Source organism: Brachybacterium hainanense (assembly GCF_042434575.1).
GTDB lineage: Bacteria > Actinomycetota > Actinomycetes > Actinomycetales > Dermabacteraceae > Brachybacterium > Brachybacterium hainanense.
In genome coordinates this window covers 1-56,822 of the sequence record NZ_JBHLSV010000004.1, presented here as the reverse complement: position 1 = coordinate 56,822, position 56,822 = coordinate 1, and the positions used below count along the sequence as shown (strand labels likewise).

Genomic DNA, 56,822 nt, shown 5'->3' with positions numbered 1-56,822 from the left:
GGGTCTCATGATGGGGACGTTGGATCCTGCTGCGCGGGGGCGGTCCGCGAAGGGGTGGCGTGGATGCTGGCCCGAAGGACAGACGCCCCGCTCGTGCCACTCAAGACGCCCGAGGCCGACTACTCGCCGACGACTCTGTGCCGCGACCATGCGATCAACCAGGAACTTTTCCATGGAGGACCGCGGAGCGCGACGGGCGTGACGGTCCCCAGCAGCCTGTGCTACCAGCACCACCGGGAACAGGGCTCCCAGGTCGTCCTCCTCTTCGTGCAGTGCGCCGAGACGGGCGCCATCGGCTCGGAGCCGTGCGCCTGCCTCGGCACTGCCCAAGTTCCGGAGCTGCGAAGGCTCGAAGCCCATGCAGATCGCGTGGAAGCTCGAGCGTCAGGCGCCCACCAAGCTGTACCTGGAGGCTCGAGCCGCCGCGTAGAGCTCTCGCACCTCGAGTGTTCCCGGCACGAGCGTTCATCACCCTGAGGCGCTCTCAGGAAGCAAGAATGGCAGGCACGCCACCCGGCGGCCCGGATAATCTCGGCATCTGTCTGACCGGAGTAGCCCGTCGGCCACAGTAAAAGGGCTCTTCAGAGTTGGGTGTGGGCGCGCCGGCGATGCGCGGTAGCTGGGGGTGGACGTCGAGGTCCTCGATGATGAGCGGACTTCTACCCCCGCTGATCTCAAGGACCTCGACGATGCCCAACTCTGCGTGCACCTGCCCGGACATGCTTGACCGCTGCGAGCGATGCGACCTCCTCCTCGGTGTCCCCGGCCTCCATCTGGTGGCCGTCTCGAAGGCCCGGGCGGGGCTGGTCCTCGAGGTCGAGTCCTGCGACCCGGTGACGGGATGTCCTGGCTGCGGGGTCATCGCCACTGGTCACGGCCGGCTCATGGTCGAGATGATCGACGCCCCCCCCTGGGCGGGCCGGCCGGTCAGGATCCGGGGGCGGAAGCGCCGGTGGATCTGTCACAAGGGCCTCTGCGCGGTGACGACGTTCGTCGGGCAGAACCCGGAGGTCTGTGCTCCGCGGGGCCTGCTGAGCACGCGCGCGATCCGCTGGGCGATCGGCCAGCTCCACTGCGAGGGAGCGACGGTCCAGGGCCTCGCCCGCCAGCTCGGCATGACGTGGAACCCGCTCTGGTCGCAGGTCCGGCCCGTCCTGGCCCGGGCCGTGGAGGACCCGGCCCGGTTCGAGGGCGTGCGGTTCCTGGGCGTGAACGAACACATCTGGCATCACCGTGATCCGTGCCACCGGCGCCCGAAGGAGCTCACCGGGATGGTCGACCTGCCCCGGAGCACCCACCCCGTTGTTGCTCGATCTCGTCCCGGGGTGGTCCGGGACGGTCTATCGCGACTGGCTGGACGCGCGAAGAGATCAGTACCCCGACGAGATCCAGATCGCGACGCTGGACCCGTTCCAGGGATACAAGAACGCTATCGATGACCAGCTCGAGGACGCAACCTGTGTGCTCGATGCATTCCATATCGTCAAGCTCGCCGGCGCCGCGGTCGATGACGTCCGCCGCCGCATCCAGCAGGAGACTCTCGACCACCGCGGACGCAAGGGCGATCCTCTCTACGGGATCCGGCACGTCCCCCGCGCCGGCCGAGAACGCCTCACTGAGCGGCAGCAGGCCCGGGTGGACGTAGCGTTCGCAGCTCGTCCCGGACACGTCGCGGTCGAGGTCACCTATCACTGCGCCCAGCAGGTTCGAGAGGTGTTCCACCAGCCCACGACCGCCGCGGGTCACCGACTCGCCGAGAAGCTGATCACGTCCCTGCCGCCCTGCCCGATCCCGAGATCTCGAGGCTGGGGAAGACCCTGCGCCGCTGGAAGACAGCGTTCCTGGCCTACTTCGACACGCACGACGCGAGCAGCGGTGGCGCCAAAGCTATCAACGACATCATCGAATTCGGCCGCCGCATCCCCCGCGGCTTCCGCAACTTCGAGCACTACCGCCTCCGAACGCTCCTCATAACCGGCGGACTCGACACCTCACCCCACACTCAGCTCTGAAGAGCCCTAAAACTCCACCGAAACTCGCCGGCCACTTGAGGAAACGAGGTATGTGGATCGCAGGCGGACGTCGTCCGCAGGCAGGAATGTCGGCCCGGATGCGCATGGTCCAGCCATGACGACTTCACGGATCGACCCCGCCGACCACCGATTCGAGCAGTTTCTCGCGTCCGGGGACAAGCGTCAGGTCATGGCACGCCGTCGCGACTCAGGGGCGCTAGTGTTCCTGGCGCCCGGCTCCAAGGACCAGCACAACGCGGCCGAGCTCCGCTGCCTCCTACCGAACTGCTTCGTCGACATCATCCTTCGGGAGGGCACGAAGCGTCTGCACTACGCGCACCGAAGCGCTCCCGCTCACAGCGGGAATGCCCCGTGGCTCTTTGGCGTCGCCGCCGTCCTCGAGGCGGCTGTGCACTCGCGCGTCCCGGAAGCGCAGGTGGGATTCCGTCAGATGATCGATACCGAGGTCGGTGAGGGAGATGTCGTGCTCGTGGACGTCGATCTCCCTGCCGGAGATCCGATCTGCCTCGTCGTGATCGCCGTGAACCTGACGGATCATCGCCTGCAGGAGCTACGAGGCATCGCCCAGGAAGGCGGCCGCATCGTCCAGTGGGTTCTCGTCGCTCGTCTGTTCCGCCCTGCGGGACCTCACGGCAGGGTGAATATCCCCGACGTCGCGAAAGCCATCCTGTGCTCGCAGGGAGACGTTCTCGGAGTCCACGCCCAGACGCAGCTCGTAGGGACTCGGGTCAGCGCTGGCAGAACGGGCCAGCGCCCCGCGTTGCGGGCAACTATCGGCGCCCTCGAGCTGTGCCCCATCACGGACCTCGAGGTCGATCCCGGTATTGGCATCGTGACTCCGTCGTTGCGGACATTGGCCCGCACCGACGAAATCCTGAAGAGCAGATCGAAGCCTGCACCTGGCGTCGCATCGTCGGCCCCGGACCCGTTGGACGAGCTCCCCTCCCCCGACCCGGACGCCGTCGACGCAGCTCACCTGGAGAACCGACACGCCCCCACACCGGTGAACGGGTACGGGGCCGAGATCTCACCACGCCTGTCCCCCGACCTCGCGCCCCTCCGGGCAAGACTCCAGCTTCCTGCTCCGAAACCGTTCCGTCCCCCGTCGCATGCGCCTCTCGCCTCCGAGCCCTCTGGTCGTCCTGAGGCCCGGTGGAAGGATGATCTGCTGGAGAACTTCGTGAATCAGCGTGCTGGCAAACGGGGGTTCGATCTTGCACGGGAAGAACGTCGCCTAGAGGAGAGACTCGAGGAAGCCGAGAGGCCGAGCGTCTCGGAGCTCCGGACCTACCTCGACGAGCTGGTCACGGCTCGACCGCTGGAGCACATGCCTATGGGGAAGTACCGCCGACCGCGCAGGGGGCGCCCTCGACGCTGAGCCTGGACTTCGACCAGCCATGGGCCTGTCGATCAGCAAATAGGGCGACCCATCAACCGGTTCCGCGGCGGGGAAGCACCTCGTGAGGGCTTTCGCCATCCCTGCACCGCCGGAGGCGCCCATCGGACCAGGCAGCTTTGGGGTCGCGGGGGAGGTGCTCGCAGTCCCTGAGGTCCTTCCTGCCGACGGCGAGGACCACGGCGCTCCACCTCATGCACAAGGGGCCGCCCATCTACGCCAAGCTCCACCCGGACGCGGTGTTGACGATGCATCGCAGCGGATCTCCTCGTGCTGTGGCCGGGCATCGGCATGGCCGTGATCGAGGTGAAGGGCGGGCTGGTCTCGGTCATCGACGGCGTGTGGCGGCAGAGCGATCGAGCAGGGTCCCATGACCTCCGGAGCTCGCCCATCGAGCAGGCCCAGCGCACCAAGCACGAGCTGGTCACCTACCTCAACGGAACGTCGTCGCGACCCATCGGCCGCAGTGTCCACCTCGTCGCGCTGCCGTACACCCAGCTCGCCGCCGACTGGGACGTGCCGGATGCTCCGCGGAGCATCGTGTCTCGCCCCGGGGATGACGGAGGGACTGAAGCCACGGGAAGGACTCCTCTGTCATGCCTGCACCACGGAAGTACTCCAACGAGATCCGCGAGTGCGCGGTCCGGATGGTCCTGGACGCTCTCGAGGACGGTGACCAGCCCCAGCGCGGGGCGATCCGTCGGGTCGGTGAGCAGCTCGGTATCAATCACGAGACCCTGCGCGGCTGGGTCCGCCAGTCCCAAATCGATGCCGGCACCCGGCCCGGGACGACGACCAGCGACGCAGAGAAGCTCAAGGAGCTCGAGAAGGAGGTCCGCGAGCTGCGGCGCGCCAACGCGATCCTGAATTCGGTGTCGGCTTTCTTCGCGGCGGAGCCAGGCCGCCCCTCGAAGTGACCTGCGCGTTCATCGACGAGCACAAGGACGAGTTCGGAGTCGAGCCGATCTGCCGCACCCTGCGAGAGGCAGGCGCCCAGATCGCTCCGAGCACCTATTACGCCCGCCAGACCCGCCCGCCGAGCGCCAGGGCCCAGCGCGATGCAGTGCTGGCCGAGGAGATCGCCGAGGTCCACGCCGCCAACTACGACGCGTTCGGCGCGCGGAAGATGCACATCGTCCTGAACCGCGAGCCCGACACCCGGGGCCGTGGCCATGTCGCGAGGTGCACGATCGAACGACTGATGCGTGCCGCGGGACTGCACGGGATCCGCAGGGCGAAAGCCCCGCACACCACCCGGTCCGCTCCCCGGGAGCAATGCCCAGATGACCTCGTGAACAGGCACTTCTCCGCGTTCTCGCCGAACGAGCTGTGGGTCGCGGACATCACGCGCGTCCACACGTTCTCCGGCTGGGTCTATGTCGCGTTCGTGATCGATGTGTTCAACCGGGAGATCGTCGGCTGGAAAGTCTCGTCCTCGCTGCACACCGATCTCGCTCTCGATGCCTTGAGCATGGGCATCTACCTGCGCAGGCGCGCTGACGAGGACCTGACCGGGTTGGTGCATCACTCCGATCGCGGGGTCCAGTACCGGTAGATTCGCTACGGCCAGGCCCTGGCCGAGCAGGACGCCGTCGCCTCCGTCGGATCCCGCGGAGATTCCTACGACAACGCTCTGGCTGAGGCGCTGAACTCGCTGTTCAAGGCCGAGCTGATCCGCAACCGCGGTGCCTGGATCGGGATCGACGATGTCGAGATCGCGACCGCGGAGTGGGTCCATTGGTTCAACACGTTCCGGCCTCACGGTGCCCTCGGCGGTCTCACCCCGGCAGCGTTCCGCACCGCTCATCGCACAGGTCTCAACCAGCCCGAGACCGCGACCGCCTGACCCCTCAATCACAAACAATCAACTCTCCACCAAGACCGGGGCTTGACATCGTCCTGGACGCGACGGACCTACCCCACCTGGCCGAGCGCATCGTCGGCGCACTGCGCCACCAGGCGCGCGAGGCGCACCAGCCGCTGGATGCGTTCCAGCGCGACCATGCGGTGACGATGCTGCGGCGCACCCATCGGGCGATCGAGAACCACCAGCTGTTCGCGCGGCGGATCGAGGACGAGTCCAACGCCCTCACCCGCGAGCAGGAGCGGGCGATCGCCCTGCTGCGGTTCCAGCATCGGGCGCAGATCACCGGCGGCGCCGGCTCCGGCAAGACGCACCTGGCGATGATCAAGGCCCGGGCCCTCGTCCGGGACGGCTTCCGCACCGCGCTGCTGTGCTACTCGCGGGGCCTCGCCCGGCATTTCCAGCTGCTGGCGGCCACCTGGCCGGAACAGGAGCGACCCGCCTTCGTCGGTCTGTTCCATGACCTGCCGGTGCGCTGGGGTGCGGAGACGGAGGACCAGTTCGACGGCCCGCAGGCGGAGTACTACGAGGAGCACCTCCCCCGCCGCCTCGCCGAGGTCGCCGCCCAGCAGATGGATGACGAGCTGTTCGACGCGATCGTCGTGGACGAGGCCCAGGATTTCGCCGACACCTGGTGGGAGGGCCTGCTGCCGTGTCTGCGCGACCAAGAGGACGGGGTGCTCTTCGTGTTCACCGATGAGCACCAGTCCGTCTTCGACCGGACGGGGCGCGCCCCGATCACCCTGAACCCGTTCCCGCTGGACGACAACCTGCGCAACACCCGCAGCATCGCCCGCACCTTCGCGCCCCTCCCGCTGCTCGAGCAGACGCCACGGCTCGAGGAGGGACTGCCCGTGCGATACATCGATTCCTCCGTAGAGGATGTCGTCGCGGCGGCCGATGATGCCGTCGAGCAGCTCCTCGAGGAAGGGTGGGAGCCCGGGGACATCGCTCTGCTCACCACCGGGCGCCGCCACCCCGAGCAGAAGGAGCGCACCGAGTTCTTACGGCCACGACGCCTACTGGGACGAGTTCTTCGCCGCCGAGGACGTCTTCTACGGGCACGTCCTGAACATCAAGGGGCTCGAGCGCCGCGTCGTCGTCCTCGCCATCAACGGCTTCTACGACCGCGCGGTCCACCGGCTGTACGTCGGGCTGTCGCGGGCGCGGTCGCTGCTGGTGGTGGTCGGCGACCCCGGGGACATCTGGGACGCGGGCGGGGACGAGGTTCTCGAGGCGATTGGGGCGCGGTGACGCCGCTGGCAGACCCCCCGCCAACCCTCACCGCCGTGTGTGAGCTGGGTTGGGCCGCAGGATCGCCCTGGGCGCAGAGCCGTTGTTCAGCCGCTGAGCCCGCGGTGCACCCCAGCACGATCTGCTCACGCCTCGTCCGTCGCCCCCTCGACCCCCACCACCCAGGACTCCACGCGGTACTCCTCGTCGATGTCGTACCGATCACCGGTGCGGTAGAGGTCGCCGCTGGAGACCATGGCGAATCCCGTCGGATCGACCTGCCAGGTGGGGCCCATCTTCCTCGAGTCGGTGAGGAGCGGCTGGGCGGTGCGCAGATCCACGGCCATCATGCGGTACTGCACGTCCTCCTCGTCCGTGACGACGTACAGCAGCATCACGCGCCCGCGCGGCGCATTCGTCTGGATCGCCATGTCCTCGGGGATGACGACGCTGCCGATCTCATCCCCACTGAGCGCGTCGGTGATGGTGAGCGTCTCCCCCGAGCGGTACAGGATGTACCGGTCGTATGCCCGCGAGGCTCCATCGGGGATCGTACGGTCCTCGCCGAGCGGCGGCGCCGGCACCGGAGTGAACGCCTGCGCGTCCCGGTCGTAGAGCCGGACCTCCTGCTCCCCGCATTCGACCGCGAGCACTGCTTCCGGAGAGAGGTTCGGGACCGGACCCGGGCTCATGAGACCCACGTCCGGGCACTCCGTCGCAGCGTGGACCGCGCCCGTGGCGAGATCCACCGCCTCCACCCGGGAGGCGCCGATGCGGTGCAGGGCGAACCCGTCCTGCACCACCACCGAGTCCTTGGGGGTGTCCTCCCAGGTCGCGGCGACCACCCCATCGTCGAGACGGGTGACGGCGGCCTGGTCACCCGCGTACGTCACCACATGCTCGATGGACCCCAGCTCGGAGACCGGCGGGCGGTGCAGCTCCCGCCCCGTGCACCCGGCCCCGGTGTCCCGGGCCCAGACCCGCCCGCCGTCGCTCAGGCGGAAGCCGGCCATCACCGCATGGCCGCCCTCGGCGTCCGACGTCAGCAGCTCCGCCTCCGGGGCGTAGCAGACCAGGACGGCGACCACCTCGTCGGAGACTCCGGCGATCTCCGGGAAGCCGGCCTGCAGCCCTTCGAGCCCCTCGACCCCGTCCCCGATCGTGTCCGCGTCGATGGCCGCGACCTCCTCACCCGAGGGCGCATGGATCCCGATGCGGCCGGTGTCGCTGAGATACCCGCCCGACGGCAGGATGTGCACCACCTGCGGATCCTCGCCGAGGTTCGTCTCGGCTCCGGTGGCGACGTTACGCATCACCACCTCGGCGTCCTGCCGGGCGGCGACCCAGCCGTTCGGGCCCAGCAGCACCGGGTTCTTCTCGTGCAGCAGGACAGTGCCCTCGGCCGATGGGCCGGTGACGGCCTGGAACAGGACGATCGCTCCGAGGACCACCGCGACCAGGAGTCCTGTGGCCAGTCGGGGCGCCCATGAGGTGGTGGAGCCTGTGCGTGCTGCTGCCATGGCCTGTCGGCCCCCGCCCCTCAGAAGCTCTCCGTCCGCATCCCCCGCCGCTCGAGCCGCTCGCCGATCCCCTGGAACACCTTCCCCAGCCCGGTCGGCTCGACCTCCTCCTCGACGGGGGTGTCGACGAAGTCGACGATGCCGCGCAGGGTGGCCATGTCGATGCTGTGCGCGCCGTCGGCGAGCTTCTCCGCGATCCGGTCGCCGATCCGCGCCTCGTAGTCCGCGGCCGCCTCCGGCGTGCGCTGCGCGAGGGCGGCGTCGAGCCGCTCCTGCAGCAGTCGCGCCGCCGTGCGCGACAGGGGGAACGGCGTGGTGCGGCCGGCGACGGTGATGTGCTCCATGGCGGGGTCCCCTCAGGTCGTGATGCGGTGCACGGGGCGCCGACGCGCGACCAGGGCCTCGGCGACCGGCGACGCGTTCACAGTAGCTCAGCGGCCCTGGTCGCATCGGTCCCGGCCATGCCGGGAGACGGGGCAGCTCTCCCGCGCGGCGCCCGACAGGGCGGGGGTCGTCGAGCTCCCGGACCGGAGCCGCAGGGCTTCCGCTCAGGCGCGCCCGCTCCGGCTCCGCTGCCTCGAGCCCACCTGTGCCGCATTACGACTTATGTCAACCATTAGTTGCACTTATGCTTCGTCTGCGTCACGCTGATCCGGAACCTCGTTCCTCACACATCCAGGAGCCTTCGCGTGAGCAGCACCCTCTCCCCCGGCATCGCCCCGGCCCTCTCCGACCTCGCCGCTCGTCTGCGCGCGGAGCTGGGCGAGGACGCCGTGGTCCTCGACCCGGAGCCGCGGTACGCCGGGGACGCGGCCGTGCGCGCCGCGGAGGGCACGCGCTTCCTGCTCGTGCTGCCCCGGGACGTCGACGGCGTGCAGGCCACGCTGCGTCTCGCCCATGCGACCGGCACCGTCGTGGTCACCCGCGGGGCGGGATCGGGCCTCTCCGGCGGGGCGGTGCCGGAGGAGGGCGCGATCGTGCTGGGGCTGGAGCGCCTGGATGCCATCCGGGAGATCGATCCGCTCGACGAGGTCGCGGTGGTCGAGGCCGGGGTCATCACCGCGGACCTCTCCGCGGCGCTCGCCCCTCACGGGCTGTTCTACGCCCCGGACCCGGCGAGCGCCCGCCTCTCCAGCATCGGCGGGAACGTCGCGACGAACGCGGGCGGGCTGCACTGCGCGAAGTACGGCGTGACCCGCGAATCCGTGCTCGGCCTCGAGGCGGTCCTGGCCGATGGCACGCTCCTGCGCACCGGGCACCGCTCGATCAAGGGCGTCACCGGGCTGGACCTCACCCAGCTGCTGATCGGCTCCGAGGGCACGCTCGCCGTGATCACCGCGGCGACCGTGCGCCTCCGCCCGATCCCCGTGGCCCGCCGGACGATCCTGGCCCGCTTCCCCTCGACCGCGGACGCCGCCGCGGGGGTGAACGCGATCTCGCGCAGCCCCGTGCGCCCGGCGGCGACCGAGCTGATGGACGGCGGCACCCTCGAGGACATCGACTCCCACACCGGCTCCGCCCTGGCCGACGGGGACAGCGCGATCCTGCTCATCGAGCTCGACGGCTACGGGATCGCGGAGCAGACCGCCGACCTCGCGGCGGCGCTCACCGCCGCCGGCGGCACCGTCCGCACGGTCGAGGACGTGGCCGAGGCCGAGCACCTGTGGGAGCTGCGCCGCAGCGGCCGCGGCTCCCGAGCGGACCGGCTGCGCCTGGGCGAGGACATCGCGGTGCCGAAGTCCCGTCTCGCCGACATCTTCGCGCAGCTCAGTGCGATCGGCATCCGGCACGGGGTGGAGACCTCCGCGATCGCCCACGCCGGGGACGGCAATCTCCACCCGTCGCTCGAGCTGCCGCGCCGCACGGGCGAGGGCGAGGAAGAGCAGGAGCTGCCGACCCCGATCCTCGCCGCAGCCGATGACCTGGTGCGAGCCGCCCTGGACCTGGGCGGCACCATCAGCGGCGAGCACGGCATCGGCACCGCGAAGCGCCGGTGGCTCGACCTCGAGCTGAGCGCGTCCTGCCGCGCCCTGCAGCGCCAGATCAAGGCCGCGTTCGATCCCCGGCAGCTGCTGAACCCCGGAAAGGCCCTGTGATGACCACGACCACCACCGCACCCGAGCGGATCGCCGGCACGCTGCTGTCCGAGCTCGGCGCCCGTCCCGACCGCTCCCGCGGCTTCGGCGCGGCTGCCCCCGTGCGCGAGGGCACGGTGCCGATGCTCGGCGGGGCCCCGAGCGCGGACCTGCTGCCGCTGGCCGCGATCCGGGAGGCGGCAGGTGCCCTCACTGCCGATGCTCCCGCCCTCACGGCCGCCCTCCAGTACTCGCAGCCCGCCGGCATCGGCGCCCTGCGGGAGTGGATCGCCCGGCGCGAGGGCGTGGCCCCGCATCGCGTGCTGGTGACCAACGGCGCCTTCCACGGGCTCTCGCTCCTGGTCGACGCGCTGCTGGACCGTGGCGACGAGATCATCGTCGAGGATCCGACGTATCCGCTGATCTTCCGCAATCTCCAGCACAAGGAGTCGCGGCTGATCCCCCTGGCGGTGACCGCGGACGGCCTGGACATCGACGCCCTGGAGGCACGGCTGGACGCAGGCGCTCGCCCGAAGCTCCTGTACACGGTGCCGGACTTCCACAACCCCACGGGCCTGGTCACCCCGGCCGATCAGCGCGCTCGCCTGGTCGAGCTCGCCGAGCGGCGCGGCTTCCTCCTCGTCTCGGACAACGCCTACGCGGGCCTGGGCTTCCCAGGCGCGGAGGCGCCGCCGGCCGACTATCCGCTCGACTCCGAGCTCGTCGCGCATGTGCGCACCTTCTCGAAGGTGCTCGGCCCGGGACTGCGGCTCGGCTGGCTGGTGCTGCCGGACTGGCTCGTCGCCCCGGTGACGCGGCTGCGTGCCAACCAGGACCAGCACTCCTCGGTGCTCGTCCAGTCGATCGTCGAGCGGATCGTCGGCGCCGGCGATCATGCATCCGTCGCCGGCGGCTTCGACGCCATCGCGGACCGTGCCCGGGCCGCCTATGCGGAGCGCTTCGATCTGGTCGCCTCGATCCTGGACCAGGGGGTCCCCGGCGGGATCGAGGTCGCCCACCGCACGGGAGGGATCTTCCTATGGGCGCGCCTGCGCGCAGGGGACGTCGCCCTCGCCGCCGCACAGCATCTCGCGCGGACCCGCTACGGCACCGATGCGGTGCTGGGCCGGTGCTTCTTCCTCGGCGACCCGGAGGACGACCGCGGCGCGCTCCGCATCGGCATCAGCCACCTCCCGCCCGAGCAGCTGCGCGTGGGCGCCGAGCGTCTCGTCGCCGCCCTCGCCGATCCCGAGGCCCGCCGATGAACGGCCGCCCGCCGCTCCCCGATGCCGCACGGCCCATCGGCCCCGCCGACCTGCGCAGCCCTGCCCCGCAGGGGGCCGCTGCGATCTCCCGCCGCGGCCTGCTGCGCACCCTCGGTGCCGGGTCCCTGGGCCTGGCCGCGCTGCCGCTGGCCGGCTGCGCGCCCAGCCCGGTGCAGGCCGGCGGCCCTGATGGGGACGAGCTGATCTTCCTGATCTCCAACCTCGACGGCGGCTGGGTCTCCTCGCAGAGCTCCATCTCCAGCTACGAGGCCAACGTCTGGCAGCAGCTGACGGACAAGCTCGTCCACACCGACGACCAGGGCGCCGTCACCCCGTGGATCGCGCGGTCCTGGGAGGAGAGCGAGGACGCCACCGAGTTCGTGCTCCACCTGCGCGAGGGAGTGACCTTCTCCGACGGCACGCCGCTGGATGCGCGTGCCGTGGTCGCGAACCTGCTGGCCTGGGCCGTGGGACGCCCCGAGGAGGGCATCGCCCCCGTGGGGCTGTTCCCCGGCCGGACCTTCGAGACGGCCGAGGCCCTCGACGCGCTCACCGTGCGCGTCACCTTCTCCGCGCCGACCCTCTCCTTCGTGCCGACCCTCGGCTACCACGGCTGCCTCCTGCTCTCCCCGGCGACCCTCGCCGCATCCGTGTCCGAGCAGTCCGACCTCGCCGCCCAGATCGGCTCCGGGCCGTTCGTGCTGGAATCCTGGGCGCAGGGCGACCACGTGCGCCTGGTGCGCCGCGCGGACTACGACTGGGCGCCGGGCGCCCTCGGCGCCACCGGGCCCGCGAAGCTCTCCGCTCTCACGTTCCGGGTGCTGCCCGACGACACGCTGCGGGCATCGGCCGCCCGCGCCGGGCAGACGGACGTCGCCTACAACGTCAACCCGCAGGTCCTGGACGCCTTCACCGAGGCCGGCTTCGTCATCGACGTCCCCCGATACCTCGGCTTCGTCCACGGCCTGCGGCTGCGCACGGACGTCGCACCGTTCGGGGACGTCCGCGTGCGCCGGGCGATCACCCGCGGCATCGACCGCGCAGAGATCCTCCGCACCGTGTTCACGGAGGAGTGGAAGCCCGCGACGAGCTGGCTGCAGGCGGCGGTGCCGGAGACCACAGACCTCACCGACCTGTTCGACTACGACCCGGACCTCGCCGAGCGCCTGCTCGAGGAGGCCGGGTGGACCGATCGGACCGAGGACGGCTTCCGCGCCCGGGACGGCGAGGAGCTCGCCTTCACCCTCCATCCCACCCCGTACCTGACCGGCTCTGTTCCCGAGACGGAGCTCATCGCCCAGCACCTCGGTCGGATCGGCATCCGGGTCCGCACGCAGAAGCTCGACATACCCAGCTACACCGAGCGCGTCACGAACGATCCCTCGCAGGGCATCCTCGACGTGACCCGCAGCTTCGTGGACGTCGGCACGGTGGCAGGGGTGATCACCGACCAGGGCGAGGACTGGTTCGCGCTGGGCTCCTCCGACGAGGTCCTCGTGCAGCTGCGCGACCGGGTCGCCGGCGCCGCCTCCCGCGAGGAGCGCGCCGGCGCGGTCGACGAACTGTCCCGGCACGTGCTCGACCAGGCGTACTTCATCCCCCTCGAGCAGAACGTGCAGCGCATCTACGTCCAGTCCCCGCAGCTGCAGGGCACCACCTTCAACGCCGTCGCCATCCCCTCGTACCACGCCACCACCCGGGAGGTCCGATGAGCTCCGTCGTCCCCGCACCCGCCGGCTCCCGCGTCGCCCCGGTGCCCCGCGGCGTCGCCACGACCCGCCGCCGCGCGGCCGACGCGGCCCGCCGCATCGCCCAGGCCGCGCTCGTCATCGTGCTCTGCTACGTGCTCGTCTTCCTCGTCCTCGCCGCGATCCCGGGCGACCCGGTCTCCGCGCAGCTCGACAACCCCCAGGCCGGGTACTCGGAGGCGGAGAAGGCGCAGATCCGCAGCTTCTACGGGCTCGACCAGCCCGTGCTCGTCCAGCTCGTGACCTCGCTCGGCAACGCGCTGCAGGGCGAGCTCGGGATCTCGCTGTCCACGGCGCAGCCCGTGAGCGCCGTGATCGCCGCGGCGATCCCCTCGACCCTGCGCCTGGCCGGAACCGCGCTGCTGCTCGCCGTGCTCATCGCCGCGCTGCTGGGCCTGCTCACCCGCCGCCTCCCGGAGGGCCGGCTGAACGACCTGGTGCGGTCCCTGCCGGCCCTGTTCCTGTCCACCCCGAACTTCCTCATCGGCCTGCTGCTGATCCAGGTGCTCGCCGTGCAGCTGGGGGCGTTCAGCCTCGTGGACTCCGAGAGCCCGGCCGCCACCGCGGTCGCGGCGCTGACCCTCGCGATCCCGGTCTCCGCGCAGATCGCCCAGGTGTTCATCACGGCGCTGGACGAATCCGCCGGACAGGACTACGCCGAGCTCGCGCTCGCCCGCGGCCTGCCGCCGGCGCAGATCGTGCTGCGGCACCTGCTGCGCCCCTCCCTGCTGCCCACGGCGACCGTGATCGGCCTGGTGATCGGCGAGGTGCTCGGCGGCTCGCTCATCACCGAGACCATCTTCGGCCGCGTGGGCATCGGCACCGTCGTCCAGAAGGCCGTCATGAGCCAGGACGTCCCGGTGCTCCTGATCGCCGTGGTGCTCTCCGCGACCGTGTTCATCGTGGTCAACCTCGTGATCGACCTGCTCTACCCGCTGCTGGATCCGCGTCTGCGCACCCCGGAGGTGTCCCGATGACCGCCGCTGCCCTCGCCCCGTCCGGACGGGGAGCCGTCCTCGATCACGCCGCCTCGCCCACCCGGCCGCCCCTGACCGTGCTGGCCTCGCTCGCCGTGATCCTCGTGGTGCTTGCCTGGTCGCTGGTCCCGACCCTGTTCACCGGGCACGACCCGGCGATCGGGATCCCGGACGACAAGTTCACCGCCCCCGGGACCCGGTACTGGCTGGGCAGCGACCATCTGGGGCGCGACCTGCTCTCCCGCATCGTGCACGGCTCCGCCTCCTCGATGACCAGCGCGCTGATCGCGGTCGCGATCGGGGTCGTCGCCGGCGGGATGCTGGGCCTGCTCGGCGGGTACCTGGGCGGCTGGGTCGATGCCGTGATCGGCCGCCTGGTCGACGTGCTCCTGGCCATCCCGGGCTTCCTGCTGGCCGTGGTCGTGGTCACGGCGCTCGGGTACGACACCCGCAACGCGGCGATCGCCACCGGCGTCTCCGCGGTCGCCGTGTTCGCGCGGCTCATGCGCTCGGAGGTGCTGCGCGTGCGCACCGCAGTGTTCATCGAGGCGGCGCGCGTGAACGGCGGCTCCGCGGCGTACATCCTGCGGCGCCACGCGCTGCCCAACGCCGTGCGGCCCGTGGTGTCCCTCGCGATCCTGCAGTTCGGCATCGCGATCCTCGTGATCGCGGGGCTCGCGTTCCTCGGCTACGGCGATCCGCCGCCCGCCTCCGACTGGGGCCTGCTCGTCTCCGACGGCCGCGAGCATCTCCTGCACGCCCCGTGGCTCGTGATCGCCCCGGGCCTCGTCATCGCCGTCGTCGTGCTGTCCGTGAGCCGCATCAGCCGCTGGCTCGACCATGGGAGGAACCGATGAGCACCACCGGGAGCACCGCGCCGCAGGCGCATCCCACCATCCCCGCTGCGCCCCTGCTGCAGGTCAGCGACCTGAGCATCGCCTACGGCGGGCAGGAGGCGGTCCACGGGGTCTCCTTCGCCGTGGGCGCCGGCCGGGCCCTCGCGCTGATCGGCGAGTCGGGCTCCGGGAAGTCCACCATCGCCCGCGCGGTGCTGCGGCTGCTGGGATCGCGCCGGGCGCGGGTCACGGGCGGCATCGCCGTGCAGGGACGCGAGGTGACGGGCCTGCGGGAGCGGGAGTTCCTGCCGCTGCGCGGCCGTGTCCTGGGCTTCGTCCCGCAGGATCCGGGGTCCTCCCTGAACCCCGTGCGCAGCATCGGCTCCCAGGCACGGGAGGCGGCCGCGCTCGTGCCCGGGGCCCGCAGCCGCGCCGCGCGGGAGGCGCTCGTGCTCGGCGCCTTCGAGCGGGTGGGCCTGGGCGACCCGCAGCGGATCCTGGATTCCTTCCCGCACCAGCTCTCCGGCGGCCAGCTGCAGCGCGTGCTCATCGCCCTCGCGATCCTGCCGGGCCCGCGGCTGCTGGTCGCGGACGAGCCCACGAGCGCCCTCGACGTCACCGTGCAGAAGCAGATCCTGGACCTGCTGGACTCGCTGCGGCGCGAGCTGGGCATCGGGATCCTGCTGATCACCCATGATCTCGCCATCGCCGCCCAGCGGGCCGATGAGGTGGTCGTGCTCAAGGACGGCCGCGTCCAGGAGGCCGGTTCCACGCGCGAGGTCTTCTCCCGACCCCGGACCGGCTACACGCGGGCGCTCCAGGCCGACGTCCCAGGGCCGAACCCGGACCGGTACGCGGCGCTGCGGGCCGAGCGCGATGCCCGTCACCCGCTCGAGGACGCCCCGGCGCATGTCGAGCTCGCGGGGGTCTCCCGCACCTTCCGCAGCCGCGACCGGGAGGTGGCTGCGCTGAGCGACGTGTCGTTCGCGATCCCCCGCGCGCGCACCCATGCCCTGGTCGGCGAGTCCGGGTCGGGGAAGTCCACGGCCGCGCGGACGCTGCTGGGCCTGGAGAGGGTCGATGCCGGGACGCTGCATGTGGCGGGCCGGCCGGTGCGGCCCGAGGAACCTCGGGCGCTGCGCGAGGTGCGCCGGCACCTGCAGATCGTCCACCAGAACCCTTTCACCTCCCTGGACCCGCGGTTCACCGTCGGCCGGATCGTGCGGGAGCCGCTGGATCTGTACCGGGTGGGCGACCGGGCCGCGCGCGAAGAGCGCGTCGCCTGGGCGCTGGAGGCCGTCCAGCTGCCGGCCCCGCTGCACTCACGCAGGCCGGGCGCGCTCTCCGGAGGCCAGCGCCAGCGGGTCGCGATCGCCCGGGCCCTCGTCCTGCGCCCCGATGCGCTGGTGCTGGACGAGCCCACCAGCGCCCTGGACGTGACGGTCCAGGCGAGCATCCTCGAGCTGCTCGCCGCGCTGCAGCGCGATCTGGGCCTGACCTACCTGTTCATCTCCCACGACCTCGGCGTGGTGCGGCAGTTCGCGGACACGCTCACGGTCCTGCGCCAGGGCCGGGTCATCGAGCAGGGCACCGTCTCCGAGGTGTTCGCGGCACCGCGCGAGGAGTACACCCGTCGCCTGATCGCCTCCATCCCGATGCGGGAACAGGCCATCGGCGCGGAGGTCGGCGCATGACCGCGGCCGATGCCCGGCAGAGGGTGTCCTCCGCGCCGGTGCCCCGACGGACCGCAACGGAGGCCGCGGGCCGCGGGCCGGGAGACCGCGATGCCATCGCCCCGGAGGCCCTCACCTGGGAAGTCACCACCTGGGAGGATCCGCGAGCCGCAGGCCTCCGCGCGGCGATGGACTCGGAGATCGCTCCCCGCTACGAGGACCTGCGACGAGGCGCCCCGCCGCCCGTACCGCCGACCGACCAGGACGTGGCCGCCGTGCTGCTCGTCCTCGCCGGCGGCGCGGCGGTCGCGACCGGGGCCCTGCGGCGCCTGCCCGACCGCTGGGAGGTCAAGCGCCTGTTCATCGACCGGGGGCATCGACGGCGGGGCCTGGCCGGCCGGATCCTGGACCGTCTCGAGAGCGAGGCCCGCGACCGCGGTGCGCGCGCGCTGTACCTGCAGACCGGCTTCCGCCAACCCGAGGCGATCGCCCTCTACGAACGGCACGGCTGGCGGCAGGCCGAGGTCTATCCGCCCTACGACCCCGCGGACGGCATCAGCGTGTGCTTCCGGAAGGATCTGGGCGCCCGCTGATCCCGATGGCGCGTTCACCGCCTCCCGGCATGCCGCGCGAACGCATCGGCGACGGGGTTGCGGCGCCGCTCCAGCCCATCCGGGGATTCGACCAGGTCGTACAGCCCCATCGGCAGCCGGGACTCGGCGCGCGGCCCGCTCGCATGCCGGTACGTCCACTCGTACATGTCGAACAGCGGCCACCAGGTGTAGGCGACGACCTGGCGGCCCGCAGCCCTCAGCTCCTCGATCGCGGCGACGGAGGCGTCCATCCACGCGATCCGCTCCTGGACGCCGCCCTCGACGCAGGTCTCGGTGAGGGCGACGGGCGCACCGTAGCGGTCCTCGTAGGTGGTGAGCACGTCGACGAGCCCCTCGACCCCATCGTTCCGCGTCGGGGCGGGGTCCACGAACCCGCCGCGGAAGTGCTCGCCGTCGCGGAACAGGCGGGTGGAGTGCTGCGGGTAGTAGTTCACTCCCATCACGTCGGGTCGCACGGGCGTCGAGGCGAGCCTCTCGAGCAGCGCATCGGACATGCCCTGGGACTGCAGGTGCCCCAGCAGCGGGTGCCCGTCGCGGACCCGGCCGGTGACGAGGTCCTCCACGACGTACCGGCGCTCCCGCAGCAGCTCCACCCGCTCGCGATGCTCTCCCTCGAGGTCCCCGGCGAGCCGGGTGGTCGACTCGACGTGCACGAACACGGCCCGCTCCCCCAGCACCTCGGCGATGCCGTGCTGGGCGCGGGCGAAGCCGTCGGCGAGCGCGGCGACCATCCGCACCACCCCGGCCTCCCCGGAGAGGTACGGCGGCCAGTAGGCGAGCTCGCCGCAGAACTCGGCGTGGATCATCGGCTCGTTCACGGGCGTGTAGTCGGTGACCGTGTCGGCGTACCGCTCGGCGACGGCGACGGCGTACTCGGCGAAGCGGGCGGGGAAGTCGGGGTGGGCGAACTCCCCGTCCAGCCACAGCGGGGTGCCGTAGTGCAGCAGGTCGATCACGGGCCGCACCCCGACCTCGCTGAACCGGGCGATCGCCCGGTCCAGCCAGTCCCAGTCCCATCGGCCGAGCTCGGGGCTGATGCGGTACCAGGGGATGCCCCAGCGCAGCAGCTCCGCGCCCACACCCGCGGCGAGGCCCAGGTCCTCGTGGACGCGGGCGTAGTGCTCGGTGAGCTCGTACTCGTCCAGGGCGCGTTCGCCCGGCCTCGTCTGGGGGACGAAGGTGTCCTCGATGCCGAGGGCGTAGTGGAGGCGGCCGTCCTGGTGCCAGGTCATGGTGTCCTTGTCCGGCCCGTCGCGGTGCGGGCCTGTCGTGCGGGTGCGGGAGGTCGCGGCCGATGCCCGGAGCCGCGGGGGTTCTCCGAGGGGGCGCGCGGGCCCGGGGCGGGCTGCAGGGTCGGGGCTCAGGATCACTTCATCCCGGACATGGCGACCCCCTCGATGAACCGCTTCTGCACCAGCAGGTACATGACCACGAGCGGAACGATGGCGATCAGCGACCCGGCCATGACCACGCCGTAGGGGGCGGAGCCGGTCGCGGATCCGGTGAGCAGGGTCAGCCCGGCGGTGAGCGGGCGGCTTGAGGAGTCGTTGGTCATGATGAGCGGCCACAGCAGGTCGTTCCAGTTGTTCACGACATGGAACAGCGCCATCGTCAGCAGGGCGGGCTTCGCGTTCGGGAGGACGATCGACCAGAAGATCCGCAGCTCGCCGGCACCGTCGATGCGTGCGGCGGAGTCGAGGTCCCGGGGAAGGGTCACGAAGAACTGCCGCAGCAGGAAGATCCCGGCGACGTCCGCGGCCCGGGGGATGACGAGCCCCCACAGGGTGTTGACCCATCCCAGCTGCGCGACCATCTGGTAGATCGGGATGAGCAGCGCCTGAAAGGGGATCATCATCGTCGCGATGAGGACGGTGAGGACCAGCCCGTTGCCGCGGAAGTCGATGCGGGCCAGGGCGTAGGCGGCCAGGGAGTTGAGGATCAGCGCGAGCGCGGTGACGGACACGGCGAACAGCAGGGAGTTCCAGGTCTGCTGGCCGATGGGCAGGCGCCCGGCGAGATCCGTGAAGTTGTCCAGGGTCAGGCTGCGCGGCAGCAGCCGGGGCGGCCACGCGTTGATCTGGGACTCGGGCGTGAATGCCGCGAGCGCGACGACGAGGACGGGGAAGGCGGTCAGGGCGCTGATCGCGAGCAGCGCGATCATCATCGGCGCCGTGCGCAGGATCCGGGGCAGGGTCGGCGTGGTCATCAGACGAGGTCCTTCTCCTGGAGGGCGTTGATCCGCAGCTGCACGAGCCCCAGCACGAGGGTGATGGCCAGCAGCACGTAGGAGAAGGCGGAGGCGTAGCCCATCTCGAAGTCGCGGAAGCCGTCGGTGTAGATGCGGTAGACGATGGTCTCGGTGGCGTGATCGGGTCCGCCCTGGGTGAGGATGTAGATCTGGTCGAAGGCCTGGAACGCGCCGACCAGCGCGAAGATGACCACGAAGGTCATGGTGCTGCGCAGTCCGGGGATGGTGACGGCGAGCAGCTTCCGCCAGGGGCCGGCGCCGTCGAGGGTCGCCGCCTCGTACAGGTATGCGGGGATGCCCTGCAGACCGGCGAGGAAGATGACCATGAAGTACCCGAAGTTCTTCCACACCGCGATCGCGGTGACCACGGGCAGCGCCCACGCGGAGGCGAACACGTCGCCGAGGTGGATGCCGATGCTCCCCAGCCAGCGGGACACGAGCCCCAGGTCGGGGTCCAGCAGGAAGTTCCAGGCGATCGAGGCGACCGCCATGGAGATGACGAAGGGCAGGAAGATGATGGTGCGGAAGAACGTGCGGAAGGGGATGTCCTTCCGGTTCAGCAGCAGGGCGCTCGCCAGCCCCGCGACGATCACGGCGGGCCCGTACATGACCGCGTAGGCGAGGGTGTTGAGGATCGCGCGGCGGGATGCGGGGCTCTCGAGGACCCGCAGGTAGTTGTCCAGACCCACGAAGCCCGGGGTCCCGAAGCCGCTCGCATCCGTGAAGGACAGGCGCAGCGCCTCCAGCGCGGGGATCAGCACGAAGACGAGGAGGACGAGGAGCGCGGGCGCGAGGAAGGCGAGGGCGCGCAGGCTGCGGGCCCGGTCGCGGGCCCGCGTGATGCGGGCGTTGCCCGCGGCGAGAGGGCGGGGCGCCCGATAGGCGCGGCGCCCGGTGGCGGATGTGCTCATGATGCGGCCTTCGGTCGGGGGCGGATGGGGCACGTCGTCGTGCACAGGTGGTCAGGGGCGAGCATCGGGTTCACTCCTCGGCGATCGCGGCCGCGAACTGCTCGGCGGCCTGCGCGAGCAGGTCCGGCACCTCGCCGCCGGTGCCCTCGGTGACGTGGACGCTGAGGGTCGACAGGACGGATTCGGCATCGGCGCCGCCGCGCGGCAGCCCGTCCAGGCGGACGGTCGCATCCTGGGTGAACTCGCTCATCGTCGCGACGTAGGGGTTGTCCGCGAGCTCGTCGGCGGTGATGTCGGTGCGGTTGGGCGGGTAGTGCGATCCGAGCGCCCATCGGACCTGGGCGTCGTGGCTGTTGACGTGGCGCAGGAAGGCGTAGGCGCCCTCCCGGGACTCCTCATCGGCCTGGGCGGTCAGCCACCAGTAGTTCGCGGCGGCCTGGGTGACGGCCCTCTCGGGTCCGGCGGGCACGGCGAAGACGCCCACGTCGAGGTCGACGCTCGCGGCGATGTCGACCATCCACGGACCCAGCACCGTCATGGCGGCCCGGCCGTTCTTGAACAGGTCCGCGGACTTGGGCAGCGTGATGGTGGTGGGACCCCAGCCGCGGGTGTACGCCTCGCGCCACCACTGCAGGGTCCGCGCGTTCTGGGGCGAGTCGAGGACCACCTCGCCCTCCGCATAGGCGTCACCACCGGCGGCCTCGAGCATCGTCGGGACCAGCTGCGAGGTGTCGCGGTCAGCGAGGGTCAGCCCGTACACCTCGGGGCGGCCGTCGCCGGGCACGGTGAGGCGCTCGGCGAGGTCGATCCATTCCTCCCACGTCTGCGGCGGCGCGTCGACGCCGGCCTCCTCGAAGAGGCGTGCGCTGTACCAGCAGGCGAAAGGCCCGTAGCCCATGGGCACGGCGTGCTGGACACCGTCGATGCGGGTGTAGGCGGTGACGTTCTCGCGGTAGGTGTCGGTCTCGTTGGCGGGGTCGTCGTAGAAGTCCTGGACGGGGACCAGGGCGCGCTGGCGGGCGTAGCGCTCGCCGTCGCTGGGGGTCTGGACGACGAGGTCGGGGCCGTTGCCGGCGGAGATCGCGGGCAGCAGCTTGTCGGTGATGACGTTCCAGGGGTTGACCTCGATGCGGATCCGGAAGCGGTCCTGGGAGGCGGTGAACTCCTCGGCGAGCTCGCCGATGATCGCCCCGTCCGCCTCGGTGAAGCCGTGCCAGACGACGATGTCGCGGGGGCCGTCCTCCTGCGCGGTGCAGGCGCTGAGCCCGGCCAGGGGCAGAGCGAGGCCGGCGGCGGCGAAGCCGCGGCGGCTGATCCGCCGCCGGACGGTCGGGCCGGTGCCCTTCCCGGACGGCGTCCGCGCCGACGCCTCGCCCGACATTCTGGTCGACACCTCGGTCGATGGGTCTGTCATGCGGTTCTCCTCTGGGTGAGCTGGGGTAATACATCGATGTACTACAGCGGAACGGAACGACGGGACGGAATGCGCGGCGAGGGGACGGGATGCTCGGCGAGGGATGGAACGGCGCGATCCAGCTCAGGGGAGCCTGGGAGCCTCCGGGCCCTCCACCTCACGGCGCCGGCGTGCCTCCAGGATGCGATCGCGGGGGATCACGCCCACGCGATGAGCCCATTGCTCGTACGCGGCGGCGAGGGCGGCGACCAGGTCCGGATGCTCGTCCGCGAGGTCCTCGAGCTCGCAGCGGTCGCGCTCCATGTCGTAGAGCTCCCAGGGACGGGCGTGCTTGCGCACGAGCTTCCAGCGCCCGGAGCTGATCGCACCGTTGCCCTCGTGCTCCCAGAACAGCGGCCCGCGCCCCGCCGCCGGGCCGCCCCCGCGCAGCAGGGGCAGCAGGCTGCTCCCCTCGGCGGCGGGCACCTCGCACCCTCGTCGCCGCGTCGGATACCCCGCGCCCGCGACCTCGAGCAGCGTCGGCAGCACGTCGACCAGCTGCGCCGGGGTCCGGCAGAGGTCACCGGGCCGCCCCAGGCCCGCGGGCCAGTGCACGATCAGCGGGGTGGAGATCCCGCCCTCGTGCACCCAGTGCTTGTACTCGCGGAACGGGGTGTTCGAGACATCGGCCCACTCGCGGCCGTAGCTGGCGAAGCTTCCCTCGCCGCCCGGCTCGATCCCGGGCTCGTTGCCGAGCTCGATCGCGCGACCGTCGCGGGTGCGATCCGGGACCATCGGCAGGGTGCGGAAGGCCGGGTCGCCGCCGGGTGGCATCTCCTCCTCGCAGGCTCCGTTGTCCGACAGGAACAGCACCAGGGTGTTCTCGAGCCGGCCCGCATCCTCGAGCGCGGAGACGATCCGTCCGATGGCCCGGTCCATCGCCTCGATCTGCGCGGCATAGACCTCCATGCGACGGGCCTGCCAGGCGGGGTCGGCGACCTCAGTCCATGCCGGCACGGCGGGATCGCGGGGGCCGGGCCGGACCTCCGGCCCGATGATCCCCTCAGCGACCAGGCGCTGCTCCCGACGGGCGCGGATGACGTCCCACCCCTCGTCGTAACGACCGCGGCAGCGCTCGACATCGGCCGGGCGCGCGTGCAGCGGCCAGTGCGGGGCGGTGAAGGGCACGTAGAGGAACATCGGATCCTGCGGCCGTTCGCGCAGGTGATCTGCGATGTGCCCACGGGTGGCCTCGCCGATCGCGTCGGTGTAGTAGAAGTCCTCGGGCGCAGTCTCCGCCATGGCATCGACGCCGTCGCGACGCAGGCCCACGGGGGCGAAGTACGAACCCGCCCCCTCGATCGTGCCGAAGACGCGATCGAAGCCGCGCTCGAGCGGCCAGGAGGAAGTCGGCTCATCCATGCTCGCGCTCAGATGCCATTTCCCGGACAGGAAGGTGCCGTAACCGGCCGCACCGAGGAGCTCCGCCGCGGTGTGACAGGCCTCGGAGAGGTCGCCGGGGTAGCCGTCAGGCCGTTCGTCCCCGGTGAGGATGCCGATGCCGACCTGATGCGGATGCAGTCCGGTCAGGAGGCTCGCGCGGGTGGGCGAGCAGCGCGGCGAGTTCGAGAACCGGGTGAAACGGGTTCCGGCCCGGCCCAGCGCATCGAGAACCGGGGTGTCGATCTCGCCGCCATAGCAGCCGATGTCGGAGAAGCCCATGTCGTCGGCGAGGATCAGCAGCACGTCCGGCCTCGACGGGAGCGGGGCGGTCTCCTGCGTCATGGGCGATCTCCTGATCGGTAGTACATCGATGTACTACGGAACTGTAGAGCCGTGGAGAACCACCGTCAACACCCGCTCCATCGGCCCTGCGCGGGATCGTGCGAAGCTGCACGGCCCGCCGAGGTGGCGCGCCCGACCGGCCCCGCGTAGCATCCGAGCAGGATCCGAGCAGGTGGGAGGCGCCATGGCGGTCACGATGGCCGATGTCGCACGCCGCGCCGGAGTCTCCCCGAAGACGGTCTCCAACGTGCTCGGCGACCGCTACCCCTACATCCGTCCCGAGACGCGCAGCCGCGTCCTCGCCGCGGTCGAGGAGCTCGGCTACCGGCTCAACACCTCTGCGCGAGCGCTGCGCACCAACCGCACCGGCGTGATCGGGCTGGCGCTGCCGGAGATGCGGGCCCCCTACTTCGCGGAGCTCGCCGACGAGGTCTCCCGCGCCGCCCGCGAGGTCGGCCTGCGCGTCGTCGTGGAGAACATCGAACCCGAGCCGCACGTCGCCGTGGACCACATGGCCTTCGCGAGGACGCAGGGGCTCGACGGAGCGCTCATCGCCCCCGCCACCCGGGCCGATGTCGCCCTCGAGTCCGCTCCCGCCGGGTTCCCCCTGGTCGTCCTCGGCGACCGCCGCCTCGAGGACGACGTCGACCAGGTCTTCCTCGCCAACGCGCAGGGCGCCCGCCTCGCCGTCGAGCACCTGCTGGCGATCGGGCGCACCCGCATCGCGCTGCTGGGGGCCGATCCGGACCAGCTGATCGGCAACGCGGCCGAGCGCACCGCCGCCTACCGCGCCGTCCTCGACGAGCACGGCCTCGCCGAGGACCCGACACTGCTGATCGCCTGCCCGGGATGGACCAGCGCCGCGGGCGCCGAAGCGCTCGCCCAGGCCCTGCACGCAGGTCTGCAGCTCGACGCGGTCCTCGCGCTCACCGACTCGCTCGCGCTCGGCGCTCTGTGGGCGCTCGACCAGGCCGGGCTCGGCGTCCCGGACGAGGTGTCCGTCATCGGCTTCGACGGCATCGACGACGGCCGCTTCTCCGTCCCCGCGCTCAGCACCGTCGCCGTCGACCGGCATCGCACGGCCCGGGCCGCCGTCGACCTGCTGGCCCGCCGTCTCGCGCAGCCCGATGCGGACCTGCCGCCGGCGGCGATCGAGATCGAGACGGAGCTCATCGTGCGCGACTCGTCCGTGCCGCGGGGCTGACCGACCCCGCCGCCTCACGCGGACTGCCGCGCCACCAGCGTGCAGTCGACGAGCTCGACGCCACCCGGCCCTGCATCGCCGGCGATCATCTGCACGAGCAGCTCCGCGGCGCGCCGGCCGACGGCGCGCAGATTCAGGTCCACGGACGTGATCGCCGGACGGGCCGCCTCGACGACGACGCTCCAGTTGTCCACGCCCACCACGCCCACCTCATCGGGCACTCGCCTCCCCTGGTCCCGCAGGCAGTCCAGCACTCCGCGGGCGATCTGGTCGTTGGCGCAGAAGACCCCGTCGAAGTCCGTGGCGGCGAGCAGGCGCTGGGCGGCCTCGAACCCCCACCTCTCCGACCATTCGCCGTGCAGCACCTCGCCTCCGGCGATCTGCAGGCCCGCCTCCTCGAGCGCCCGCGCGGCTCCCGCGGCCCGGTGCGTGCTGGCCAGGTGGTGCGCGGGTCCGGCGACCACGGCGATCGAGCGTCGTCCCGTGTTGACCAGGTGCTGCGCACCCCGGTAGGCGCCACCGGCATCGTCCGGGACCACCGAGGTGTCCGCGCGGTCGTCCGAGGGGGAGAGCGCGTACACGGTGGGGACGTCGATGACCTCGCGGAGAGATGCCCGGGAGTCGCTCGAGCGGCCGGTGACGATGAGCCCGTCGATGCCGCGGTTCCGCAGGGTCCGCAGGTAGTGGCGCTCCCGGATCGGGTCCCCTCGGCTCTCGGCCAGCAGCATCGCGATCTCGCCGACGCCGAAGGTGTCCTCCGCCCCGGTGAGGATCGGCATGGTGAAGCGGCCGTAGGAGTCGCTGGTGAGCACTCCGACGATGAAGGAGCGTCCGGCGGAGGGGTGCTCGCCCCCGGCGTCGAGCACCATCCCCAGCGCTCGAGCCGTGTCGCGGACGCGCTGCCGCGTCGCCGGGCTCAGCTGACCGCGCCCGTTGATCGCCTTCGAGGCGGTGCCGACCGATACCTCGGCGACCTCCGCGACCTGCGCCAGGGTGACACGCTTCTTCGCCATCAGGGGACCTCTCGTGGACGTCTGCAGTGCTCGCCGCGCGGCAATCCACCAGGTTCGATTTGCCGCACGACGGCAACATACCACCTCCGATCAGGCCTTGACCTCGACGACGGGCCACCTCTAGCCTAAGTGCGTTGCCGCAAGGTTGCGGCGACTTTGCCGAGATGGAGGAAACATCATGGATCCCAGCAGGAGAGCCGTCCTGGGGCTCGGAGCAGGTCTGATGACGGCCGCGGGCCTCGCCGCCTGCGGCTCGAGCGGCCAGAAGGACGGCGACGGACCGGTCACGCTGACGGTCTGGGCGCGCGAGGGCGACAACTCCATGGAGGACCAGATGGGTGCGTTCGAGGCGGCGCATCCCGGGATCACCGTGCAGCTGTCCTCCGTGAGCAACGACCAGTACCTCACGAAGTTCGCCAACGCGATCCGATCCGGATCCGTCCCGGACCTCATCAACTTCGACATCATCAACGCCCCGCTGCTCGCCACCCAGGGGCAGCTCACGGACATCACCGAGCAGAGCAAGGGCCTCGCCAACCTCGAGGATCTGGCACCGGCAGGCATCGAGGTCGGCACCCTGGAGGACGCGATCTTCTCGCTGCCCGTCGCGCTCACCGGTTCCCAGATGTTCTGGAACAAGGCGCTCTTCGAGGCGGCCGGCCTGGACCCGGAGGTGCCGCCGACGACTCTCGCCGAGGTCAAGGAGTTCGCCGAGAAGATCCAGGCCACGGGCGAGGGGATCAGCGGCTTCTCGACCATCGGCGGCGCCGGAGGGGCCTTCACCGGGTTCCCCTCCGGATGGGCGGACGGAGGCGAGATCGTCTCCGACCCCGGGCCGGATCAGGTCTCCTCCTTCTCCGACCCCGCGATGGTGGCGATGGTCGCCTGGTACCAGGACATGTGGCAGTCGGGGCTGATGCAGCCCACCGACGAGCCCAACCAGGACCCCGGCAACGTCGGTCAGCAGAACGTGCTCGAGGGCAACGTCGGGATCATCTTCACCGGCGCCAACACCTTCTCCGGCAAGGAGGACCAGTTCGGCTCCGTCGCCGGGATCCCCGGCACGAGCGGGGAGCTGGCCTCCTTCCTCGGCGGCAACCAGGCGGCCATCCCCCTGGGCGCCCCGCACCCCGAGGAGGCGTGGACCCTGCTGGAGTGGCTGGTCTCCGACCAGGAGGCCGCAGAGCTCAACCGGACCGCCGGCTGGATCGCCCCCGACCTCGCCCTGGCCGAGTCGCTCGCCTCGGACGACTGGGCCGCGGCGACCGTCGGCTCGCTCGCGGTGGGCCGGCTCCCCATCTCCATCGCGTACTTCGCGATCATCAACGATCCGAACGGGCCGTGGGCGCAGAACTCCCAGGCGGTGATCTTCGAGGGCGCCGACCCGGCGACGACGATGGCCCGCGCCCAGGAGCAGGCCGACCAGCTGATCGCCGACGCCTACCGGCAGATCGGGTGACACGATGACCCTCTCCGCCACTCCGGCGGTCGGTCAGCTCCGATCCTCCGCCCGCTCCCGCACCGGTATGATCCGGCGCCGTGCGCTGCTCGGATACCTGCTGGTCTCCCCTGCGCTGCTGCTCAGCGTGCTCTTCTTCGTGCTCCCGATGATCCTGCTGGCCGCGATGTCGTTCACCGACTGGCCGCTGCTGGGCACCCCGAGCTGGGCGGGCCCGGAGAAGTACGTCCGGGCCTTCACGGACCGGAGGTTCCTGGACGCGCTCGCGTTCACGGCGCTGTTCACGGCGGCGCTCGTCCCCGTCTCCATCGCGGTCTCCTACCTCACGGCCGTCATGGTGCGCGGGCACGGACGCTTCGTGGCCTTCGTCCGGACCTCCTTCTTCCTGCCGGTCGTCATCGGGTTCACCGCAGCGGCCTACATGGCCCAGGTGATGCTGATGCCGGGCACCGGCATCATCAACATCGCTCTCGAGGCGATCGGGGCGAGCGACGGCCGGACGGCCTGGTTCACCCAGCCGGGCACCGCGTTCTGGGCCGTCCTGGTGCTCTCCGTCTGGAAGAGCATCGGCGTGGCGATGATCCTGCTGATGGCGGGGATGCAGGCCGTCCCCGAGGAGCTGCACGATGCCGCGAAGATCGACGGCGCCGGCTGGTGGAGGCGGGAGGCGTCGGTGACCTTCCCGCTGATCCGCCGCCAGTTCGCCCTGTGCATGATCCTCTCGCTGTCCGGCACGCTGCTGGTCTTCGACCAGTTCTACGTGCTCACCAAGGGCGGCCCCAGCGGCAGCACCACCACCGCCGTGATGTACACCTACCAGCAGTCGTTCGTCCGCTTCGACCTCGGGTACGGCGCGGCGCTGTCGATGGTGCTGACCGGTCTGATCCTGGTGATCGCCCTCGTCCAGCTGCGCACGCTCCGGGCCGATGGTTCGGGAGGCGCGTCATGAGCGTCCTGCCCCCACACCTCCCCGGAACGGCGAGCGCCGGGCCCGCCGCAGGGCGGCGGCGGACCTCGCCGCGCGCGCAGCTGTCCGCCCTGTGCTACCTGCTGGTCGGGACGCTGCTGGCGATGCTCTTCCTGTTCCCGATGCTGTACATCCTGCTGCGGTCCTTCCTGCCGACCTCGGCGGACGTCGACGGCGTGGGCCTGGCCTCGCTGCAGAACCTCACGCTCGAGAACTACGCCGTGATCCTCGAGCCCTCGGTCGGCCTGACCCGCTACGCCCGGAACTCCGCGATCATCGCGCTCGGCGTCGCGCTCGGCGTCGGCGTCGTCGCCACCCTCGCCGGATACGCGCTCTCGCGGATCCGCTTCCGGTACTCCTCGCTGGTGTTCGTGATCCTGCTGGCGCCGCTGGTCGTCCCCTACCAGGGGCTGCTCACCCCGCTGTCCATCATCCTGGGAGCCCTCGGGCTGCTGGACTCGATCACCGGCGTCGTGCTGGTGCTCATCACGCTGCAGCTCCCCTTCTCCGTGTTCGTCATGCGGAACACCTTCGACGGCATCCCCGCCGAGCTCGAGGAAGCCGCCGCCCTCGACGGCGCCGGCACCCTCCCGCTCCTGCGGCGGGTCATGATCCCGCTGGCACTGCCCGGGATCGTCACCATCGCGCTGTTCGGATTCATGGCGGGCTGGAACGATCTGCTCAGCTCCATCGTCTTCCTCTCCAGCCAGGAGAAGTACACCCTTCCGATCGCGCTCACCGACATCACCACCTCCTTCCAGATCCCCGGGGTCCAGATCATCGATCCCGGCCTGCTCACGGCCACGGCGTGCGTCGCCATCGCACCGGTCGTGGTCATCTTCCTCGTGCTCCAGCGCCACTACACCAAGGGCCTCATCGGAGGCGCCATCAAATGAGGTACTCACCCATGCATCACGATCCGCAGACCATCACCGACCGGGCCCCCGCCGCGGCCCTCCTCCCGCTGGGCGCGATCAGGCCGACGGGCTGGCTGCGCGCGCAGCTCCAGCTCCAGGCAGAGGGGCAGACGGGACAGCTCGAGGAGATCTGGCCGGAGGTCGGCCCCAGCAGCGCGTGGCGAGGCGGGGACGGCGAGGACTGGGAGCGCGGCCCCTACTACCTCGACGGGCTGGTCCCGCTCGCGCACGTGCTGGGCGACGAGACCCTGCTCGCGAAGATCGCCCCCTGGATCGAGTGGATCCTCGCCTCGCAGACCGAGGACGGCTTCTTCGGGCCCGCGAGCAACGATGACTGGTGGCCGCGGATGGTCGCGCTCAAGGTCCTCACCCAGCACGCGGAGGCCACCGGGGACGAGCGCGTCGTGCCGTTCCTGCGCCGGTACTTCCGACATCAGCTCGAGCACCTCCCGGACCGTCCGCTGCGATCCTGGGGCCGGGCCCGAGGCGCGGACAACGCCCTGTCCGTGTGGTGGCTGCACGCGAGGACCGGCGAGGACTGGCTGCTCGACCTCGTCGACCTCCTCGACTCCCAGACCATCGCCTGGAACGACTACCTCGGCAGGGACCTCATCACCGGTGCCGCGCGCGTGTTCTCCCACCGCACCCACGGGCCCAACGTCGCGATGGGCCTCAAGAAGGGAGCGGTCGACTGGATCCGCGACGGACGCGAGGCCCACCGCCAGGAGACCGAGCAGGCCTTCGAGAACCTCGACCGCTGGCACGGCCAGGCGCACGGCTGGTTCTCCGGGGACGAGTGGCTCGGCGGCCCGCTGGCGACCGCGGGGGTCGAGACCTGCCAGGTGGTCGAGATGATGTTCACCTGCGAGATGCTCGCGGCCACCTTCGCGGATGCGCGCCACGGCGACCGCCTCGAATCCCTCGCCTTCAACCTCCTGCCCGCCTCGAACGACCCGCGGATGCGCAGCCACCAGTACCTCCAGCAGGCCAACCAGCTGGAGGTCTCCGTGGCCCGGCGCGAATGGAGCTTCTCCTCCGACGACGCGAACATCTTCGGCCACGAGCCGCACTTCGGGTGCTGCACGGCGAATCTCCACCAGGGCTGGCCCAAGCTCGTCAGCTCCCTGTGGATGCGCTCGCCGGGCGGGCTGCGGTCGGTCGCCTACGCCCCGGCGCAGGTGCGCACCACCGTCGGCGGCGCCGATGTCGCCCTCGACATCACCACCGACTACCCCTTCACGGAGACGGTCAGCATCGACGTCACGTCCTCGAGCAGCGAGCCCTTCGACCTGCAGCTGCGCATCCCCGGCTGGGCGGAGGACTGGGAGCTCCGCGTCGACGGCGATCCCGTCGACCTCGATCCCGTCGACGGATACGTGACGCTGCACCGCTCCTGGACGGCAGCGCGGGTGCAGCTCACGCTCCCCATGCGCACCCGGGTGATCCGGCGCGAGAAGCAGGCGGCCGCGCTGCGCTTCGGACCGCTCGTCCTCGTCCATCCGCTGGGCGAGAACTGGAGGGCCGTCGACGGCGCCCCGGGCCTCGACGAGTGGGAGATCCACCGCCGCACCTCCTGGAACTGGGCGCTCGCCGGGCTGGACCGGGCCGGGGACTGGAGCGTGGAGCGGCGCCCCGTGCAGCCGGTCCCCTTCGGGCTGACGGGGTCCTCCCCCGGCGAGGGGTCCCCGCTGACCGTCACCGGGTTCGGGGTCTCGGCCACGCAGTGGCGCCAGGCCGGCGCGGACACCGGTCCGCTCCCGCCCAGCCCGCTGCTCGAGCGCGGCGCATCCGCGGACCTCGCCCTGGTCCCCTACGGCTGTGCGCGCCTGCGCATCACGGAGTTCCCCGTCTCCGGCAGCTGGACGGACCTCGACGATCCCGAGGACCCGCAGCACCGTCAGCCCTGAGGCCCGGACACGACGAGGGAGCCGCGCCCGCGCGGGCGCGGCTCCCTGGCCGGGACGCTCCGACGGCCCCGCCCCTACCCCTTCAGCCCCGAATGCGCGAGCCCGTCGATCACCCGGCGCTGCATGAGGATGAACAGGATCAGGATGGGCGCCATGGCCATGAGGGAGGCGGCCATCATCACGGGATAGTCGATGACGTACTGCCCGTTCAGGGAGGCGATGCCCACGGACAGGGTGCGGTGCTCGGCCCGGCTGGTGACCACGAGCGGCCACAGCAGGTTGTTCCACGCGGCGAGGGTGGTGACGATCGCGAGGGCGCTGATCGAGGGCTTCGCGAGCGGCAGCATGACCTTCCAGAAGATCTGGAAGGAGTTCGCGCCGTCCAGGCGCGCGGCCTCCTCGAGCTCGCCGGGCAGGCTCACGAAGAACTGCCGCATGAGGAAGGTGCCGAAGGCGCTGAAGACGGTGGGCGCCACGATCCCGGGCACCGTGTCCAGCCAGCCCAGGTTCTGCACGATCTGGTACTGCGGGATCAGGTACGCCTGGTTGGGGATCATGAGGATCGACAGCATGACGGCGAAGATCGCGGCGCTCGCGGCGAAGCGCATACGGGCGAAGGCGTAGCCGGCCATGCTGCACAGCACCACCTGTCCGAGGACGGTCGCGACGGTGACGCGCACGGACACCCAGAACTGCTCGAAGAACGGGATCTGCCGGAACACCTCGACGTAGTTGTCCAGGCGCAGCTGCTCGGGCCACAGGGTGGGCGGGACGGAGGTGACCTCCGCGGTCGAGGACAGCGACATGAGGATCTGCCACAGGAACGGGAACACCATGATGAACCCGCCGATGCTGAGCACCACATGCGCCCAGGCGTTGCTGCCCATCACCGCTCCGCCTCTGCGGCGCCGCTTCCGTGTCGGGCTCGTCCGCGCCTCAGCCATCGTCCGCCCACCTCCTCTGCACCCGGAACTGCACGGCCGTGAGCAAGCCGATGATCAGCATGAGCAGGATCGCGATCGCCGCTCCGGTGCCCTTGTCGTTGCTGATGAACGCCTCCCGGTAGAACAGCGACACCATCGACTGGGTCGCGCCCTTGATGGGGTTGGACTCCCCGATCATGATGTAGATCAGGTCGAACAGCTCCATCCCGTGGATCACGCTGAGCACGGACAGGAAGAAGATGCTGGGGCTCAGCAGCGGCACCGTGATCGACACCAGCTGCCGCCAGCTGGAGGCGCCGTCGATCCAGGCGGCCTCGTGCATCTCCGCGGGGATGCCGCGCAGCCCGGCGCCGAGGATGATGATGTTGAAGCCGAGCGAGGACCACACCCCGACGATCCCGATCGCGAGCAGCGCGACCCATTCGGTGGAGGTCCAGTGCACCCGCGGCACCCCGAACACGCCGAGGAACTGATTGAGGATCCCGTACTGGCTGTTGAAGATCATCCCCCACACCAGCGCGATCGCCGCCGGCATGGACACGAACGGCGCGAAGAACAGCACTCGGTAGAAGGACACGAATCGCAGTCCGGGCCGGTTCAGCAGGTTCGCGATCACGATCGAGATCGGGATGCCGACCAGCAGGATCGCCGTGTACAGGAGGGTGTTCACGAGCGCCCGGGGCACCTGCCCGGAGGCGATCAGCCCCGCCCAGTTCTCCAGGCCCACGAACTCGGCGCCGCCGAACACGCCCCAGCGGGTGAAGGAGTAGTAGGCGGTCTGCAGCACAGGCCAGAAGTAGAAGACGGCGAGGCCCAGCAGGGTGGGCAGCACGAACAGCCACGGCCACAGGCCGTCGGGGTTCGCCAGGCCCCCGCGCCGGCGGCCGCGCCCGTTCCGGCGCCGTCGCCCGGCCGGGCCCGGCCCCGCACCCCCGCCCGGAGGGGCCGGGGAGCGCGCCGCGGCCGCCTGCGTCACTGCTCGGCCTCCTTGGCGAGCAGCTCGTCGATGCGGGCGTCCAGCTGCGTCGTCCCCTCCTCGACGCTCAGGTCACCGGCGAGGATCTGCGGGATCATCTCGCTCTCCACCTCGAGCCAGGCCTGCGTGTTCGCGGAGACCGGATACGGCACCCCGTACTCCTCGGCGGACGCGGGGAACAGGGCAAGGTCGTACTCGGGATGCGAGTCGATGTAGGCCTGCTCGGTGCCGCGGAAGGCGGGGATCGAGGTCCCCGAGGCGCCGACGATCTCCTGCGCCTCCTTCGTGCCGGTGTACACGGCGAAGGCCGCGGCGGCGTCGCGCTTCTCGCTGCTCGCGGAGGCGACGACGGCACCGCCGTGCAGGACCACGGCGCGCCGGTCCCCGATCGGCAGCGGCACCACCTGGATGTCCGCGGCGACGGCGGAGTCGACGTAGCCCTGGAGGCGGAAGCTGCCGCCGTAGACCATGGCGGCCTTCCCGCTCTTGAACAGCTCGTCGGGGGAGGTGTCGGCGGTGGTCTGGATCGTGGGCGAGGAGCCGTCCTCGACCATGTCCCGCAGGAACTGCAGCGCCTTCCGGCTGCCCGGGCTCGAGTACTGGGCCTTGGTCGCGTCCTCGTTCAGGACGGCGCCGTCCGCCTGGAAGATCAGGTTGTAGAACAGCTCCTGGTTGTAGGCGCCGCCGGCGAAGCCGTAGACGCCCTCGCCCGCGAGCTTCTCGCTGATGCTCTTCGCGGCGTGGTGCAGGTCCTCCCAGGTCCATTCGTCGGTGGGCGCATCGGCCCCGGCCTTCTCGAAGAGGGCCGTGTTGTACCACAGGCCGATGGAGTCGTACGAGGTCGGCACCCCGTAGGGCACGTCCTCGTAGGTGTACAGAGTGCTCATCGCCTCCGGGTAGTCCGCGAAGTCCAGCTTCCCGGCCTCGACGGCGGGGGCGAGGGAGGCGAGCATGTCGTGGCTCGCGTACAGCTGGAAGTTGGGGCCGTTCATCATGAAGGCGTCCGGCAGGTTCTCGCCCGAGGCCTGTGTCTGCAGGCGGGTGAAGAAGTCCTTGAAGGGGCTCGCCGTCATCTGCACGGTGATGTTCGGGTAGACCTTGTTGAAGCCGGCGATCACGGCGTCCCAGTCGAAGTCCGACTCCCAGATGGCGAACTCGATCTGCGCCTCCATCCGGGTGTCGGACACGTCGACGTCGCCGCCGGGTCCGGTCCCGGGGCCGCTGCGGCTGCATCCGGTCGCGGTGAGCCCGGCCAGCGCCAGTCCGGTGATCCCGCTCAGCATCGTCCGTCGTCTCATGTCCTGCGCCTCCGATTCGTGGATGCGATCTGCGATCGCGTGTGGTCCGGCCGGGGGCGCGGGGGCTCGCCCCGCGCCGCGAACGTGACGGTCGTGAAGTCGAAGCGGTCGCCCCGGTACACGGAGCGCCCCAGCTCGAGGCGCCGGCCGCGGCGGTCCACGCCGACCTGGGTCGCGAACAGGGCCGCGGAGCCGGGGGGCATCTCCAGCAGCTCGGCGAGCGCGGCATCGGCGGTGATCGCGGAGATCCGCCGGTCGTGGCGGTGGACGGCGATCCGGTACCGGGTCTCGAGCAGCTCGTACAGGGATCCGGTGAGGTCCAGGGAGAGCAGCCCGGGGAAGATCTCCTGCGGGAGCCATACCTCCTCGAGCGCCATCGGCATGCGGTCGGCGAGACGCAGCCTCCGGATCCGCTGCACGGGACTGCTGGGGGCGATGCCGAGGTCGCGGGCGACGGTGACATCGGCCGGCTCCTCCGCCGCCTCGAGCAGCCGGCTCGAGGGGTGCCAGCCGCGGGCGAGGGCGTCCTGGGTGAAAGAGCTCAGCCGCGGCGCCTTGGTCAGCCGGGGGTCGACGACGACCGGCGGGCCCCCGGCCCGGGCGCGGATCAGCTGCTGTTCGCGCAGCATCGCGAGGGCCGAGCGGACCGTGGACCGGGCGATGCCGAGCTCGGCGGCGAGCTGCCGTTCCGAGGGCAGGACGGCGGCGGGCTCCGCCCCGAGGATGTACCGCGACTCGATGGCGTCACGAGCCTCCTGCGCGATGTGTGCCGGGCGCATCGGGGCACCTCCTCGTTCCCTCGCCGGATCCTTCGAGCCTGGACCAGCGGTCCGTCCGCTCGCAAGGATCGGGACGCCCTGGTCTGCCTGTCGAGTCCTCGACCTGGCCCGTTACCGGCGAGGGGGCGCCCGGTGGTCCGGTAACCCTGGCCGCGGGCGGGCCGGCGCCGCTAGCGTCCGAGGGCATGATCGGACCCACCGGCCCCACCTGGCCCCTCCCCCTCGGCGCCCCCTCGGCGCCGCCCGCCCTGCCGTCCGCCGCGCTCCGGAGCGCGGCGCGGTGAGCGCGGTCGACGCCTACCGCGCCGCCGCCGCCCGGCTGCTCGAGGACACGGCGCAGGAGTCCGCCGGGCTGGGGCGCGCCTCCGAGCTGCTGGCCCGATCCCTCCGGGACGGCGGAGTGCTGCACGTGTTCGGCTCCGGGCACTCGGCCCTCCCGGCGACCGACGCGACCTTCCGCGCCGGCGGGCTCGCCCCCGTCCGCCTGATCCACGATCCGGCGCTCGCGCCCTGGGAGCCCACGCGCGTCTCCCGCATCGAACGGCTTCCCGGCTACGGCAGCGCGATCGCGCAGCTGCAGGACCTGCGGTCCGGGGAGGTCCTCGTGGTCATCTCCCATTCGGGCATCAACCCGGTGCCGATCGAGCTGGCCCAGCAGGCCCGGGAGCGGGGCCTGGTCGTCGTCGCGATCACCAGCCGCTCCCATTCCCTGGCCGCCCGGTCCCGGCATCCCGACGGCCTGCGCCTGCTGGACGTGGCCGATGTCGTGCTGGACACCCGCGCCCCGGAGGGGGACGTGAGCGTCTGCCTCGAGGACGGGACGGAGACCGGGCCTGTCTCCACGATCCTCGCGACCTGGCTCGTGCACGCGCTCGCGATCGGCGCGATGGAGCGTCTGGTCGCCGCGGGCATGCCGCCGCCGGTGCTGCGCAGCATGAACCGCGCCGGCGGGGACGGTTCCAACGAGGCCGTGCTGGCGCCCCTGCGCGGGAGGCTCTCCCGTGAGCCGTGACCTGCTCGCCGGGGTGCGGGGCCTCGCCCGCCGTCGTGCGCCCGCGCTCGAGGACCGCCTGCGGCTGCGGCTCATCGGCCCGGCCGGGGACGGTCTCGAGCGGGTCCTCGTGCATACCGACGGGGACGTGCTCCGGATCGAGGCGAGCACCGCATCGGCAGCCTGCGTGGGTCTGGCCCGCGCGCTCGAGGACGTCTTCGACGCGGACCTGTCCGCGCAGGGCCCCGCCGTCGTCGACGCCTCCGCGCCTCTGCCGCGCCGCGCCCCGCAGCGGTTCGCGACCGCGCTGCGCCGCCGCTACCACCACAACCCGGTGGCCTTCGGCTACTCGGCCGCCTCCTGGGACTGGGAGCGCTGGGAGCGCCACATCGACGACATCGCCCTGCACGGGGCGACGGCGCCGCTTCTGCTGGTGGGCCATGAGGCGGTGCTCGTGGCGATGCTGCGCGACCTGGACGTCCCGCAGGAGGAGGCGGCGCGCTTCGTGGGCGGGCCCGCCTTCCTCCCCTGGACGACCATGGGCATCACCCACGACCTGGGGGCCGTGCTCACCCCGGAGGCGCTCGCGGACCGGGCGCAGCTGGGCCGGCGCATCGCCGACCGGGCGCGGGAGCTCGGTATGCAGGTGGTGCTCCCCGGCTTCGGCGGGCAGCTGCCCGCATCGCTCGCGGGGACCGCGCGGACCATCGAGTGGCAGGGCTGGCGCAGCTCCCTCGCCGATCCGGGCAGCGCCCTGTTCGCCGAGGCCGCCGCCTCCCTGCACCGCCATCAGCGGGAGCTGCTGGGCACCGATCACCTCTACGCGGTCGACCCGTACATCGAGTCCCTGCCCCCGGCGGGCAGCCCGCAGGACTTGGCCGCGCACGCCGGGGCGATCTACGCGGCGATGCACCGCGCGGATCCGGAGGCGGAGTGGATCCTGCAGGGCTGGCCCTTCCACTACCGGGCCTCCTTCTGGACACCGGAACGGGTGCACGCCCTGCTGTCCCGGGTGCCGCAGGACCGCCTGGTGCTGCTGGACCTGTGGGGCGAGCACGCGCCGATGTGGCAGCGCACCGGGGGCATGTACGGCAGGCGCTGGCTGTGGTGCCTCACCCACGACTTCGGCGGGCGCTTCGCCGTGTTCGGGGACATCCGCGCCCTGGACGCGGACCTGGCGGGGCTGCGCACCGCGGCGGCCGAGGGGACCCGCGGCCGCCTGGAGGGCTTCGGCCTCACCGGGGAGGCGCTCGAGGACGATGCCGTCGTCCACGAGCTCGCGGCGCGGGCGCTGTGGTCGCCGATGCCGCCGCTCGAGGAATGGCTGGACGGCTTCGTCGCCCGCCGGTACGGGATGGATGATGCCCGGGCTCGCGAGGTCTGGGAGCTGCTGGGGTGGACCCTCTACGGGCCGGGCCGCACCCGGGCCACGCCCTCCCCGCTGATCGCCCGGCCCTGGTCGGCGGGCCTGCCCTTCGCCTCGCAGCGTCTGGCCGGGGAACCGCTGCCGGATGCGTCCGGACCGCCGTCGGCGAACCTCGATGCGGAGAACGACGCGGAGATGCTGGGCGCTCTGCCCCACCTCGCCGCGGCGGCCCGGACCCTTCTTCGCCTGCGCGGCACGGGACCGGCGGCTGCCGGCGGGGCCGATGCGCTGGGCCATGACGCGGCCCAGCTGGTCATCCATGTGGCAGCGCAATCCGCGCGCGCCCCGCTGCGGGCGATGGCCGCCGCCTCCGCCGCAGGGGACGGCGAGCGCGTCCGCGCGGAGGCCTCGGTGCTGGAGGCGCTGCTGCACGGGGTCGACGCGGTCGCCGCCACCCGGCCGGACATGCTGGTGGGCACGTGGATCGCGGCGGCCCGGCGCAGCGCCGGACCCGATCGGCGCCTCGCCGACGCCCTCGAGCGCGATGCCCGCTCCCTCGTGAGCGTGTGGGGCGAGCAGGACAGCGGCCTGCACGACTATGCGGCCCGGCACTGGTCGGGGTTGCTCACGGACCTCCACCTGGCCCGCTGGCGCGCCTGGGCGACATGGCTCGCCGCGATCGCCGACGGCACCGCCGATGCCGCAGACCCGGCTCCGCTGCGCACCCGGATCCAGCGGATCGAGGAGGACTGGCGCGGCGCGACCAGCCCGTACCCGACCGCGCCGTACGGCGACCTCACCGAGGTGACCCTGCCCTTGCTGGACCTCGCCGAGACCCAGATCCCGCGCCTGATCCCGCCGTCCACCTGACCGGTCGCCGCCCCTCTCCGCCGTTCCCCGTCTCCACCGCTTCCCGTTCCCTGCTCCTCCCCGGGGCTCCTCCCCGGGCTCATCGGCCCCCTCCTCCGAAGGACTCCCTCATGCACCGCGTCACCCGCCGCACCGCTCTCGCCTCCCTTCCCGCCGTCTCCCTGCCCGCGACGGGCCTGCTGGGCACCGCCGCCGCGCAGGCCGCCCCCGCGGCCGGACCGGGTCGTCCCGCCGAGCCGGACGCACGCACCGGGATCCGCCTCGCCTTCCTCGCCGACACGCATGCGGATCCGGAGAACACGACGAGCATGGCCCGGCTGCGGGCGGTGCTCGCGGCCGTCGAGGCCTTCGATCCCTCCCTCGTGATCCACGGCGGCGACGTCACCGAGCACGGCATCGAGGCGGAGTACCGGGCCTTCGAGGAGGCGGTGCCCGATGGTCTGCGCGAGCGGATGGTCGCGGTGCCCGGGAACCACGAGACGCGCTGGGACGCGAGCGCCGGGCAGCTGCGCCGCGAGCACCTCGGGGAGAGCGTGCGCGTGCAGGACCTCGACGGGCTGCGGATCATCCTCGCGGACACCACGGCCGACCAGCAGGAGGTCGCCTGGTGGACCCCGCAGGCCCTCACCGAGCTCGAGGAGGCGCTGCGCACCGCCGGGGATCGGCCCTGCGTGCTGGTCACCCACTTCCCCATGGGAGAGGGCTTCTACTACGTCGCGAACCAGCAGGACATGGAGGACGTGCTCGCCACCCGGCCGATCTCCCTGCATCTGACCGGGCACACGCATCGTGAGCTGCTGACGCGCGTGAACCGGCGCGATCAGCTGGAGGCGGCCGCCGTGAAGATCGACGCGGCCTACTACGAGCTGACCGGGGAGATCGACCGACTGCTGATCACGCGGGTCGAGATCTCCGATCCCACCGCCCCTGAGGATGCCGTGCGCACGGAGGTCGGGACCTTCGACCTGGGCCCCGAGCACGGCAGGGACCGCTTCCTGCCCCGCCGGGCGGAGGCGACCGACGAGGGCGCGTCCGTGAGCGTGGACGTCCCCCTGCCCGGGTCCTTCCACGGCGAGGTCGACGCCGTGCTGTACGACGCCGCGATCTACGCGGGTCGCAACGAGGAGCTCCCCTGGTCCCCGTTGCAGCGCAGCGGACGGGCCCGGTTCTCGGGCGGGCTGGACGCCTCGGAGCTCGCCGAGGGGAGGCAGCGCGTGCATGTGCGGGTGCGGCCAGAGGACAGCTCCGGCACCCGCCTGCTGACCGTTCCGTTCACACGCGGCGAGCGCGGCACCGCCTGGGAGGCGCAGCTCGCCGGGATGATCCAGGGCGCACCCGCCGTCCTCGACGCCGCGGACGGGCCGCTGCTCGTGGTCGGCGACAGCTCCGGCCTGGTCACCGCGCTCGACGTCGACGGCGCCGCCCGCTGGACCGCGCGGGTCGAGGGCGACGTCCGTCGCGATCTGGTCACCGCCCATGAGGGGCGTGCGGTCGCCGTCCCCGACAGCTCCGGCTTCCTGCACCTGCTCGCGGCCGACGGCTCCCTGCTCTGGCGGTACGCCACCGGCGCCCCGCTCGCGGCGGATCCCGGGGCCGGGACGATCGACGGGGCCGAGGTGCTCATGGTCTGCTCCGGGACGACGCTCCACGTCGTCGACGCCGTCTCCGGGGAGCGGCGGTGGACCGCGCAGCTGCCGGCGACGTCGATGGGGGCGCCCGCGACCGACGGCGAGCGCGTCCTGCTCGGGGTGGGCGACGGCCGCGCCCACGCCCTGGACGCCCGGACCGGCGCGCCCCTGTGGACCCGCTCGCTCACCGACCGGGCGGGCAGCTACCAGCGCTTCATCTACGGGCCCTGGAACGATGCCGTCACCGTGCTGCCCGACGGGAGCGTCCTCGCGTCCGGGATCGCCGACGCCCGCTGTCTCGCCCCGGAGGACGGCGCCGTGCGCTGGATCCTCCCGGGCTCCTTCCAGTACGCCCGGGAGACGATCACCGCTGACGGCGACCTGCTGCTGGCGAACGAGTCGGGCGAGCTCGTGCGGGTGGATCCCGCCACCGGCGAGGAGCGGGCCCGGCACGCGACCGCGGAGCGCATCCTGGACGAGGGCTTCGTGCTGGTGGGAGACGTCGTGCACACCGCGAGCCACGCGGGGCTGATCAGCGCGGTCGACCTGGGCTCGGGCGCCGTCGAGCAGATCACCCGGCTGAGCACCGCCCCCGTCCTCGCCCCGGGTGCGGCCTTCGGCGACCTCGTCGTGTTCGGCGACCTCGCCGGGACGGTGCACGCCCTGGCGCAGCTGTGAGCATGAGCCGCTCCCTCACCGGTCCGCATCGAGCGAGAACGTCGCCGAGAGCAGCAGCCCCGCCGCGCCCAGCAGCGTCGAGAGGTCGTCGTCGGCGACGGCCGCGAGCCGCGGCGGGGTCCGCCGCCGGTTGAGCATCCGCCCCAGCTCCTGGGAGAGGATCTCCTCGGCGAGCGCGCCCCCGCGCCCCACGTCCCCGTGGATCAGGTACTGCTGCAGCCCGAGGATCTGCTCGAGGTCCGCGATCCCCTGCGCCACGTTGCCGAGGTAGCGGCGCAGCAGCGCCGCGGCGGCGGGGTCCTGCACCGAGAGCTCGACAAGCGCTGCGCAGGTCATCGACTCCGCATCGGGGAGCCCGGCGCGCTCGGCCTCGCGGCGCAGCCAGGGCAGCGTGGCCACCGTCTCCCAGCAGCCGATCCTCCCGCACACGCACTGCTCGCCGTGCTGGTCCACGACCATGTGCCCGATCTCGCCGCCGCCCCCGCGGTCCCCGCGCAGCACGCGGCCGCTGTGCACGATCCCGACGCCGAGCACCTCCCCGGTGTACACGGAGGCGAAGGTCGACAGCTCGCGCCCCTCGCCGAACCAGAGGTCCCCGATGGCCTGCACCCGCGGGTGATGGTCCACCACGACCGGCACGCCCAGCCGCTCGCCCAGCAGCCGCGCCACGGGCATCCCCTGCAGACGCGGGGCGCGATAGATCTCGAGGATCTCCCCGGCATCCGTGTCGACCATGCCCGCCGAGGCGACGCCGATGCCCATGAGGGCGGTGCCGGCGAAGAACCGCTCGCAGCCGGCGACGATCCCGCTGCCGTCGTCCTCGGGCTCGAGCGGGGCCCGGCCCTCCCGCAGCACCTCCCCGTCCATGCGCAGCACCGCGCAGTGCACACCGTCGCCGGAGATGTAGACGCCCCCCAGGAGGACCTCGTCGCTGAACCACAGCGGACGCGCCGGCTTCCCGGCGCGTCCGCTGCCCCGTCGCGCCTCCGCCTGCAGGGGCTCCTGCTCGACGAGCAGCCCCGCGCCGAGGATCGGCTGCACGATCGTCCCGACGGTGGCGCGGCTGACGCCGAGCGCCGCGGCGAGCTCCGCCCGGCTCTGGGGGCCGTCGCGGTGCAGGAGCCGGATCAGCCGGGATCGGTTCGCGGCGCCGACATCGGCCGCGGTGAGCACGGAGGCATCGCTCATCGCCTCCACCTTCTGCCCTGGTCACAGCTCCGTGCCCGGCTGCGCTGCGTCTCCATCGCCGTCCTTCTCCCCCGTGTGCTCGGTCACGATCGTATCTCGCCGTCGGTCATCTCTGGACGCGATGCCCCGGAGTTTGTAGTGTGCTCCAACATATTCCATCGTTCGAGTACACAGGAGTACCGCCCATGGGCAACCCCCGCATCGCGATCATCGGCGGAGGCATCCGCGGCCGGATCTTCGCCGAGACCACGCACCACCACCCGGCGGCGGATCTCATCGCGATCTGCGAGCCGGATCCGGGCCGTGCCCAGCAGCTCGCCGGAGAGCTCGGCGTCCCCGCCCACGACTCGATCGAGGCGCTGCTCGCGACCGGTGCGCAGATCGACGCGGTCGTCGTCGCGACCCCGGACTTCGCCCATGAGAAGCCCGCGATCGCGGCCTTGGAAGCCGGGCTGGACCTCCTGGTGGAGAAGCCTCTGGCCACCACCTCCGCCGAGGCGGAGCGGATCATGGCCGCCGCCGAGCGCGGCGGCGGCCGCATCGTCGTCGGCTTCGAGAACCGCTGGAACCCCCTGTTCGCCGCGGTGCGCCGGCAGCTGCGCGCAGACGGCCACGCGCTCGTCTCCCAGCGCGCCCTCCTCCAGGACACGGTCTTCGTGCCCACGCGGATGCTCGGCTGGGCGGCGCTGTCCAGCCCCGCCTGGTTCCTCATGCCGCATTCCCTGGACATGGCCACCTGGCTCTCCCGGGCCGAGCCCGTCGAGGTCTACGCCCGCGGGGTCAAGCGCGTCCTGCCCTCCCTCGGGGTCGACACCTGGGACCGCGTCTCCGCGAGCTTCGCCATGTCCGACGGGTCGATCCTGGACCTCGACAGCGGCTGGGTGCAGCCGCTCGGCAAGCCCTCCGTCTTCGAGTTCCGCTTCGAGGTCGAGACCGAGGCCGATGCCTTCGTCCTCGACATCGACGACACCGGGGTCCGCCGCGCCACCGCCGAGCGCACCCTCGGCGTCGGTCCTCTCCCTCATGACCACCGCGGCCGTCCGCAGGGCGTCGCCGCGGACATGATGCGGGACTTCCTCGACGCCGTCGGCGGCGCCGATCTCGACCTCCCCGGCGCCGAGCACGGCCTGCTCATCACCCGCGCCATCGAAGCCGTCCACCGGTCATTGGAGACCGGTGCCGTCCAGCAGATCACCTCTTGATCACCTCCTGAAGGGAAACCGATCGCGATGTCTCGCACCTCCCGCCTCACCTCCCGCCGCAGCCTCCTGGGAGCAGGGGCCGCCGCCGGCGCCCTGGGCCTCGCCGCCTGCGTTCCCCCGTCCTCGACCGGCACCGACGGCGCCGGATCCGGCGAGGAGGGCTCCGCCGGCGACGCCCTCGCCCCGGACGGCTCCTCCCTGAAGGGCGCGGAGATCTCGATCCTCGACGACAACACGAACCTCGTGTTCAAGGAGGGTCTGATCGAGACCTTCCAGCAGGAGACGGGCATCATCGTCAAGAACTACGAGATGGCGAACTTCAACGACCTCCACGACCGGTTCGCGACCGCCTTCGCCGCGCAGGACTCCTCGATCGACGTCATCATGACCTGGGCCGGGTTCTCCGCCGAGTTCGGCCAGGCCGGATGGCTCCAGGAGCTCGCCCCGGAGGCGATCCCCGAGGACCTGGTCCGTCCCGCTCTGGATGCCGTCTCCTGGGACTCGACGGTCTACGGCCTGCCGAAGTTCGCGAGCGTCCAGACCATGTTCTGGAACAAGGAGCACTACGCCGCCGCCGGCCTGGACCCCGAGGCGGTGCCGGAGACCTGGGACGAGTTCGTCCAGGCCGCGAAGGCCACCACCGTCGACGGCCGCTACGGGTACTGCTGCGACATGGGCAACCCGGCCGGCGCCTACCAGAACTTCCTGCGCTCCCTGCTCCTGGCGGGAGGGGAGCTCTACACGAAGGACTGGACCCCGCAGCTGGACAGCGAGGCGGGCATCGAGGGTCTGACGAAGATGGTCGAGCTCCTGCACCTGCACAAGGTCATGGACCCGGCCTCCCTGCAGATCACCAATGCCTCGGACCTCATCGAGGTCTTCTCCCAGGGACGGACCTCCTCCGTCTTCAACTGGCCCTTCCAGTGGGCCTCGGCCACCGCCGAGGGTGCCGCGACCTCCGCGGAGACCACCGGGAACGGGCTGATCCCCGGGATCACGGTCCGCTCCGCCTCGATCGACGGCTCCGAGGGCTACGCGATCAGCGCCTTCTCGAAGAACAAGCAGGCGGCGCTCGCATGGCTGCAGTTCGCCTCCGGTGCGACGGCGCAGAAGCAGATCGTCGAGAAGGAGGGCTGGTTCCCCGTCTCCCAGAAGACCCTCGAGGACCCCGCCACTGCGGAGGCCCTGCCCGTGGTGACGACCTACCAGCAGGCCACCGAGTACGCGGTCCAGCGCTACGGGACCCCGTGGTCCAACGAGCTCGACCAGCTCCTGTCCGTGCAGGTCTTCCGGGCCATGAACCAGGAGGTCGAGCCCGCCGAGGCCCTGAGGACCGCCCAGCAGGAGCTGCTGCCGATCGTCGAGAAGTACATGGGGTGAGCGCATGACACGCCGCACCCTCACGGCCGGGGAGCGCGGGGACCGCCGGTTCGCGGTCCTCGCCGCCGCCCCCGCCGTCCTCGCCATCGGAGCGCTGTTCCTCTACCCGCTGATCTACGCGGTGATGCTCTCGCTCTACCAGATGAACGACAAGATGCCCGGGGCCACGCAGTTCGTGGGCCTGTGGAACTACGCCCAGATCGCCGCGGACGCGAACTTCCGCGAGGCGCTCGTGCGCACCCTCGTGTTCTCGCTGTTCACCGTGGTCGGAGGCGTGGCCCTCGCCGTCGGGATCGCCCGGCTGCTGCAGCACCCCTTCCGGGGGCGGAACCTCGCCCGCGTGCTGCTGCTGGTGCCGTGGGCGGTGCCGCCGGTCGTCAACGGCATCATGTGGAAGCTCGTCTTCGACGGCACCTACGGGGTCGCGAACTCCGTCCTGTCGGGCCTGGGGCTCATCGACCGCCCCGTCCAATGGCTCGCGGACCCGCAGCTGATCATGGGCGTGCTCATCCTGTCCGAGGTCTGGAAGCTCACGCCGTTCCTGGCGCTCATGACGATCGCCTCGATGCAGGCGATCCCCGCGAACATCTACCGCGCGGCGGCGATCGACGGCGCCGGCCGATGGGCGCAGTTCTGGAAGGTGACGCTCCCCAACCTGCGCGGGACGCTCATGTTCCTGTTCATCGTCCAGTCCATGTGGTCGATCAAGGTCTTCGACACGATCTACGTGCTCACCGGCGGCTCCGGCGGGCCGGCGGAGGCGACCACGACCGTCAACTTCCTCGCCTACCTGACCACCTTCAGCTACCTGGACCGCGGCTACGGCGCCGCCATGTCGATCGTCATCATGGGCCTCGTGATCGCCACGACGATCCTCTGGATCCTGGTGCTGGGCCGGAGGAAGGAGAAGTCCGCATGATCGCCCGCACCGTGATCCACCGCGCGCTCGTCGTGCTGCTCATGCTGTACCTCGTCGTCCCGTTCGGCTGGATGGTCCTCTACAGCGTCTTCCCCTCGAGCAACCTGCGCTCCGAGCGGATGGACCTCTCCCCGGCGGACCTCACCCTCGCCAGCTACGCGTCCCTGCTCTCGGACAGCTCCTTCCTGGTGCCGATCCGGAACTCCCTGGTCGTCGCCTCGGCGACGACGCTCATCTGCATGGCGCTGGGCTCGCTGTGCGCGTACGTGTTCGCCCGGTTCCGCTTCCGCGGGCAGCAGACGCTGCTGCTGGGGATGATGGCGGTGCAGGCGATCCCGGCCGTGGTCCTCGCGGTGCCGCTGTTCGTGCTGCTGCGAGCATTCGGCCTGTACGACTCGATGCTCGGGATGATCCTCACCTACACGGCGTTCATCCTGCCGCTGGTGATCTGGATGATGGTCAGCTTCTTCGAATCGATCCCGGTGAACCTCGAGAAGGCCGCCCGGATCGACGGCTGCACGCGCCTGGGCATCGTGCGGCGCGTGGTGTTGCCGCTGTCCGGGCCGGGACTGGCCGCCACCTCGATCTTCGCGTTCATCACCGCATGGAGCGACTTCTTCCTCGCGAAGGTCCTCACCTCGAACAGCACGCCGCTTCTGCCGGTGCGCACCGCCGCCTTCCAGGGCATCTTCGCCATGGACTACACAGCGGCCGCCACCGCCGGCGTGATCACCGCGCTGCCCGTGCTGGTGCTCGCGCTCCTCGCGCAGAAGTGGATCGTCCAAGGAATCACCGAAGGAGCCGTGAAGGGCTGATGGCAGAGATCCAGCTGCAGGGAGTCAGCAAGAAGTACTCCCCGAAGGACGACCGGTACGCCGTGGAGCACCTGACGTACACCATCCCCGACGGCAGCTTCGTCTCGCTGCTGGGGCCCTCGGGCTGCGGGAAGTCCACGACGCTGAACATGATCGCGGGGCTCGAGTCCGTCACCGACGGCTCGATCATCGTCGACGGACGAGCCGTGGAGGACCTCGAGCCGCACAAGCGCGACCTCGCCTTCGTGTTCCAGGACTACGCGCTCTACCCGCACCTGAGCGTGGCGGACAACATCGCCTTCGGCCTGCGGATGCGCAAGCTCCCCAAGGCGGAGATCGAGCAGCGCGTCCGCGAGGCGGCCACGAAGCTCGAGCTCGAGAACCATCTGGGGCGCCGGCCGAAGGCGCTCTCCGGAGGGCAGCGTCAGCGGGTCGCGCTCGCGCGGGCGATCGCGCGCCGTCCCGGGGTGCTGCTCTTCGACGAGCCGCTGTCGAACCTCGACGCCCTGCTGCGTGACAAGACGCGGGCGGAGCTGAAGATCCTCCACGCGGAGATCGGCGCGACCAGCGTGTACGTCACCCACGACCAGGAGGAGGCGATGAGCCTCTCGGACCGGATCGCCGTCATGAGCGCCGGCCGGCTCGAGCAGTACGGGACGCCCGCGGAGATCTACCGGACCCCGGCGACCGAGTTCGTCGCCGGCTTCGTCGGCAAGCCGCGGATGAACATCGTCGACGCCGCCGTGATCGGCCCGCACCGGGTGCGGCTGGAGGGGACCTCCCTCGAGGTGGACGTGCCGGATGCCGATCTCGGCGAGCGCAGCGCTGTGCGGCTGGGCCTGCGCCCCACCGAGTGCGCCCTGGTCGCGGGCACCGCGGCCGAGAACGACGGCACCGTCCTCGTGGTCGAGCCGCTCGGCAACGCCACGGACATCATGCTCCGCATCGCCGGCGGGGAGTTCGTCGTGCGGGAGGCCGGCTTCTCGTCCTTCGCCCCCGGCGACCCGGTGCGCCTCGATGCCCGGGCCGCGGCGCCGCACGTGTTCGACGCGGAGACGCATCTGCGGCTGTGAGCGCGACCGACGCCGCCGAGCGCCGGGGACGAGGACCCGACACCGTCCCCGGCGGGTCGGCCGTCCTGCCCGATCACTCTTCAGGATTCGCCGATGTCCATCTTCATCGAGCACGCACCGCGGATTGAACGCATGCGCGGCATGCACGGTCCTTTCATGCCTGCTGTGCGCCGCCGACTCGAACAGCACGGCATCACCGCGACCTGGCACTCCTGCCTCACGACTCCCGCACGGTGCTGTTGACGACGTCGGTGACCCCGGAGCGCGCCGAGCTGATCCGCGAAATGCGCAGCGATGTCGCGTCCTCGCTGCTGGACGCCTATGAGGCCGGCTTCCTCTCCGGTCTCGGAGAGTGACCCCCGGATCCGAGGGCTCCTCGCGGAACGCCCGGACATCGGAGCGCCGCCGCGTACCCCATCACCCCACCCTTGAGCCATCCCCGCCACCGCCTATACGATCGACCGGTCCACACCGCTTCCAGCGTCGGCAGCGATACCCCGCCCCTCTCGCGCTGGAGAAGCCGTTGACCTCGCCTTCCGCACCCGTGCCCGCTGTCTCCGGGCAGGCCCCGCTCTCTCCCGGCCGTCTGCGCCTGGTGATCCTCGCGATGGCGCTGGGCGCCTTCGCGATCGGCACCACCGAGTTCGCCTCGATGGGCCTGCTGCCGCAGATCGCCGGCTCCCTCGAGGTGAGCGTGCCGCAGGCGGGCATGCTCATCACCCTGTACGCGCTGGGCGTCGTGATCGGGGCGCCGCTCGTGACGATCGCCGCGGTGCGCATGCCGCGCTCCCAGCTGCTTGTGCTGCTGATCGCCCTGATCGGCCTGGGAAATCTGCTGTCCGCGATCGCCATGAGCTTCCCGGTCCTCGCGGGCGCCCGCTTCGTGGCCGGGCTGCCCCATGGCGCCTTCTTCGGCGTCGCCTCCCTCGTCGCGGCGCGGCTGTCGCCCGCGAACCGGCGCGCCCGCTCCGTGTCCCTGGTGATGCTGGGCCTGACCGTCGCGACGATGCTGGGGGTCCCGGCCTCGACCGCTCTCGGGCAGCAGGTCGGCTGGCGCGCGGCCTACCTCATCGTCGTCGTCATCGCGCTGGCGAGCACCCTCGCGATCTGGCGCCTGGTCCCCGAGCCGGAGGGCACCGCGACCGGCGGCTCGATCCGCGGAGAGCTGCGGGCGCTGCAGCGTCCGCAGGTGTGGCTGGGCCTAGGCATCGGCGCGATCGGCTTCGGCGGGATGTTCGCGGTGTACAGCTACATCGGCGAGATCGTCCCGGGCGTGCTGGGCCTCGGCGTGGGCGCCGTGCCGGTGGCGCTGTTCGTGTTCGGCGTGGGCATGACGGCCGGCAACATCGTCGCGGGCCGGCTCGCGGACCGCAGCGTCTACGGCACGATCTTCCTGGGCCTGGTGGGCATGGCGGCGAGCCTCGCCGTGTTCGCCCTGGTCGCGCACAGCGCGGTCGCCGGGATGGCGCTGCTGTTCGCGATCGCCGTGACCTCCCAGCTCATGGGGCCGTCTCTGCAGCTGTTCCTGCTGGACGCCTCGCCCGACGCTCCCTCGCTCGCGGCCGCTCTGCATCATTCGGCGCTGAACATCGGCAACTCCCTGGGCGCGGCGCTCGGCGCCGCCGTCCTCGCCGCGGGGCTGGGCCTGCTCGCCCCCGCCTGGACGGGCGTGGTGCTGGCCCTCGCAGGCCTCATCGTCGCGTCCGCCTCGCTCCTGCTGCACCGGCGGGAGCTGAGCCGCCGGGCGGCGAGCGCGACGCATGCCGTGCCGGCCCCCACCATGACCGGCGAGGTGCCCGCGGTCTGCTGAGCCGGGGCGGGCATCGTCTACCCCCGGGGGCTCAGCTCGGTGCCCGCACCACGTCGGTGTCGATACCGTCCCGGGCGTAGACGAGGAAGAAGCCCTGGCGGGTCCTCGGCAGATAGTCGATCACGGCACCCACGGCACGGAGGTCCGCGAGCCATTCGTCCAGGGCAGCGGCCTCGTCCGCCTCGAGCACGAATCCTGCGCGACGCATCGCGAGCTGCGACAGCCTGGAGAGCGCATAGGCGTCGGCGTGCTCATCCGCGATGTCCCCGTGCGCGAGGGGATCAGGGCCCACGTTCCACGGGTCGTCCGCCGCGAAGCTCATCGGAGTCCTCCTTCGATCGCGTGCCCCGATCATCGGACACGGCACCGACATCCGAGGACAGCCGAGTCGCGGGAGCCGCGCGCTCGTGCTTCGAGGAGACCGGTGCATTCACGAGGCGGGCGGCGAGCCCGGCTCAGCCCTGCGCGCTCCGCCCAGGAGCACGGCGCGCTTGCGCAGCAGCTCGGCCTTGGAGTGGACGCCGGCCTTGCGGTACATGTCGCGCAGCCGGGTCTTGACGGTGTGCGGGGAGACGTGGAGGCGGCGGGCGGCGTCGGCGATGCTGTCGCCCTCCTCGAGGCTGCCGAGGAGCTCGCGCTCCCCGCGGGTGAGGACGACGACCTCGGTCCGGGGATAGGGGCTGCTCAGCTGCGGCACCGGGTCCGCGCCGAAGAGCTGCTCGCGCAGGGCGGCGGGCAGGAGCGCGAGCTCGGCGGCCGGCCCGCGACCGCGAATCGCAGCGCACAGCGGATCGCCCTCGCGCAGCGTCCAGCCGGCCGTGCCGGTGCGCTGGCGCAGCAGCCGGATCACATCGAGCTCAGGTGAGCTGAGCGCGCTGAAGCGGCCGATCGTCCCCAGGAGCGTCTCGAGCGCGGCCGTCTCGTGAAGGAGCCACAGCAGGCGGGCGCGGCTCGCGACCAGCTGCGGGGGCCGGTGCGCGACGTGGGCGTCCTCGGGCTCCGCGCTCTCCGCCTCGTCGAGGACCTGGCCCGCCTCGTCGAGAGCCCCGGCGGCCTGCAGCAGGTCGGCGAGGTCGGCGCGCAGCAGCGCTCCGGGGTAGGCGTCGGGGCGCGCGGAGGAGTAGTGGTCCTCGAGCTGTCGGCGCAGATGCAGCACCCCTGCGGCCGGGTCCTCATGCAGGTCCAGGCGGGATCGCACATGCACCGGCAGCCACCAGTACTGTCCGAAGAGGTCCTCGTCGGTCTCCGGGTCGAGCTGCCCGGCGCGGGCGAGCTCCTCCCGCGCCTGCTCGTGCTCTCCGCGGGCGACGTGCAGCAGGCCGCGGGTCAGCACGGCGATGCCGCTCCACATGCGCAGCCGTCCGCCCTCGGGGCCGTGCGGGTCCGCCACGGGGTCCGGAAGGATCTGCTCCGCCCGTTCCAAGTCGGCGGCGAGGACGTGGACGAGGCCGATGAAGGTCTGGGCGTGCCCGGCGGCCGGGTGCCCGCCGTTCGCCTCCGCCCAGCGCATGGCCCCGCGCAGCGCCCCGATCGCCTCGGCCGCACGCCCGCCGAGCAGCTTGGTGGTGCCCACGTTCATGAGGACGATGGGGATCACGTCCTGGATGCCGACGCGATCGGTCGAGGTGCTGAGCTCGGCGAGGAGCTCATCGGCCAGCTGATCGGCCGGCCCGTAGCTGCCCTCGAAGAGCATGCGGTGCAGCCGGATCGAGCGCACGCCCAGACGGTCCCGCAGCTCGGGGTGCGGCTGTGCCGCCACCCAGCGCTCGAAACGGGTGATGACCACATCGGGCAGCGGGAGGGAGTGCCGGGTCAGCGCGAGCGTGAGGGCGTGACGGGAATGCGCGGGGATCCGGGCGCACGCCGGGGACTCGAGGACCTCCGCCAGCAGCTCGGGCTCGGCGAGCATCGCCCGGTAGTAGGACCGGTCCAGGAAGGTCGCGAGCGCGTCCAGGTCGTTCCCGCCGCGCAGCCGCCGCAGCTCCTGGCGGAGATCCCGGCCCGCGGCGCCTCCGACCTGCCCTTCGTCCACGTCCTGCCCCTCATCTCGTCGTGCCCCTGCCTCCACCCAGTCTCCCGCACGGGGCCGATGCAGTTCGTCGCAAGACCCCCGGGACCTCCCGGATCCGCCCGTGAGCCACCTCCTCCCCACCCCCGTGGGACGGCCGATACCGCGCGGCCCTGGTCCGCGGCGCCGACGCCCGGACCCGGCGCAGGCGCCGACGCCTGCGCCGAGTAGGCTCGTCCCCATGACCACGTCCCTGTCGCTCGAGGACCTCACGGCCTGGCTGACCGCCTTCGCCCGGGAGGTCGATGCGCAGGAGGCGCTGCTGACCTCGCTCGACGCGGCGATCGGGGACGCGGATCACGGGGCGAACATGGTGCGCGGAACCCGCTCGGTCGCCCAGTCCCTCGCGGCGCAGACCCCGCGGACGGCCTCGGAGCTGCTCCTGCGTGCGGGGACGACGCTGGTCAGCTCCGTGGGCGGCGCGGCCGGCCCGCTGTACGGGACGTTCTTCCTGCGCATGTCCCGGGAAGCCGGGGCGGTGACGGAGCTCGATGCCCGCGGCCTCGGGGCGGCGCTGCGCGCGGGCCTGGAGGGGCTCGTGCTGCGCGGCAGGGCGGAGGTCGGGGACAAGACCCTGGTCGACGCGCTCTCCCCCGCGGTCGCGGCCTTCGAGGGGGAGGCCGCGGCCGGCGGGGACGTCGCCGCCGCCGCGCAGGCCGCAGCGGTCGCCGCCGCCGCGGGCCGGGACGCTGCCCGGATGCTCGAGGCCCGCAAGGGGCGCGCCTCCCTGCTGGGCGAGCGGTCCATCGGCCATGTCGACCCGGGCAGCGCGAGCGCCGCCCTCCTGATGGAGTGCCTGGCCGAGGCGGCGCTCGGCTCGTCGGCGGCCCCGATCACACGGTCGTGAACCCGCCGTCCAGCAGGTAGTTGCTGCCGGTGATCATCGCCGCCTCCTCCCCGGCGAGGAATGCGATGAGGGCGGCGACCTCCTCCGGCTGGGCGAAGCGTCCCGCGGGGATCGCGGCTCTCGCCTTCTCGCCGCGCTCCCCCGCCCAGGCCGCCTTCCCGAGCGGCGTCTCCACGACGGTCGGGGACACGGCGTTGACGGTGACGCCGCGGCCGGCCCATTCGAGGGAGAGCACATGCGTCAGCCCGACGACCGCGGCCTTGCTCGCACAGTAGGCGGCATGCTGGTCGAGGCCGATCACGGAGGCCTGCGAGGCGAGGTTGATGATGCGGCCGTAGCCGGCCTCGAGCATGACCCGGCCGGCGGCCTGCGCCATGTAGAAGGTGCCGCTGAGGTTCACGTCCAGGGTGAGCTGCCAGCGGTCGGGGGTGACGTCGACGGCGGGATCCAGCAGCGCCAGGCCCGCGGAGTTCACGAGGATGTGGGGGACGCCGACCTCGCGGACGGTCTCCTCGATCGCGGTGGTCGCCGCCTGCGGGTCGGCGAGGTTCCGCACGAGGGCCAGGTGGCCCTCGCCCGGGAGCTCCGCCATGACGGAGCCGACGGCATCGTTCAGATCGACGCCGACGATCCGGGCGCCGCGCGCGGCCAGATGCTCGGCCACGGTCCGGCCGATACCGCTCGCCGCTCCCGTGATGACCGCGATCCTGCCGGTGAAGGCGCCGTCCGCGCGTGAGGCTGCTGTGCTGACGTGTTCGCGGTGCATGTCTTCGTGCTCCTCGACGGGTTGTGATCCGGGACCGGACGGCGCGGACCACGACCGGAAGGAGGCCCGCGAGTCGGGCATACGGTAGCAGCCGGGCAGCGGCGGAGCCGGAGCAGGCGGCAGCCGAACGGCCCCGCCGGCGCATCCGCGGCGTCCGCCGCCCCGCTCCGTCATCCACATCGCACCGCCCGTCGACCGCGCGGCCGGACCGCTCCGCCTAGGCTGGAGGGCATGGACGACCTCCCCGTGACCGCTGCTCCCCCGGCCTCGCCCGCGCCCGCGGAGGACGTCATGACGGAGGCGCTCGCGGCGCTGCAGCACGTCTTCGGCTACGACGCGTTCCGCGGCGACCAGGCGGCCATCATCCAGCAGGTCGCGAGCGGCGGCGACGCGGTCGTGCTCATGCCCACCGGCGGCGGGAAGTCCCTGTGCTACCAGATCCCTGCGCTGGTCCGGGAGGGCACCGGCATCGTCGTGTCCCCGCTGATCGCGCTGATGGCCGACCAGGTCGCCGCGCTCGAAGCCGTGGGCATCCAGGCGGCCTTCCTGAACTCGACCCTCGACCTCGAGCAGGTCCGGAAGGTGGAGCAGGACCTGCTGGCCGGGGAGCTGGACCTGCTGTACATGGCGCCGGAGCGGCTGGTCCTGCCGCGCACCGTGCAGCTGCTGCAGCGGGCGGAGGCACAGTCAGGCCTCGCGCTGTTCGCGATCGACGAGGCCCACTGCGTGTCCCAGTGGGGCCACGACTTCCGGCCCGACTACCTGGGCCTGAGCGTGCTCGCGGAGGCCTTCCCCCGGGTGCCGCGGATCGCGCTCACGGCCACGGCGACCCGCGAGACGCACCGGGACATCACCGAGCGGCTCCAGCTGGGGCGTGCCCGGCACTTCGTGTCGAGCTTCGACCGGCCGGGCATCCAGTACCGCATCGAGCCGAAGGACCGCGCACGCGATCAGCTGCTGCGGCTGATCCGCGCCGAGCACGAGGGCGATGCGGGCATCGTGTACTGCATGTCGCGGCGCGGCGTGGAGGAGACGGCTCGCTGGCTGGTCGATCATGGCGTGGCCGCCCTCCCCTACCACGCGGGTCTCGACGCACGGGTCCGGCAGGAGCATCAGGAGCGCTTCCTGCGCGAGGACGGCCTGGTCGTCGTGGCGACCATCGCCTTCGGCATGGGCATCGACAAGCCGGACGTCCGCTTCGTCGCGCACCTGGACCTGCCCAAGTCGATCGAGGGCTACTACCAGGAGACGGGCCGCGCCGGGCGCGACGGCCTCCCCTCGACCGCCTGGATGGCCTACGGTCTGGGCGACGTGGTCAACCAGCGGCGCTTCATCGACGCCGGCGAGGGCTCCGAGCAGCACAAGCGTAGCGCCCGGGCGCATCTGGACGCGATGCTGGCCCTGTGCGAGACGGTCACGTGTCGGCGGGTGCAGCTGCTGCGATACTTCGGGCAGGACTCGCAGCCGTGCGGGAACTGCGACACGTGCCTGAACCCGCCGGAGACCTGGGACGCGAGCGTGGCCGCGCAGAAGCTGCTCTCGGCCCTGATCCGGCTGGACCGCGAACGCGGCCAGAAGTTCGGCTCCGGGCATGTGATCGACGTGCTGCTGGGCCGCGAGTCCGACCGCTCCCGCCAGTCCCGCCACGAGGAGCTGAGCGTGTGGGGCATCGGCACGGAGCTGTCGGAGCGGGAGTGGCGCACGGCGCTGCGTCAGCTGCTGGCCCGCGGCATCGTGGAGGCGGAGGGCGAGTACGGCGTGCTCGTACCGGGTCCGCTGGCCGGGCCCGTCCTGCGCGGCGAGCAGACGGTCGAGCTCGCGGTTGACCGGAGGCCCGCGAAGACGCAGCGGCCCCGGGGCGCGAGCAGCACCGCGGGAGCGCCCCGGGCGGCCGATGCGCTCGAGCCCGCGCAGCGCGAGGTCTTCGAGGCCCTGCGGGCCTGGCGGACCTCCGTCGCGAAGGAGAAGCAGATCCCGCCGTACATGGTGTTCTCCGATGCCACGCTCGTGGGGATCCTCGAGGCGCGACCGTCCACGGCGGCGCAGCTCGGGAACGTCAGCGGGGTGGGCGCGAAGAAGCTCGCCGAATACGCCGAGGCGGTCCTCGAGGTGCTCGAGGACGCGAACGCCTGAGCCTCAGCCGCGGCGCGCGGCGACCTCCGCGAGCAGAGGCACACCCCTGTCCGCCATCACGGAGAGGTCCTCGGCGGTCGTGTACGGGGCGGCGGAGATGCGCAGGAACCCTTCGCCGTGGAACTCGGTGAAGGCACCGATGCAGCCGGTGGCCTCCATGAACGGGACCCGGAGCGCGTCGACGGCATCGTGGTCCCAACGCGCCGCACCGGGCAGGCGCAGCAGGCGCATCGGCCCGAAGCCGGTGCCGACGTCGGCGACGGGCTCCTCGACACCGACGTCGCGCAGCGCCTGTCCGATCTCCTCCTCGGCACGCCGCATCATCGCCTCGGCGTGGCCACGGATCCGCTCCCAGCCGAGCTCGGCCTCGAGATGGTCGTAGGCGTGCCCGGCGCTGAACCAGGCGGTGACATCGGCGGTGCCCTGATGGTCGAAGCGCTCGGGGTATCCGGCGCGACCGCCCCACGAATCCACCAGCGGGAACAGGTCCAGCGCCTCGGTGCCGCGGACCAGGACCGCGGTTCCGCGCGGAGCGCACCAGAATTTGTGGAGGTTCCCGATCCAGGCATCGGCCTCCCGGATCACGGGGTCGGGAAGGGCGCCGGGGGCGTGGGCGCCGTCGACCAGCACGAGGGCGCCGTGCTCGTGGGCGAGGCGAGCGGCCTCCGCAGCGGGCAGGCGTCGTGCGGTCGCGGATGTCACCTGGTCGATGACCAGCAGATCCGTCCGGTGCTCCCGCAGATGCTGCGTCAACAGCGTCAGGACCTCGTCGTCGGAGGCGGACAGCGGGATCGGCAGGACGGCGAGGCTGCCGCCGCTCTCGCGGGCTGCGCGTTCGGCCCCCATCGTGACGGCGCCGTAGCCGTGGTCGGTCACCAGGGCATGCACAGGCCGTCCGCGCTGCACCACAGCGCGGTATACGACCGAGGCGCCGGCGCTCGCATTGGTGACCATCACGAGGTCAGATGCGCCGACACCGAGTCGAGCGGCCATGTCGCGGCGGACGCCGACGAGGCGGTCGGCCAGCGTGCTGAACCAGCGCACCGGGTTGGTCTCCATCGCCTCCCGCGAGGCCGCCTGGTGATCGAGGACGGCGCGCGGCACCGCACCGAAGGAGCCGTGGTTCAGATGCCGGAAGGCAGGGTCGAGGTCCCACAGCTCCCGGGCCGACCTCCCTTCGCGCGTCCTCAGCACGGGGTCCGCGGTCCGGACCTCCTGCGCGATCAGCTCCGTCATGACATCCTCCCGTTCCGGCGGGACGCACCCCGCCGAGCCATGATCCAGCAGCACCCGACCGCCCTGCCCGCTCGTCTCACCCGCTTCACCTCGAGGGCCGTGGCAGCGCCTCGCAGCCCGGGACGCCGAGGACTCGCCCGGGAGGGACAGCCTGGCGTCCGCGCCCCTGCCGACCACGGGGTCGGCAGCGTCCGCGGACGGAGCCAGGCCGCTACGGTGGTGCCGACATGCAGGACACCCCAGGGATTGGAGCCACCACATGGTCATCATCGGCTGGATCGTCGTCGGACTGATCGCCGGCGCGCTCGCGAAGCTCATCCTGCCTGGGAAGCAGGGAGGGGGATGGCTCGCGACCATCATCCTCGGCGTCATCGGCGCGTTCGTCGGCGGGCTGCTCTTCGGGCTGCTGGGAGGGAAGGGAATGGGCGCGGTCCTGTCGGACCCGTGGTCCTGGGGTTCCCTCGCGATCGCGGTGATCGGCGCGCTCGTGTTCTCCTTCGTGTGGGGTCTGATCACGAAGGACCGCGGCTGACGCGCAGCTCCGTTCCCCGCTGCTGTGCGGGGCCGGCGTGATCATCCAGGAAAGCGGCCCGCGGCACCCCGCCGCGGGCCGCGTCGCTGTCTCCTGCGGGTCCTGGAGGAGCTTCGTCGGGGCGTGACGCGCACAAAAAGAGGGGGCCCTGAAACAGGGCCCCCATCATCGTGTTCCGGGACGGTAACAGGCCCTCCGGGACGGGAGCCCCCCGCGGTCGGGGGGGGTGGTCGTCTTCGCCCGGGCGTGGCGGGGGTGTGTCCTGGAATGCAGGAGAGCGGGTGA

At 71.8% G+C, this 56,822-nt stretch carries 46 protein-coding genes, 3 pseudogenes and 1 other annotated feature; of the genes and pseudogenes, 31 read left to right on the top strand and 18 right to left on the bottom strand.

Going from position 1 to position 56,822, the window contains the following annotated elements:
- Positions 1-689 precede the first annotated feature (689 nt).
- From ACFFF6_RS19995 to ACFFF6_RS04235, 4 genes and pseudogenes are all read left to right on the top strand, one after another.
- Positions 690-2,012, top strand: a pseudogene (locus ACFFF6_RS19995) (ISL3 family transposase).
- A gap of 115 nt (positions 2,013-2,127) precedes the next feature.
- On the top strand, positions 2,128-3,411 hold the full coding sequence (locus ACFFF6_RS04245) for a hypothetical protein (RefSeq protein WP_376978508.1): 1,284 nt from the start codon (positions 2,128-2,130) through the stop codon (positions 3,409-3,411).
- Positions 3,412-3,699: 288 nt separating this feature from the next.
- A pseudogene (locus ACFFF6_RS04240) lies at positions 3,700-3,876 on the top strand (NERD domain protein); the annotation flags it as partial.
- A 149-nt stretch (positions 3,877-4,025) separates the two neighbouring features.
- A pseudogene (locus tag ACFFF6_RS04235) lies at positions 4,026-5,275 on the top strand (IS3 family transposase).
- Positions 4,307-4,435, top strand: a sequence feature (AL1L pseudoknot). It overlaps the preceding pseudogene by 129 nt.
- A 68-nt stretch (positions 5,276-5,343) precedes the next feature.
- Here the strand turns inward: ACFFF6_RS04235 and ACFFF6_RS04230 are convergent.
- Positions 5,344-5,997, bottom strand: coding sequence for a hypothetical protein (locus tag ACFFF6_RS04230; RefSeq protein ID WP_376978506.1), 654 nt, complete (start codon positions 5,995-5,997; stop codon positions 5,344-5,346).
- A 196-nt stretch (positions 5,998-6,193) separates the two neighbouring features.
- On the opposite strand from ACFFF6_RS04230, the gene ACFFF6_RS04225 reads away from it, so the two are divergent.
- Entirely contained in the window at positions 6,194-6,547 is a 354-nt protein-coding gene (locus tag ACFFF6_RS04225) for a hypothetical protein (RefSeq protein WP_376978504.1), read from the top strand.
- Between the two features lie 125 nt (positions 6,548-6,672).
- On the opposite strand, the gene ACFFF6_RS04220 is transcribed toward ACFFF6_RS04225, so the two are convergent.
- The gene (locus ACFFF6_RS04220) at positions 6,673-8,046 is read right to left on the bottom strand and encodes a hypothetical protein (RefSeq protein WP_376978503.1); all 1,374 of its coding nucleotides are present in this window, start codon (positions 8,044-8,046) and stop codon (positions 6,673-6,675) included.
- Between the two features lie 20 nt (positions 8,047-8,066).
- On the bottom strand, positions 8,067-8,390 hold the full coding sequence (locus ACFFF6_RS04215; protein WP_376978501.1) for a hypothetical protein: 324 nt from the start codon (positions 8,388-8,390) through the stop codon (positions 8,067-8,069).
- Between the two features lie 345 nt (positions 8,391-8,735).
- Between ACFFF6_RS04215 and ACFFF6_RS04210 the strand changes: the two genes are divergently transcribed.
- The 7 genes from ACFFF6_RS04210 to ACFFF6_RS04180 are packed head-to-tail and all read left to right on the top strand — an operon-like array spanning position 8,736 to position 17,213.
- Positions 8,736-10,142: an FAD-binding oxidoreductase gene (locus tag ACFFF6_RS04210; RefSeq protein WP_376978499.1), complete on the top strand. Its 1,407-nt coding sequence runs from the start codon at positions 8,736-8,738 to the stop codon at positions 10,140-10,142.
- Complete coding sequence (locus ACFFF6_RS04205) at positions 10,142-11,386, top strand: aminotransferase-like domain-containing protein (protein ID WP_376978498.1); 1,245 nt, start codon at positions 10,142-10,144, stop codon at positions 11,384-11,386. The genes ACFFF6_RS04210 and ACFFF6_RS04205 overlap by 1 nt, the downstream gene beginning before the upstream one ends.
- Positions 11,383-13,098 (top strand): ABC transporter substrate-binding protein, encoded by a 1,716-nt coding sequence (locus ACFFF6_RS04200; RefSeq protein WP_376978496.1) that lies wholly within the window; start codon positions 11,383-11,385, stop codon positions 13,096-13,098. Before ACFFF6_RS04205 ends, ACFFF6_RS04200 begins: the two co-directional genes overlap by 4 nt.
- Entirely contained in the window at positions 13,095-14,111 is a 1,017-nt protein-coding gene (locus tag ACFFF6_RS04195; RefSeq protein WP_376978495.1) for an ABC transporter permease, read from the top strand. The genes ACFFF6_RS04200 and ACFFF6_RS04195 overlap by 4 nt, the downstream gene beginning before the upstream one ends.
- Positions 14,108-14,968 carry an ABC transporter permease gene (locus ACFFF6_RS04190; protein WP_376978494.1) on the top strand — a complete coding sequence of 287 codons (861 nt, stop codon included), beginning with the start codon at positions 14,108-14,110 and terminating at the stop codon, positions 14,966-14,968. Before ACFFF6_RS04195 ends, ACFFF6_RS04190 begins: the two co-directional genes overlap by 4 nt.
- A complete protein-coding gene (locus tag ACFFF6_RS04185) occupies positions 14,965-16,641 on the top strand; it encodes a dipeptide ABC transporter ATP-binding protein (RefSeq protein ID WP_376978493.1) in 1,677 nt (558 codons plus the stop codon). Before ACFFF6_RS04190 ends, ACFFF6_RS04185 begins: the two co-directional genes overlap by 4 nt.
- Positions 16,638-17,213, top strand: a complete 576-nt coding sequence (locus ACFFF6_RS04180) for a GNAT family N-acetyltransferase (protein ID WP_376978492.1) — start codon at positions 16,638-16,640, stop codon at positions 17,211-17,213. The genes ACFFF6_RS04185 and ACFFF6_RS04180 overlap by 4 nt, the downstream gene beginning before the upstream one ends.
- A gap of 14 nt (positions 17,214-17,227) precedes the next feature.
- Here ACFFF6_RS04180 and ACFFF6_RS04175 read toward each other — a convergent pair whose 3' ends face one another.
- The 5 genes from ACFFF6_RS04175 to ACFFF6_RS04155 all read right to left on the bottom strand — a co-directional run bounded on the left by ACFFF6_RS04175 (position 17,228) and on the right by ACFFF6_RS04155 (position 23,571).
- On the bottom strand, positions 17,228-18,466 hold the full coding sequence (locus ACFFF6_RS04175) for a family 1 glycosylhydrolase (protein WP_376978491.1): 1,239 nt from the start codon (positions 18,464-18,466) through the stop codon (positions 17,228-17,230).
- Positions 18,467-18,600: 134 nt separating this feature from the next.
- Positions 18,601-19,440: a carbohydrate ABC transporter permease gene (locus ACFFF6_RS04170; protein ID WP_376978489.1), complete on the bottom strand. Its 840-nt coding sequence runs from the start codon at positions 19,438-19,440 to the stop codon at positions 18,601-18,603.
- Positions 19,440-20,393, bottom strand: a complete 954-nt coding sequence (locus ACFFF6_RS04165; RefSeq protein ID WP_376978487.1) for a carbohydrate ABC transporter permease — start codon at positions 20,391-20,393, stop codon at positions 19,440-19,442. The genes ACFFF6_RS04170 and ACFFF6_RS04165 overlap by 1 nt, the downstream gene beginning before the upstream one ends.
- Before the next feature lie 70 nt (positions 20,394-20,463).
- On the bottom strand, positions 20,464-21,807 hold the full coding sequence (locus ACFFF6_RS04160) for an extracellular solute-binding protein (RefSeq protein WP_376978485.1): 1,344 nt from the start codon (positions 21,805-21,807) through the stop codon (positions 20,464-20,466).
- Between the two features lie 123 nt (positions 21,808-21,930).
- Entirely contained in the window at positions 21,931-23,571 is a 1,641-nt protein-coding gene (locus ACFFF6_RS04155; RefSeq protein WP_376978483.1) for an arylsulfatase, read from the bottom strand.
- 184 nt (positions 23,572-23,755) lie between these two features.
- On the opposite strand from ACFFF6_RS04155, the gene ACFFF6_RS04150 reads away from it, so the two are divergent.
- The gene (locus ACFFF6_RS04150; protein ID WP_376978481.1) at positions 23,756-24,775 is read left to right on the top strand and encodes a LacI family DNA-binding transcriptional regulator; all 1,020 of its coding nucleotides are present in this window, start codon (positions 23,756-23,758) and stop codon (positions 24,773-24,775) included.
- Between the two features lie 14 nt (positions 24,776-24,789).
- On the opposite strand, the gene ACFFF6_RS04145 is transcribed toward ACFFF6_RS04150, so the two are convergent.
- The gene (locus ACFFF6_RS04145; RefSeq protein ID WP_376978479.1) at positions 24,790-25,788 is read right to left on the bottom strand and encodes a LacI family DNA-binding transcriptional regulator; all 999 of its coding nucleotides are present in this window, start codon (positions 25,786-25,788) and stop codon (positions 24,790-24,792) included.
- Between the two features lie 178 nt (positions 25,789-25,966).
- On the opposite strand from ACFFF6_RS04145, the gene ACFFF6_RS04140 reads away from it, so the two are divergent.
- Genes ACFFF6_RS04140 through ACFFF6_RS04125 form a run of 4 tightly spaced genes read left to right on the top strand, consistent with a single transcriptional unit; the run spans position 25,967 to position 31,038 of the window.
- Entirely contained in the window at positions 25,967-27,247 is a 1,281-nt protein-coding gene (locus tag ACFFF6_RS04140; protein WP_376978477.1) for an ABC transporter substrate-binding protein, read from the top strand.
- A 4-nt stretch (positions 27,248-27,251) separates the two neighbouring features.
- Positions 27,252-28,196, top strand: coding sequence for a carbohydrate ABC transporter permease (locus ACFFF6_RS04135; RefSeq protein ID WP_376978476.1), 945 nt, complete (start codon positions 27,252-27,254; stop codon positions 28,194-28,196).
- Positions 28,193-29,110: a carbohydrate ABC transporter permease gene (locus ACFFF6_RS04130; protein WP_376978474.1), complete on the top strand. Its 918-nt coding sequence runs from the start codon at positions 28,193-28,195 to the stop codon at positions 29,108-29,110. The genes ACFFF6_RS04135 and ACFFF6_RS04130 overlap by 4 nt, the downstream gene beginning before the upstream one ends.
- Complete coding sequence (locus ACFFF6_RS04125) at positions 29,107-31,038, top strand: beta-L-arabinofuranosidase domain-containing protein (RefSeq protein ID WP_376978473.1); 1,932 nt, start codon at positions 29,107-29,109, stop codon at positions 31,036-31,038. Before ACFFF6_RS04130 ends, ACFFF6_RS04125 begins: the two co-directional genes overlap by 4 nt.
- A gap of 74 nt (positions 31,039-31,112) precedes the next feature.
- Here ACFFF6_RS04125 and ACFFF6_RS04120 read toward each other — a convergent pair whose 3' ends face one another.
- The 4 genes from ACFFF6_RS04120 to ACFFF6_RS04105 are packed head-to-tail and all read right to left on the bottom strand — an operon-like array spanning position 31,113 to position 35,035.
- Entirely contained in the window at positions 31,113-31,925 is an 813-nt protein-coding gene (locus ACFFF6_RS04120) for a carbohydrate ABC transporter permease (protein ID WP_376978471.1), read from the bottom strand.
- A 49-nt stretch (positions 31,926-31,974) separates the two neighbouring features.
- Complete coding sequence (locus ACFFF6_RS04115) at positions 31,975-32,958, bottom strand: carbohydrate ABC transporter permease (RefSeq protein ID WP_376978469.1); 984 nt, start codon at positions 32,956-32,958, stop codon at positions 31,975-31,977.
- Positions 32,955-34,256, bottom strand: coding sequence for an ABC transporter substrate-binding protein (locus ACFFF6_RS04110; protein WP_376978467.1), 1,302 nt, complete (start codon positions 34,254-34,256; stop codon positions 32,955-32,957). Before ACFFF6_RS04110 ends, ACFFF6_RS04115 begins: the two co-directional genes overlap by 4 nt.
- Complete coding sequence (locus ACFFF6_RS04105) at positions 34,253-35,035, bottom strand: GntR family transcriptional regulator (protein ID WP_376978465.1); 783 nt, start codon at positions 35,033-35,035, stop codon at positions 34,253-34,255. The genes ACFFF6_RS04110 and ACFFF6_RS04105 overlap by 4 nt, the downstream gene beginning before the upstream one ends.
- Before the next feature lie 280 nt (positions 35,036-35,315).
- Here ACFFF6_RS04105 and ACFFF6_RS04100 point away from each other — a divergent pair, with 280 nt between their 5' ends.
- The 3 genes from ACFFF6_RS04100 to ACFFF6_RS04090 all read left to right on the top strand — a co-directional run bounded on the left by ACFFF6_RS04100 (position 35,316) and on the right by ACFFF6_RS04090 (position 40,568).
- Positions 35,316-36,047 carry a sugar isomerase domain-containing protein gene (locus ACFFF6_RS04100; protein ID WP_376978463.1) on the top strand — a complete coding sequence of 244 codons (732 nt, stop codon included), beginning with the start codon at positions 35,316-35,318 and terminating at the stop codon, positions 36,045-36,047.
- The gene (locus ACFFF6_RS04095) at positions 36,037-38,262 is read left to right on the top strand and encodes an alpha-N-acetylglucosaminidase (RefSeq protein ID WP_376978461.1); all 2,226 of its coding nucleotides are present in this window, start codon (positions 36,037-36,039) and stop codon (positions 38,260-38,262) included. The genes ACFFF6_RS04100 and ACFFF6_RS04095 overlap by 11 nt, the downstream gene beginning before the upstream one ends.
- A 110-nt stretch (positions 38,263-38,372) precedes the next feature.
- Entirely contained in the window at positions 38,373-40,568 is a 2,196-nt protein-coding gene (locus ACFFF6_RS04090) for an outer membrane protein assembly factor BamB family protein (RefSeq protein WP_376978459.1), read from the top strand.
- Positions 40,569-40,583: 15 nt separating this feature from the next.
- On the opposite strand, the gene ACFFF6_RS04085 is transcribed toward ACFFF6_RS04090, so the two are convergent.
- Positions 40,584-41,756: an ROK family transcriptional regulator gene (locus ACFFF6_RS04085; protein ID WP_376978458.1), complete on the bottom strand. Its 1,173-nt coding sequence runs from the start codon at positions 41,754-41,756 to the stop codon at positions 40,584-40,586.
- 185 nt (positions 41,757-41,941) lie between these two features.
- Between ACFFF6_RS04085 and ACFFF6_RS04080 the strand changes: the two genes are divergently transcribed.
- The 8 genes from ACFFF6_RS04080 to ACFFF6_RS04045 all read left to right on the top strand — a co-directional run bounded on the left by ACFFF6_RS04080 (position 41,942) and on the right by ACFFF6_RS04045 (position 48,955).
- Positions 41,942-42,958 carry a Gfo/Idh/MocA family protein gene (locus tag ACFFF6_RS04080; protein ID WP_376978456.1) on the top strand — a complete coding sequence of 339 codons (1,017 nt, stop codon included), beginning with the start codon at positions 41,942-41,944 and terminating at the stop codon, positions 42,956-42,958.
- 27 nt (positions 42,959-42,985) lie between these two features.
- Positions 42,986-44,338 carry a sugar ABC transporter substrate-binding protein gene (locus tag ACFFF6_RS04075; RefSeq protein ID WP_376978455.1) on the top strand — a complete coding sequence of 451 codons (1,353 nt, stop codon included), beginning with the start codon at positions 42,986-42,988 and terminating at the stop codon, positions 44,336-44,338.
- A gap of 4 nt (positions 44,339-44,342) precedes the next feature.
- The gene (locus ACFFF6_RS04070) at positions 44,343-45,257 is read left to right on the top strand and encodes a carbohydrate ABC transporter permease (RefSeq protein ID WP_376978453.1); all 915 of its coding nucleotides are present in this window, start codon (positions 44,343-44,345) and stop codon (positions 45,255-45,257) included.
- Entirely contained in the window at positions 45,254-46,072 is an 819-nt protein-coding gene (locus ACFFF6_RS04065) for a carbohydrate ABC transporter permease (RefSeq protein WP_376978451.1), read from the top strand. The genes ACFFF6_RS04070 and ACFFF6_RS04065 overlap by 4 nt, the downstream gene beginning before the upstream one ends.
- The gene (locus tag ACFFF6_RS04060; RefSeq protein ID WP_376978449.1) at positions 46,072-47,145 is read left to right on the top strand and encodes an ABC transporter ATP-binding protein; all 1,074 of its coding nucleotides are present in this window, start codon (positions 46,072-46,074) and stop codon (positions 47,143-47,145) included. Before ACFFF6_RS04065 ends, ACFFF6_RS04060 begins: the two co-directional genes overlap by 1 nt.
- Before the next feature lie 93 nt (positions 47,146-47,238).
- Complete coding sequence (locus ACFFF6_RS04055) at positions 47,239-47,388, top strand: hypothetical protein (protein WP_376978447.1); 150 nt, start codon at positions 47,239-47,241, stop codon at positions 47,386-47,388.
- Positions 47,379-47,501, top strand: coding sequence for a hypothetical protein (locus ACFFF6_RS04050; RefSeq protein ID WP_376978445.1), 123 nt, complete (start codon positions 47,379-47,381; stop codon positions 47,499-47,501). The genes ACFFF6_RS04055 and ACFFF6_RS04050 overlap by 10 nt, the downstream gene beginning before the upstream one ends.
- Positions 47,502-47,689: 188 nt before the next feature.
- Complete coding sequence (locus ACFFF6_RS04045) at positions 47,690-48,955, top strand: MFS transporter (protein WP_376978443.1); 1,266 nt, start codon at positions 47,690-47,692, stop codon at positions 48,953-48,955.
- Positions 48,956-48,986: 31 nt separating this feature from the next.
- On the opposite strand, the gene ACFFF6_RS04040 is transcribed toward ACFFF6_RS04045, so the two are convergent.
- On the bottom strand, positions 48,987-49,277 hold the full coding sequence (locus ACFFF6_RS04040) for a hypothetical protein (protein ID WP_376978441.1): 291 nt from the start codon (positions 49,275-49,277) through the stop codon (positions 48,987-48,989).
- Positions 49,278-49,385: 108 nt separating this feature from the next.
- Complete coding sequence (locus ACFFF6_RS04035; protein ID WP_376978438.1) at positions 49,386-50,987, bottom strand: helix-turn-helix transcriptional regulator; 1,602 nt, start codon at positions 50,985-50,987, stop codon at positions 49,386-49,388.
- A 217-nt stretch (positions 50,988-51,204) separates the two neighbouring features.
- Here ACFFF6_RS04035 and dhaL point away from each other — a divergent pair, with 217 nt between their 5' ends.
- Positions 51,205-51,870, top strand: a complete 666-nt coding sequence (gene dhaL, locus ACFFF6_RS04030) for a dihydroxyacetone kinase subunit DhaL (protein WP_376978437.1) — start codon at positions 51,205-51,207, stop codon at positions 51,868-51,870.
- Here the strand turns inward: dhaL and ACFFF6_RS04025 are convergent.
- Complete coding sequence (locus ACFFF6_RS04025; RefSeq protein WP_376978435.1) at positions 51,857-52,636, bottom strand: GolD/DthD family dehydrogenase; 780 nt, start codon at positions 52,634-52,636, stop codon at positions 51,857-51,859. The two genes, dhaL and ACFFF6_RS04025, sit on opposite strands and share 14 nt — an antisense overlap.
- A 291-nt stretch (positions 52,637-52,927) precedes the next feature.
- On the opposite strand from ACFFF6_RS04025, the gene recQ reads away from it, so the two are divergent.
- Positions 52,928-54,769, top strand: coding sequence for a DNA helicase RecQ (gene recQ / locus ACFFF6_RS04020; RefSeq protein WP_376978784.1), 1,842 nt, complete (start codon positions 52,928-52,930; stop codon positions 54,767-54,769).
- Between the two features lie 3 nt (positions 54,770-54,772).
- Here the strand turns inward: recQ and ACFFF6_RS04015 are convergent, their stop codons facing one another.
- Complete coding sequence (locus ACFFF6_RS04015) at positions 54,773-56,005, bottom strand: aminotransferase class V-fold PLP-dependent enzyme (RefSeq protein WP_376978433.1); 1,233 nt, start codon at positions 56,003-56,005, stop codon at positions 54,773-54,775.
- Between the two features lie 259 nt (positions 56,006-56,264).
- On the opposite strand from ACFFF6_RS04015, the gene ACFFF6_RS04010 reads away from it, so the two are divergent.
- Positions 56,265-56,537, top strand: a complete 273-nt coding sequence (locus tag ACFFF6_RS04010) for a GlsB/YeaQ/YmgE family stress response membrane protein (RefSeq protein ID WP_376978431.1) — start codon at positions 56,265-56,267, stop codon at positions 56,535-56,537.
- The last annotated feature ends 285 nt before the right edge of the window (positions 56,538-56,822 follow it).

Coding starts and splice junctions, on each gene's coding strand:
- ACFFF6_RS04245 (WP_376978508.1), top strand. CDS start 2,128: ATGACGACTTCACGGATCGACCCCGCCGACCACCGATTCGAGCAGTTT.
- ACFFF6_RS04225 (WP_376978504.1), top strand. CDS start 6,194: ATGATGCCGTCGAGCAGCTCCTCGAGGAAGGGTGGGAGCCCGGGGACA.
- ACFFF6_RS04220 (WP_376978503.1), bottom strand. CDS start 8,046: ATGGCAGCAGCACGCACAGGCTCCACCACCTCATGGGCGCCCCGACTG.
- ACFFF6_RS04215 (WP_376978501.1), bottom strand. CDS start 8,390: ATGGAGCACATCACCGTCGCCGGCCGCACCACGCCGTTCCCCCTGTCG.
- ACFFF6_RS04205 (WP_376978498.1), top strand. CDS start 10,142: ATGACCACGACCACCACCGCACCCGAGCGGATCGCCGGCACGCTGCTG.
- ACFFF6_RS04200 (WP_376978496.1), top strand. CDS start 11,383: ATGAACGGCCGCCCGCCGCTCCCCGATGCCGCACGGCCCATCGGCCCC.
- ACFFF6_RS04195 (WP_376978495.1), top strand. CDS start 13,095: ATGAGCTCCGTCGTCCCCGCACCCGCCGGCTCCCGCGTCGCCCCGGTG.
- ACFFF6_RS04190 (WP_376978494.1), top strand. CDS start 14,108: ATGACCGCCGCTGCCCTCGCCCCGTCCGGACGGGGAGCCGTCCTCGAT.
- ACFFF6_RS04185 (WP_376978493.1), top strand. CDS start 14,965: ATGAGCACCACCGGGAGCACCGCGCCGCAGGCGCATCCCACCATCCCC.
- ACFFF6_RS04180 (WP_376978492.1), top strand. CDS start 16,638: ATGACCGCGGCCGATGCCCGGCAGAGGGTGTCCTCCGCGCCGGTGCCC.
- ACFFF6_RS04175 (WP_376978491.1), bottom strand. CDS start 18,466: ATGACCTGGCACCAGGACGGCCGCCTCCACTACGCCCTCGGCATCGAG.
- ACFFF6_RS04170 (WP_376978489.1), bottom strand. CDS start 19,440: ATGACCACGCCGACCCTGCCCCGGATCCTGCGCACGGCGCCGATGATG.
- ACFFF6_RS04165 (WP_376978487.1), bottom strand. CDS start 20,393: ATGAGCACATCCGCCACCGGGCGCCGCGCCTATCGGGCGCCCCGCCCT.
- ACFFF6_RS04160 (WP_376978485.1), bottom strand. CDS start 21,807: ATGACAGACCCATCGACCGAGGTGTCGACCAGAATGTCGGGCGAGGCG.
- ACFFF6_RS04155 (WP_376978483.1), bottom strand. CDS start 23,571: ATGACGCAGGAGACCGCCCCGCTCCCGTCGAGGCCGGACGTGCTGCTG.
- ACFFF6_RS04150 (WP_376978481.1), top strand. CDS start 23,756: ATGGCGGTCACGATGGCCGATGTCGCACGCCGCGCCGGAGTCTCCCCG.
- ACFFF6_RS04145 (WP_376978479.1), bottom strand. CDS start 25,788: ATGGCGAAGAAGCGTGTCACCCTGGCGCAGGTCGCGGAGGTCGCCGAG.
- ACFFF6_RS04140 (WP_376978477.1), top strand. CDS start 25,967: ATGGATCCCAGCAGGAGAGCCGTCCTGGGGCTCGGAGCAGGTCTGATG.
- ACFFF6_RS04135 (WP_376978476.1), top strand. CDS start 27,252: ATGACCCTCTCCGCCACTCCGGCGGTCGGTCAGCTCCGATCCTCCGCC.
- ACFFF6_RS04130 (WP_376978474.1), top strand. CDS start 28,193: ATGAGCGTCCTGCCCCCACACCTCCCCGGAACGGCGAGCGCCGGGCCC.
- ACFFF6_RS04125 (WP_376978473.1), top strand. CDS start 29,107: ATGAGGTACTCACCCATGCATCACGATCCGCAGACCATCACCGACCGG.
- ACFFF6_RS04120 (WP_376978471.1), bottom strand. CDS start 31,925: ATGGGCAGCAACGCCTGGGCGCATGTGGTGCTCAGCATCGGCGGGTTC.
- ACFFF6_RS04110 (WP_376978467.1), bottom strand. CDS start 34,256: ATGAGACGACGGACGATGCTGAGCGGGATCACCGGACTGGCGCTGGCC.
- ACFFF6_RS04105 (WP_376978465.1), bottom strand. CDS start 35,035: ATGCGCCCGGCACACATCGCGCAGGAGGCTCGTGACGCCATCGAGTCG.
- ACFFF6_RS04090 (WP_376978459.1), top strand. CDS start 38,373: ATGCACCGCGTCACCCGCCGCACCGCTCTCGCCTCCCTTCCCGCCGTC.
- ACFFF6_RS04085 (WP_376978458.1), bottom strand. CDS start 41,756: ATGAGCGATGCCTCCGTGCTCACCGCGGCCGATGTCGGCGCCGCGAAC.
- ACFFF6_RS04080 (WP_376978456.1), top strand. CDS start 41,942: ATGGGCAACCCCCGCATCGCGATCATCGGCGGAGGCATCCGCGGCCGG.
- ACFFF6_RS04075 (WP_376978455.1), top strand. CDS start 42,986: ATGTCTCGCACCTCCCGCCTCACCTCCCGCCGCAGCCTCCTGGGAGCA.
- ACFFF6_RS04070 (WP_376978453.1), top strand. CDS start 44,343: ATGACACGCCGCACCCTCACGGCCGGGGAGCGCGGGGACCGCCGGTTC.
- ACFFF6_RS04065 (WP_376978451.1), top strand. CDS start 45,254: ATGATCGCCCGCACCGTGATCCACCGCGCGCTCGTCGTGCTGCTCATG.
- ACFFF6_RS04060 (WP_376978449.1), top strand. CDS start 46,072: ATGGCAGAGATCCAGCTGCAGGGAGTCAGCAAGAAGTACTCCCCGAAG.
- ACFFF6_RS04055 (WP_376978447.1), top strand. CDS start 47,239: ATGTCCATCTTCATCGAGCACGCACCGCGGATTGAACGCATGCGCGGC.
- ACFFF6_RS04040 (WP_376978441.1), bottom strand. CDS start 49,277: ATGAGCTTCGCGGCGGACGACCCGTGGAACGTGGGCCCTGATCCCCTC.
- dhaL (WP_376978437.1), top strand. CDS start 51,205: ATGACCACGTCCCTGTCGCTCGAGGACCTCACGGCCTGGCTGACCGCC.
- ACFFF6_RS04025 (WP_376978435.1), bottom strand. CDS start 52,636: ATGCACCGCGAACACGTCAGCACAGCAGCCTCACGCGCGGACGGCGCC.
- recQ (WP_376978784.1), top strand. CDS start 52,928: ATGACGGAGGCGCTCGCGGCGCTGCAGCACGTCTTCGGCTACGACGCG.
- ACFFF6_RS04015 (WP_376978433.1), bottom strand. CDS start 56,005: ATGACGGAGCTGATCGCGCAGGAGGTCCGGACCGCGGACCCCGTGCTG.
- ACFFF6_RS04010 (WP_376978431.1), top strand. CDS start 56,265: ATGGTCATCATCGGCTGGATCGTCGTCGGACTGATCGCCGGCGCGCTC.